Genomic DNA, 57,671 nt, shown 5'->3' on the forward strand with positions numbered 1-57,671 from the left:
CGGACGGGCGTGGGGCGTCACGCTCCACGGCCGTCCGCCCTGCTGTCCCGGCCCGGTCAGGGGGCCGGTGGCGCGGGGGGAGTGGGCGGCGGGCCGCCGTCGTCCCGGTGCGCGATCCGGTCCAGGGCGCGCTTCGCCCTCCCCGTGCCCGATTCGATCCTGTCGCTGTACTTTCCCCCGGTCTTCCGGTCGACCACCCGCGCGGCCTTGTCCAGCCCGTGGTCGATCCTGTCCCCGTGCTGCCGCGCGAGGCCGGAGACCTTCTCCCTGGCAGGGCCCAGCCTGGCCTTCAGCTGATCCAGAAAGCCCATGGGTCACCATCCCCAGTGGTTGTCCGCGGCGGTGGACCTACTTGCGGGCGCCTTCCCCGGCCTCGTTGTCCGCCGCCTCCTCGGCCGACTGCTGCTTCGGGATCTCCACGCCCTCGGCCGCCTCCGGCTGCTGGGCCGGCTCGGGGGCCTGTGCGGCCTCCGCGGCCTCCGCGGCGGCGGACGCCCCGGACGGCGCCGTGGAGCCCTCCACCGCCGGCTCAGGGGCGTCCGCGGGGGCGTCCGTCAGCGTGGCGCCCGCCGCTTCCCTGGCCGGGGCGTCGCCCGACTCCTTGTCCTTCCGGCGAAACCATGCAAAAACGCCCATATCTACTCCATAGCGTACTCGTGTGGGCGAAATCCCGCCCCATCCGGAGCGTCCCATTGCGTCGCCCGGGGGAGCCGGTCCGAAAACCGGCGGTCGGAACCTCGCAACAGGCAACGACCCGAGCCGTGTCGCGTCACGCCACTCGTTCGGGGACGGGCCCGGGGGTTTGCGAGACTGGGGCGGTGAGAAGCGCACCTCCCGCCCCGCGGGTCATCGCCGTCGTCGGGCCCACCGCGGCCGGAAAGTCCGATCTGGGCGTCTTCCTCGCCCAGCGGCTGGGCGGCGAAGTCGTCAACGCCGACTCCATGCAGCTGTACCGTGGGATGGACATCGGTACCGCCAAGCTGACGCCCGAGGAACGCGGCGGCGTCCCGCACCACCTGCTGGACGTCTGGGACGTCACCGAGACGGCCAGCGTGGCCGAGTACCAGCGGCTGGCCCGCGCGGAGATCGACCGGCTGCTCGCCGCCGGCCGCACCCCCGTCCTCGTCGGCGGATCCGGCCTGTACGTACGCGGGGCCGTCGACGCGCTGCAGTTCCCCGGCACCGACCCCGCCGTCCGCTCCCGGCTGGAGGGCGAGCTCGCCGAGCACGGCCCCGGAGCCCTGCACGCCCGCCTCGCCGAGGCCGACCCGGCCGCCGCGCGGGCCATCCTGCCCGGCAACGGCCGCCGGATCGTCCGGGCGCTGGAAGTCATCGAGATCACCGGCCGGCCCTTCACCGCCAACCTCCCCGGCCCCGACCCGGTGTACGACACGGTCCAGATCGGCGTCGACGTGGAGCGCCCCGAGCTGGACGAGCGGATCGCCGCACGCGTGGACCGGATGTGGGAGGCCGGACTGGTCGACGAGGTGCGCGCGCTGGAGGCGCGGGGGCTGCGGGAAGGCCGCACCGCCGCCCGGGCGCTGGGCTACCAGCAGGTCCTCGCCGCGCTGGCCGGGGAGTGCACCGAGCGGGAGGCGCGCGCCGAGACGGTACGGGCCACCAAGCGTTTCGCCCGCCGCCAGGACTCCTGGTTCCGGCGCGACCCGCGCGTGCACTGGCTCAGCGGCGCCGCCGCGCACCGGGCGGAACTACCCGGCCAGGCGCTGACGTTGGTCGAACGAGCGATTACAGCCTGATCACGTGATGGCATCGGGAAGCCCCGCCCGTCATTCCGGAGGCCGGGGCCGTGCCATCATCGAGCATCGATCGACCAGGATTGCCGAGTTGGGAGGGCGCGTGGCGATGGAGGCCGGCCCTCGCGACAGAGAACAGCACGGAGCACCGGACGCGGCACACGGCGAGGCCCGGGTGCCGGACGCCCCCGGGCTGAGCCCGGACGGCCCGGAGCTGGCCGAGGACGGGACCCAGGAGGTCATCCCGGACGAGGTGGAGGTCGAGCTGCGCCCGCCGCGCCGGCTGCGGATCTGGCAGCTCGCGCCCATCGTGGGCCTGGCCGCCCTCGGCTCGCTGATGTTCGCCTTTCCCCTCGCGTTCGGGTCGGGGGACGGCGGCGCGGTCCTCGCCATGCTCGGCCTGCTGCTCAGCGGGTGCGCCGCCGGCTGGGGCATGATGGCCGCCCGCCGGGTCGGCCACACCTGGCCGGGGCTGCCCTCCCGGGGCTCCGGCGAGCGCCCGGACTGGCGGGTGATCGCCCTGTACGTCGTCGGAGCCGCCCTGCTCGTGGCACTCGCGGTGTGGCGGGTGGCCCGCCTGCGCTGACGGCCCGCCGGGCCGGCCGCAGCCCCGTCCCCGTACGATTGATCGCGTGACCACCGCACCCCTCGCCTTCCTCAAGGGACACGGCACGGAGAACGACTTCGTGATCGTGCCCGACCCGGACAACGCCGTCGCCCTGCCCGCCTCCGTCGTGGCCAGGATCTGCGACCGGCGGGCCGGCATCGGCGGCGACGGGCTGCTGCACGTCGTCCGGTCCGCCGCGCACCCCGAGGCACGGGGGATGGCCGGCGAGGCCGAGTGGTTCATGGACTACCGCAACGCCGACGGCTCGGTCGCCGAGATGTGCGGCAACGGCGTGCGGGTCTTCGCGCGCTACCTGGAGCGGGCCGGTCATGCCACCGCCGGTGATGTCGCCGTGGCCACCCGGGGCGGCGTCAAGCGCGTCCACCTGGCCAAGAACGGGGACGTGACCGTCTCGATGGGCCGCGCCCGGCTCCCCGAGGACGGTGTCACCGTCGGCGTCGGCGACCGCCGCTGGCCCGCCCGCAACGTGAACATGGGCAACCCGCACGCCGTGGCCTTCGTCGAGGACCTGGCCCACGCCGGTGACCTGTTCACCGAGCCCGCGTACACCCCGGCCGGGGTCTACCCGGACGGGGTCAACATCGAGTTCGCCGCCGACCGGGGCCCCCGCCACCTGGCCATGCGCGTCCACGAGCGAGGCGCGGCCGAGACCCGTTCCTGCGGCACCGGCGCGTGCGCGGTGGCCGTCGCGGCGGCCCGGCGGGACGGCGCCGACCCCACGCTGACCGGCGCCCCCGTCACGTACACCGTGGACGTCCTCGGCGGCACACTGGTGATCACCGAGCACCCGGACGGCGAGATCGAGATGACCGGCCCCGCGGTCGTCGTGGCCGAGGGGCACCTCGACCCGGCCTGGCTCACGGACATCGAAACCACGTCGGTCTGAGCCATCGCTCGAACGGGTGGTCCGGTTCACGCTGAGCGAGAGCCGGTCAGCTCTCCGTGGTGGGCTCGGTAGCATCAAGCACCGGCCCGGCGGGCACGCCTTGCCCGTCCACCGCCGGTCGACGCCGCCGGAGGTGCCCATGAGTAGCGCAGAGGCCACCAACCCCGCCCCACCCGGCCGCAGACGCGGCCGCCCCAGGATCGACCTCCGCAGGATCGGGCGCGCAGCGCTGCTCGGTCCCACCGCCCGGGACCGGCTGCCCGACGCGATCGGCCATGTCGCCGAGGCCCACCGCGCCCACCACCCGGACGCCGACCTGGCCGTCCTGCGCCGGGCCTACGTGCTCGCCGAGTCCTCGCACCGGGGCCAGTTCCGCAAGAGCGGCGAGCCGTACATCACCCACCCCCTCGCCGTCACCCTGATCCTGGCCGAACTGGGCGCCGAGACCACCACCCTGACCGCCTCGCTCCTGCACGACACCGTGGAGGACACCGAGGTGACGCTCGACCAGGTGCGGGAGGAGTTCGGCGAGGAGGTCTGCTACCTGGTCGACGGCGTGACCAAGCTGGAGAAGGTCGACTACGGCGCCGCCGCCGAGCCCGAGACCTTCCGCAAGATGCTCGTCGCCACCGGCAACGACGTACGCGTCATGTCCATCAAGCTCGCCGACCGGCTGCACAACATGCGCACCCTCGGCGTCATGCGCCCCGAGAAACAGGCGCGGATCGCCCGGGTCACCCGGGACGTACTGATCCCGCTCGCCGAACGGCTGGGCGTCCAGGCGCTCAAGACCGAGCTGGAGGACCTGGTCTTCGCCATCCTCCACCCCGCCGAGTACGAGAACACCCGCGCCCTGATCGCCGCCAACCCCACCGCCCAGGACGCGCTCGCCGCCATCGCCGACGGCGTCAGGTCCGTCCTGCGGGACGCCGGGATCACCGCGGAAGTCCTCATCCGCCCCCGGCACTTCGTCTCCGTCCACCGCATCAGGCTCAAGCGCGGCGAACTGCGGGGCACCGACTTCGGACGGCTCCTGGTCCTGGTCGGCGAGGACGCCGACTGCTACGGGGTGCTCGGAGAGCTGCACACCTGCTTCACCCCGGTGATCTCCGAGTTCAAGGACTTCATCGCGGCACCCAAGTTCAACCTGTACCAGTCGCTGCACACGGCCGTCGCCGCACCCGACGGGGCGGTCGCCGAAGTCCTCATCCGCACGCACCAGATGCACAAGGTCGCCGAGGCGGGCGTCGTCGCCCTCGGCAACCCCTACGCCGCCCCGCCCGAGGGCGCCGAGCCCGCCGAGGACGGCGAGCGCGCCGACCCCACCCGGCCCGGCTGGCTCTCCCGGCTGCTGGACTGGCAGCAGTCCGCCCCCGACCCGGACACCTTCTGGACCTCCCTCCGCGCGGACCTGGCCCAGGACGGCGAGATCACCGTGTTCCGCTGCGACGGCGGGACCCTGGCACTGCCGGCCGGCGCGACCTGCGTGGACGCCGCCTACGAGCAGTACGGCGAGGAGGCGCACGGCTGCATCGGCGCCCGGGTCAACGGACGTCTGGTGCCCCTGGGGACGGTGCTCGACGACGGCGACACCGTGCAACTGCTGCTCGCGGAGGACTCCGGCTCGGGGCCGTCCCCCGACTGGCTGGAGCACGCCCGCACCCCGGCCGCCCGGATCGCCATCAGCCGGTGGCTCAGCGCGCACCCGGAGGGCGTGAAGGTCCCGGCGAGCGTCCCCCGCCCGCCGTCCGCGGCGGTGAGCACCGGCCGCCGCCGGGCGGCCGACGCCGTGGTGGCCGCCCTGCCGGAGGCGGAAGTACGGCTGGCCGGCTGCTGCACACCGGTGCCGCCGGACTCCGTCACCGGGTTCGAGGTGCGCGGCGGGAACGTCACCGTCCACCGGGCGCAGTGCCCGGCCGTGCGCCGGATGGAGGCCCTGGGACGGGCCCCGGTCGCGGTGCGCTGGGGCGAGACGTCCGCCTGCCGGGTGACCCTGGTCGCCGAGTCGTTCGGCCGCCCCCGGCTGCTCGCCGACCTCACCGAGGCGATCGCCACGGCCGGTGCCGCCGTCGTCTCGGCGACTGTGGAGCCCCCCAGCGAGCAGCGGGTCCGGCACACCTACACGCTCCGGCTCGGCGATGCGGCCGAGCTGCCCGCGCTGATGCGCGCCATGCGCGACGTGCCGGGCGTGTACGACGTGACGCGCGCCCAGCGGCCGGCCCAGCGCCCGGCGGCTCCCTGACCGGGCGCGCGGGCCCGGCGCCCGCGGAGGCGGACGCCTTGCGGCGGCCCGCCACGCCCGGCGCCGGACGGGCCGCCTCCGTGCGGCCGCGTGCCGGGTGTTCCGGCGACCCTTTCGGGTGCGCGGGGCGCGCGCCGTCGCGGTGCGCGCCGGGCGCGCTGGTAGCGGTGGGGCCATGCCCCTCACTTCTCGCCGCCTGCGCGCCGCCCTGGTGGTCACCGCCTCGGCCGGACTGATCGCCGCCGCCCTGCCCTCACCCGAACCGCTCGGCATCGGGGACCGGCTCTTCCCCCACCTCGGCAACCCCGGGTACGACGTCCTCGCGTACGACATCGCCCTCACCTACAAGGGCGACAACAGCAAGCCGATGGACGCCCTGACCAAGATCGACGCGCGGGTCACCGGCCCGCTCGACCGCGTCAACCTCGACTTCACCCACGGCACCGTCCGCGCGGTCGAGGTCAACGGCCTCCCCGCCGAGTTCGCGATGAGCGGCGAGGACCTGGTCATCGAGCCGGTCCGCGCCCTCGACGCGGGCGAGCGGCTCAGCATCTCCGTCACCCACACCAGTGACCCGTCCGGCCCCAAGGGCTCCGGCGGCTGGGTGCGCACCGCCGACGGGCTGGTCATGGCCAACCAGGCGGACGCCGGCCGCCGGGTCTTCCCCTGCAACGACCATCCCTCGGACAAGGCGTACTTCACCTTCCGTGTCACCGCCCCCGAGGACCTCACCGCCGTCGCCAACGGCAGCCGGGTGGCCACGGCGCTCGCCGGCGCGACCCGCACCTGGCTGTACCGGGGCAGCGAACCCATGGCCACCGAGCTGGCGCAGGTCTCCATCGGCCGTTCCGCGGTGGTCCACCGCACCGGCCCGCACGGACTGCCCGTCCGCGACGTGGTGCCCGTCGCCGACCGCGACCTGCTGGAGCCCTGGCTGAGGAAGACCCCGGGCCACCTGGAGTGGATGGAGCGGCAGGTCGGCCGCTACCCCTTCGAGACGTACGGCGTGCTGGTCGCCGACGCCGACACCGGTTTCGAGCTGGAGACCCAGACGCTCTCCCTGTTCGAGCGTTCGGTCTTCACCCGCAGCGCACTGCCGAAGTGGTACGTCGACTCGGTGATGGTGCACGAACTGGCCCACCACTGGTTCGGCAACAGCGTCTCGCCGCGCACCTGGTCCGACCTGTGGCTCAACGAGGGCCACGCCACCTGGTACGAGGCGATGTACGCCGAGGAGACCGCCGAGCAGCCGCTGGAGCGCCGTATGCGCGCCGCGTACACCGCGTCGGACGGGTGGCGCGCGGCCGGCGGCCCGCCGGCCACGCCCAAGGCGCCCGCCCCCGGCCAGCAGATCAGCCTGTTCCGCCCGATCGTCTACGACGGCAGCGCCCTGGTCCTGTACGCGCTGCGGCAGGAGATCGGCAAGGACGCCTTCCAGCGGCTGGAGCGGCGCTGGGTGACCGACCACGCGCACGGCACGGCCGGCACCGAGGACTTCGTACGGCTCGCCTCCGAGGTCGCGGGCCGCGATCTGACCGCGTTCCTCAAGGGCTGGCTGTACGGGGAGCGCACCCCGGCGATGCCCGGCCACCCGGACTGGCGCAGCAAGGCCCCGGCGGAGGCACAGGCCCCGGCGGCCGAGCACTGAAACCCGCGTGACGGGCCCGGTGGTGCCGTGCGACCATCGACGGGTCGGCGGCGCTGCCGGGCCCGCATCACAGGGGGCCGCCCCGGGAATGATCCGGGGGAGTCACGCGTTGTGACAGACGTATCGGACATTCCCATCGGCGTAAGGATCCAATGACCTCCTCTTCATCTTCTTCCCAGGACGCACAGAGCTTCGCGGACCAGAACCGCAACCAGAGCCTTCGGGCCGATGCCCTGATGGAAGAGGACGTCGCCTGGAGCCACGACATCGACGGAGACCGGGACGGCGACCAGTTCGACCGCTCCGAGCGGGCCGCGCTGCGGCGTGTGGCCGGCCTCTCCACCGAGCTCGAAGACGTCACCGAGGTCGAGTACCGGCAGCTGCGCCTGGAGCGCGTGGTGCTGGTGGGCGTATGGACCTCGGGGACCGTTCAGGACGCGGAGAACTCCCTCGCGGAGCTGGCGGCGCTGGCCGAGACGGCGGGCGCGCTGGTGCTCGACGGCGTGATCCAGCGACGTGACAAGCCCGACCCGGCCACCTACATCGGCTCGGGCAAGGCGAACGAACTGCGGGACATCGTGCTGGAGACCGGCGCCGACACCGTCGTCTGCGACGGTGAACTCAGCCCCGGCCAGCTCATCCACCTCGAGGACGTCGTCAAGGTCAAGGTGGTCGACCGTACCGCCCTGATCCTCGACATCTTCGCCCAGCACGCCAAGTCCCGGGAGGGCAAGGCGCAGGTCGCGCTCGCGCAGATGCAGTACATGCTGCCGAGGCTGCGGGGCTGGGGCCAGTCGCTGTCCCGGCAGATGGGTGGCGGCGGCGGTGGCGGTATGGCCACCCGAGGCCCCGGTGAGACCAAGATCGAGACGGACCGGCGGCGGATCCGCGAGAAGATGGCGAAGATGCGCCGTGAGATCGCGGAGATGAAGACCGGCCGGGACATCAAGCGGCAGGAGCGGCGGCGCAACAAGGTGCCGTCGGTCGCCATCGCCGGTTACACCAACGCCGGCAAGTCCTCCCTCCTCAACCGGCTGACCGGCGCGGGCGTGCTGGTGGAGAACGCGCTGTTCGCCACCCTCGACCCGACCGTGCGCCGGGCCGAGACACCCGGCGGCCGGCTGTACACCCTGGCCGACACCGTGGGCTTCGTCCGGCACCTGCCGCACCACCTGGTCGAGGCGTTCCGCTCCACCATGGAGGAGGTCGGCGACTCCGACCTGATCCTGCACGTGGTGGACGGCTCGCACCCGGCCCCGGAGGAGCAGCTCGCGGCCGTCCGCGAGGTGATCCGCGACGTGGGTGCCACCGATGTGCGCGAGATCGTCGTGATCAACAAGGCGGACGCGGCCGACCCGCTGGTACTGCAGCGGCTGCTGCGCGTCGAACGGCACTCCATCGCCGTGTCGGCGCGTACCGGCGAGGGCATCGCGGAACTGCTCGAGCTGATCGACGCCGAGCTGCCCCGTCCGGAGGTCGAGATCGAGGCACTCGTGCCGTACACCAAGGGCGGGCTGGCCTCCCGCGTGCACGCCGAGGGCGAGGTCATCTCCGAGGAGCACACCCCGGAGGGCACGCTGCTCAAGGCACGGGTGCACGAGGAGCTGGCCGCGTTCCTCGCACCGTACGTGCCCGCGGCGCACTGACGGCCGCGCCGGACACGGCGGAAGGCCCGCCCCCCTCTGTGTGAGGGGGGCGGGCCTTCCGCGTGTCCGGCCGGTCCGCGGAGTGACCCGCGGACCGGGGCCTACCGGCCCGCGAACTTCCCGCTGACGGCCTCGTACACGCCCTTGGCCTCGGCGCCCAGGCGCGGGCCCGCCAGCCAGCCGGCCTTGACCGGGCCGATGGAGGTGTTGGAGACCAGCGCCGGCTTGCCGTCCTTGCCCCGCGCGACCCAGCCACCGCCGGAGGACCCGCCGGTCATGGTGCAGCCGATGCGGTACATCGTCGGCTGCTCAGCCTTGACGGACAGGCGGCCAGGCCTGTCGGCGCACTGGAACATCTTCTCGCCGTCGAACGGCGGCGCCGCCGGGTAGCCGGTCGCCTCCACGCGCTCGATCCTCTGCGTCGCCGGGGCGTTGAAGTCCACCGCGAGCGCCGAACCGACCGTCTCCTCCAGCGACTTGCCCTTGCCGCCCTTCTCCGGGGTCACGTGGATGACCGCGAAGTCGTACGGAGCGCCCTGGCCACCGGTCGTGGCGCCCTCGGCGATCCACTGCTCGGAGGTCTGCGCCCAGTCGCCCCACCACACGCCGTACGGCGCGATCTCCTCGCGCGAGGAACCGCGCAGCTCGGCGGTGGGCCTGGCGCTGTCGTTGTAGGAGGGGACGAAGGCGATGTTGCGGTACCAGCCGCCGTTCTTGCCGGCGTGCACACAGTGGCCCGCGGTCCACACCAGGTTGGACCTGCCCGGGTTCGCCGGGTCCTTGACGACCGTGGCGGAGCAGACCATCGAGCCCTTGGGGCCGTCGAAGAGCACCTTGCCGGCCTCCGGGGCGCCGGAGTGGTACGGCGGCGCGACCGCCGTGGCCCGGACCGGCTCGGGCGTCGGGTCCGTGACGGCCTCGTCACCGGAGATGTCCCGGTCCTCGACCGGCCGCTCCGGCTCCTCCGCCTCCCGCATCCGGTCGGGGTCCCACAGGCCCTCGATGATCGGGTTGACGTAGTCCTTGGCCTCACGCAGCCATGTGTCCTTGTCCCAGTTCTTCCACTCGCCGTTCCTCCACTTGTCCAGGTCGATCCCGTGCTCCTTGAGCCGGTCCTTCAGATCGTCCGGTATGTGGATCTTTCCGTCGGACCCCTGGCTCGGGGAGGCCGCGGGCGTTCCGCCCGCGTTGTCCTCGCCCGGTCCGCAGGCGGTGGCCGTCAGCGCGAGCGCCGCGGCGACGGAGGCTGCGGCGAGCAGCGGGCGAATGGGTCGCATGTCGTGATCCCCCAGGGACTTCGTAACCGAGCGTTTCTCAGCTCCGCCGCCACCACCGCGGCACCGGAACCGGCCCCCACTATGCCGGTGCCGATGGGGACGGCGTTCGGCAGGGGCTCGGTTCCACCGCGCAAGCTTCTTCTTGCATGCCCGTGATCCGTCGCGGACGTCGTCGTTGGTACGTACGGGGGACACCGGCCCGGCGTCCGCTCGCCCCTCGCCCGGGGAGCGGACCGCCCAACCGGTGCGCGCCCCGACCGTCGCAGCGACCGTGACGCACGTCCGTCACAGATACCCGCGGGAGGACCCCGAGCCGTGGCCCTGACCGAACCAGCTCCGGCGGCGCCGCCCCCTGCCGCGCCCACCGCGCACGAGGGCATCCTGCGGCGCCAGTCGCTGCGCGAGTCGGCGGCCCGCACCTACGCCCGCTCCCTGCCGATCGTCCCGGTACGGGCACGGGGGCTGACGATCGAGGGAGCGGACGGCCGGCGGTACCTGGACTGCCTGTCCGGGGCGGGCACCCTGGCCCTCGGGCACAACCACCCGGTGGTGCTGGAAGCCATCAAGAAGGTCATCGACTCCGGCGCCCCGCTGCACGTCCTGGACCTGGCCACCCCGGTCAAGGACGCCTTCACCACCGAACTGTTCGCCACCCTGCCGCGCCCGCTCGCCGACGACGCGCGCATCCAGTTCTGCGGCCCGGCGGGTACGGACGCGGTCGAGGCCGCGCTCAAACTGGTCCGCACGGCGACCGGCCGCAGCGGGATGCTCGCCTTCACCGGGGCGTACCACGGGATGACCGCCGGCGCGCTGGAGGCATCGGGCGGCGCCACGGACGTACGGGTCACCCGGCTGCCCTACCCGTACGACTACCGCTGCCCCTTCGGCGTCGGCGGTGAGCGCGGCGCCGAACTGGGCGCGCGCTGGACCGAGCAGCTGCTGGACGACCCCAAGAGCGGGGTGCCCTCCCCGGCCGGGATGATCCTCGAACCGGTGCAGGGAGAGGGGGGTGTCATCCCCGCCCCCGACGGCTGGCTGCGCCGGATGCGCGAGATCACCGCCGCCCGTTCCATCCCGCTGATCGCCGACGAGGTGCAGACCGGTGTCGGCCGCACCGGAACGTTCTGGGCGGTCGAGCACAGCGGTGTGGTGCCCGACGTGATGGTGCTGTCCAAGGCCATCGGCGGCTCCCTCCCCCTGGCCGTGATCGTCTACCGCTCCGGGCTGGACGTCTGGCAGCCGGGCGCCCACGCGGGCACGTTCCGCGGCAACCAGCTCGCCATGGCGGCCGGTGCGGCGACCCTCGCGTTCGTACGGGAGAACCGGCTCCCCGAGCGGGCGGCCGTCCTGGGCGCCCGGATGCTGGGGCAACTGCAGGGGCTGGCCGCCGCCCACCGGTGCGTCGGTGACGTACGCGGCCGGGGCCTGATGATCGGCGTCGAGCTCGTCGACCCGGACGGCACCGCCGCCACCTCCACCGGCACCGCCGTCCGCGACGCCCCGCCGGCCGCCCCCGCCCTCGCGGCGGCCGTGCAGCGCGAGTGCCTGGACCGCGGGCTCATCGTCGAACTCGGCGGGCGCCATTCCGCGGTGGTACGCCTCCTGCCGCCCCTCACCCTCACCGACGAACAGGCCGTGGCCGTCCTCGACCGCTTCGCCGACGCCCTGGCCGCCGCCGAGCGTCACGCCCCGCACCACCGGCACGACCCAGGGCCGTCCTCCTGACCCCGCACCCCTCACCAGAAAGCCCCGCCGTGAACCCCACTCCCGCACCCGAAGCAGCCGACGCCGACGGCCGCTCCGCCGCCCACCACCGAGGACCGGACCGGACCCGCGGCCCCCTCACGGCCGAGCCGACGACGGTGCCACGCCAGCAGTCGGGGGGGTACGACGAGGGCCGCGCCCCCGGCACCGTCGCACCGGGCACACCGGCCGCCGCCGACGACCTCGACCACCCCGACCCGTACCACGCCGCGGACGCCGCGACCATCGAGAACCTGCTGCGCTGCTGGGTACGGGAGAACAACCTCGCCCGCCCCGCCGGGCACACGCTGCGCATCCCCCTCGACGCCAGCGGAACGGCCCTGCTCGTGCCCGTCCACCACTGGTCCCCGGCCGGGTGGCACCGCTTCGGCCCGCCCGCCCTCGAAGGGGCCCCGCACAGCGCCCCGCCCGCCGACGCCGTGACGGTCGCCGCCCTCCTCAGCCGCGAGTCCGGCCGGCGCGAAGGCACGGACCTGGTGGGCCGCGTCGCCGACTCCGCCCGCCGCACCGCCGAGTTCATCGCCCACCGGCGAGGGCGGCCCGCGCACGCCCCCGACGCCGACCTCTTCCTCACCGCCGAGCAGTCGCTCCTGCTCGGCCACCCGCTCCACCCCACCGCCAAGAGCCGCGAGGGTCTCTCCGACGCCGAGAGCCGGCTCTACTCGCCCGAGCTGCACGGCTCCTTCCCGCTCCACTGGATGGCCGTCGACCGCTCCGTACTGGCCACCGACTCCGCGTGGACCGAGCAGGGCCGCCTGCTGCCCGCCGAGCAGCTGCTCGCCCGGCTCGCCCCCGGCCTCCGGCTGCCCAAGGACACCGCGGCCCTGCCCATGCACCCCTGGCAGGCCCGCGAGGTCCTGCACCGCCCGGCCGTCGCCGCGCTGCTTGCCGCCGGCCTCCTGCTCGACCTCGGACCGCACGGCGACCCCTGGCACCCCACCTCCTCGGTCCGCACCGTCCACCGGCCCGGCGCACCGGTGATGCTCAAGCTCTCCCTCGGCGTCCGCATCACCAACTCCCGCCGCGAGAACCTCCGCAAGGAGCTCCACCGGGGCGTCGAGGTGCACCGCCTGCTGCGCACCGGGCTGGCCGAGCAGTGGCAGTCCGCCCACCCCGGCTTCGACATCGTCCGCGATCCGGCGTGGCTCGCCGTCGACACCCCGGCGGGCGAGCCCGTCACCGGACTGGACGTCATCCTCCGGCACAACCCCTTCCGCCTCGGTGACGACGCCGTCTGCCCGGCCGGCCTGACCACCCCCCGGCCGTGGCCGGGCGGCACCCGGATGCGCTCCCGCCTGGCGGTCATCGTCTCCCGGCTCGCCGCCCGCACCGGCCGGCCCACCGGAGCCGTCGCCGCCGAGTGGTTCCTGCGCTACCTCGACCACGTCGTGCGCCCGGTGCTCTGGCTGGACGGCACGGCCGGGGTCGCCCTGGAGGCCCACCAGCAGAACACCCTGGTCCTCCTCGACCCCGAGGGCTGGCCCGTGGGCGGGCGCTACCGCGACAACCAGGGCTACTACTTCCGGGAGTCCCACCGCGCCGCACTGGAACGCCGGCTGCCGGGCATCGGCACGAGCAGCGACACCTTCGTCTCCGACGAGGTCACCGACGAACGCTTCGCCTACTACCTCGGCATCAACAACGTCCTCGGTTTGATCGGCGCCTTCGGATCACAGCGCCTCGCCGACGAACGCCTCCTGCTCGCCGCCTTCCGCGAATTCCTCACCGCCGCCACCCGCCTCGGCTCGCCGCTGCCCGCGCACCTGCTGGAGAGCCGCACCCTGCGCTGCAAGGCCAACCTGCTCACCAGGCTGCACGGCCTGGACGAACTCGTCGGCCCGGTCGACACCCAGTCCGTGTACGTCACCATCACCAACCCCCTGCACCCCTGACCCGCCCGTTCCATCCGCCCCGCTGAGAGGAGAGCGACCCGTGCCTCCCACCGAGGCCGGCACCGACACCGGCGCCGGTACGGACGACACCGTGGAGCTACGGCTGCCCGACGAGCTCGTCGCACCGTTCGGGACGGACCAGCCGCTCGGCGGGGAACAGGACGGCGACCCCGGCGGCGACCTGCTGGACGGCGTCGCCGAGTGGGGCCCGGCCACCACCCCGCTCGGCGTCTTCCAGCTCGTACCGGTCCGCGTCCGGCGCGACCTGGCGCTGATCAGCCGCTGGATGAACGACCCGGCGGTCGCCGCCTTCTGGGAACTGGCCGGGCCCGAAACCGTCACCGCCGCCCACCTGCGCGCCCAGACCGGGGGAGACGGGCGCAGCGTGCCCTGCCTGGGCGTCCTGGGCGGCGTACCCATGAGCTACTTCGAGATCTACCGGGCCGACCTCGACCCGCTGGCCCGCCACTACCCGGCCCGCCCGCACGACACCGGCGTCCACCTCCTCATCGGCGGGGTCGCCGACCGGGGCCGGGGCGTCGGCGGTGCCCTGCTGCGCGCCGTCGCCGACCTCGTACTCGACAACCGGCCCCGCTGCGCACGTGTCGTCGCCGAACCCGACCTGCGCAACACCCCGTCGGTCTCGGCCTTCCTGACGGCCGGCTTCCGCTTCTGCGCCGAAGTGGACCTGCCGGACAAACGCGCTGCCCTCATGATCCGCGACCGTGTACTGCGACACCTGCTGTGAAGGGGCCGTCGCTGCTCATACGTCGCTCCGTCCGCATCGGTCCCACCGCGAGGAGTCCCCGTGCCGAAGCCCCCTGCCAGCCACGACTCCGCGGAGCCGTCCGCCCGGACGACCCCGCCGCTGGCGGTTCCCCCCGAACTCAACCCGCGGAGCTGGGCGCGGGCCTCCAGCCGCCTCCTGGCGAAGATGATCGGCGAGTTCGCGTACGAGGAGATCATCGACCCGGTCCGCCGGATCGCCCCGCCCGCCGAGCGGCCCCTCGCCGCCGGCCCCGGCCCGGCCGCCGGCCGGGCTCCCACCGGTGAGCAGTACGGGATGCGCCTGGACGACGGGGCACTGCTCACCTTCACCGCGCGCCGCACCGCGTACGGCAGCTGGCGCGTCGCCCCGGACTCCATCGCCTGCGACGGCAGGCCCTTCACGGACCCCCTGCGCTTCCTGGTGCGCACCCGCCGCCTCCTCGCACTCGACGGGGCGACGCTCGGCCACCTGATCCGCGAGCTGACCACCACGCTCACCGCCGACACCCGGCTCGACCACACCGCGCTCAGCGCCGAGCGGCTGGCCGAGCTGGACTACGCCGACCTCGAAGGCCACCAGACGGGCCACCCGTGGATCGTCCTCAACAAGGGGCGCCTCGGCTTCTCCGCCGGTGACGCGGCCCAGTGGACCCCCGAGGCCCGCAGGCCGGCCCGGCTGCCCTGGATCGCGGTCAGTACCGACCTCGCCGCCTACCGGGGCGTCCCCGACCTCGCCACCCCCCGGCACCTCTACGACCGCGAGCTCGACCCGGCCGTGCGGGAGTCCTTCCGCACCACGCTGCTGGCCCGCGGCCTCGACCCGGCCGGGTACCTGCTGCTGCCGGTCCACCCCTGGCAGTGGGACGAGGTGCTGCTGCCGCTGTACGCCCCGGCCATCGCCCAGGGCACCGTCGTCCCGCTCACCACCGACGGCGACCTCCGGCTGCCGCAGCAGTCCATCCGCACCTTCCTCAACGTCACCCGGCCCGACCGGCACACCGTGAAGCTGCCGCTGTCCGTGCTGAACACCCTCGTCTGGCGCGGACTGCCCACCGAGCGGACCATCGCCGCCCCCGCCGTGACCGCCTGGATCCACTCCCTGCGCGACGCCGACCCGTTCCTGCGTGACGAGTGCGGCGTGTTACTGCTGGGCGAAGTCGCCTCCGTGACCGTCCGGCACCCGCTCTACGACCACCTGCCCGAGGCCCCGTACCAGTACAAGGAGCTCCTCGGCGCGATCTGGCGCGAGCCCCTGCGACTGCCGCCCGGCGAACGCGCCCGCACCCTGGCGGCCCTCCTGCACACCGACCCGCGGGGCCGTTCCTTCACCGCCGAGCTGGTGGCCCGCTCGGGCCTCACCCCGACCGCCTGGCTCCGGCGCCTCTTCGCCACGATGCTGCCGCCCCTGCTGCACTTCCTCTACCGCTACGGCACCGTCTTCTCCCCGCACGGCGAGAACGTCATCGTCGTCTTCGACGAGCGGGACGTGCCGGTACGGCTGGCGATCAAGGACTTCGTGGACGACGTCAACGTCAGCGCGCGCCCGCTGCCCGAGCACGACACGATGTCCGACGACGTACGGGCCGTCCTGCTCACCGAGGAGCCGGGATTCCTCACCCAGTTCATCCACGCCGGCCTGTTCGTCGGCGTCTTCCGCTTTCTGGCGCCCCTGTGCGAGGAACAACTCGGCGTGCGGGAGCGGGACTTCTGGTCACTCGTGCGGGGTGAGATCCTGCGCCACCAGAGCCGCTTCCCGGAGCTCAAGGACCGGTTCGAGACCTTCGACCTGCTCACCGCGCGCATCGAGCGGCTGTGCCTCAACCGCAACCGGTTGCACCTGGACGGTTACCGTGACCGCCCGCAGCGCCCGCACGCCGCCGTCCACGGCACCGTCCCCAATCCGCTGGCGTGAACGGAACGGGATTGTCGGTGCCGCCCCGTAGGCTGGTCGGGCTATGACGAAGCCATCCCTCCCCGATCTCCTCCACGCCGCCGTCGCCGCCGTCGGCGGTGTGGAAAGGCCAGGCCAGGTCACCATGGCCGAGGCCGTCGCCCAGGCCGTCGACGACGGTTCCCACCTGCTCGTCCAGGCCGGCACCGGCACCGGCAAGTCCCTCGGGTACCTGGTGCCCGCCCTGGCGCACGGGGACCGGGTCGTGGTGGCCACGGCCACCCTGGCACTCCAGCGGCAGCTGGTGGAGCGCGACCTGCCGCGGACGGTGGAGGCACTGCACCCGCAGCTCCGCCGCCGCCCGGAGTTCGCCATGCTCAAGGGCCGCTCGAACTACCTCTGCCTGCACCGGCTCCACGAGGGCGTCCCGCAGGACGACGAGGACGGCCTTTTCGACCAGTTCGAGGCGGCCGCGCCCACCAGCAAACTGGGCCAGGACCTGCTGCGGATGCGCGACTGGGCCGACGAGACCGAGACCGGCGACCGGGACGACCTGACCCCCGGCGTCTCCGACCGGGCCTGGGCCCAGGTGTCCGTCTCGTCCCGGGAGTGCCTCGGTGCGACGAAGTGCGCGTACGGGGCGGAGTGCTTCGCCGAGGCCGCGCGGGAGCGCGCCAAGCTCGCCGATGTCGTCGTCACCAATCACGCCCTGCTCGCCATCGACGCGATCGAGGGCGCCCCCGTCCTGCCGCAGCACGATGTACTGATCATCGACGAGGCCCATGAGCTGGTCTCCCGGGTGACCGGCGTCGCCACCGGCGAGCTCACGCCGGGGCAGGTCAACCGCGCGGTGCGGCGGGCCGCCAAGCTGGTCGACGAGAAGGCCGCCGACCAGCTCCAGACCGCCGCGGAGGGCTTCGAGCGGCTGATGGAGCTGGCGCTGCCGGGCCGCCTGGAGGAGATCCCCGAGGACCTGCGGTACGCCCTGATGGCGCTGCGGGACGCGGCCCGTGCGGTCGTCTCGGCCCTGGGGGCGACGCGCGACCGGTCGGTCCAGGACGAGGACGCGGTCCGCCGCCAGGCCCTGGCCTCCGTGGAGAACGTCCACGACGTCGCCGAGCGGATCACCCAGGGCTCCGAGTACGACGTCGTCTGGTACGAGCGCCACGACCGGTTCGGGGCCTCCTTGCGGGTCGCCCCGCTCTCCGTCTCCGGCCTCCTGCGCGAGAAGCTCTTCGCCGACCGGTCGGTCGTCCTCACCTCCGCGACCCTGAAGCTGGGCGGTGACTTCAACGGGGTGGGCGCCTCGCTCGGCCTCGCCCCGGAGGGCACCGAGGGGGAGGACCTGCCCGTCTGGAAGGGCATCGACGTCGGCTCGCCGTTCGACTACCCCAAGCAGGGCATCCTGTACGTGGCGCGGCACCTGGCGACCCCGGGCCGGGAGGGCAGCCGGGGCGACATGATGGACGAGCTCGCCGAGCTGGTCGAAGCGGCCGGCGGCCGTACGCTCGGTCTGTTCTCCTCCATGCGGGGAGCCCAGGCCGCCGCCGAGGAACTGCGCGGCAGGCTGGACAAGCCGATCCTGCTCCAGGGCGAGGACACCCTCGGTGAGCTGATCAAGAAGTTCGCGGGTGACCCGGAGACCTGCCTCTTCGGCACGCTGTCCCTCTGGCAGGGCGTCGATGTCCCCGGACCCAACTGCCAGCTCGTGGTGATGGACCGCATTCCCTTCCCGCGCCCGGACGACCCGCTGATGAGTGCCCGGCAGAAGGCGGTGGAGGAGGCCGGCGGCAATGGCTTCATGGCCGTCGCCGCCACACATGCCGCGCTGCTCATGGCGCAGGGCGCCGGCCGGCTGGTGCGGGCCACCGGCGACCGGGGAGTGGTCGCGGTGCTGGACCCGCGGCTGGCGAACGCCCGGTACGGCAGCTATCTGCGGGCGTCCATGCCCGATTTCTGGTACACCACCGATCCCAACCAGGTGCGCCGCTCGCTCGCCGCGATCGACGCGGCGGCCAGGGCCGCAGGCGCCTGACTTCATGGCGGGCGGCCCCACCGGGGAAGCCCGCCCCGCTGGGGGAGGGGCCTTGGGTCACGGGGCGCCGCCGGACACGCTCGGTCACGGATCACGGATCACGGATCACGGATCACGGGCCCCGGGGCCCGGGACCCGGGCCGCCAGCCACGGGCGCCCCGGGGCCCCGGGCACAACAGGGCCCCGGGACCGGCGCAGTGGGTCCCGGGGCCGGTCCAGACCGGCGGGGCGTTCACACCCGCCGCAGCACCGCCACGACCTTGCCGAGGATGGTCGCCTCGTCGCCGGGAATCGGCTGGTAGGCCGCATTGTGCGGGAGCAGCCAGACATGGCCGTCCTCGCGCTTGAAGCGCTTGACGGTGGCCTCGCCGTCCAGCATGGCCGCCACGATGTCGCCGTTCTCCGCGACCGGCTGGCGGCGGACGGTGACCCAGTCGCCGTCGCAGATGGCCGCCTCGATCATGGAGTCGCCGACGACCTTGAGGACGAACAGCTCTCCGTCGCCGACCAGCTGGCGCGGCAGCGGGAAGACGTCCTCGACGGACTCCTCCGCGAGGATCGGGCCGCCGGCCGCGATCCGGCCGACCAGCGGCACGTAGGAGGCGGCGGGCTTGCCCGTGGTGTCCGTGGGCTGGGTGCTGGGCTGGTCGGAGCCCCGGACCTCGTACGCCCTGGGCCGGTGCGGGTCCCGGCGCAGGAATCCCTTGCGCTCCAGGGCCATCAGCTGGTGCGCCACCGAGGAAGTGCTGGAGAGGCCGACCGCCTGGCCGATCTCGCGCATCGACGGCGGGTACCCACGGCGCTGCACGGAGTCGCGGATGACCTCGATCACGCGGCGCTGCCGGTCGGTGAGGCCCGAGCTGTCCGCTCGGATGCCGGGAGGTCGGCCGGGGAGGGAGCGGGCGGGCTTGGCCCCCTCCGCGGTCGTGGTCGCTTCATTCATGGCGTGTACCGGCTCGAGTCGGCTCTGGGAGCGGTCATGGGCGGTGATGGTGGCACTGTCTGCGGTGGTGGTCACGTCGGCGGCCCCTCTCGGATGGTCTCCCTAGCTGGTCAACGGTAGTTGCTTTCGAAAGGTTGCGCCAAACACACGTTCGAGTGAAAAATCGCGGAATGGCTTACGTGTGCGTGTGACTAGGTGTATGTGCGACCCCTGGGGCGGCCCGCCGCGGCCGTGTCGCGGTGGCGGTCCAGGCAGTCACGGTAACCGCCGCCGCCGTGGCCCGGTGGAGCGGGGCGGGGGTTTCCAGTCTGTCATCCCGGGCATCCGCGGCCGTGGCCGCGCGCCGTGAGCCCGGGTGGCGGCCTCGTCGCACCCGGACTCCGCGACGGACGGTTCGTCACTCTCCGTGGTATCGCCGCTTCGCGGTGGCTGACCGGTGGTTGACCTGCTGAAACGTTTTCCCGTCGCCGGCCCACCCCCTCCCCGCCCCCGCGCCGCCCCGGGTGGCCCCGGGTGGCGCCGGTCGCCGGACCCCCGCCTCGCGGTGGCCCCGGGGCCGTCCCGTAGGCTCGTCCCGGGTCTCCGGCCCACCGGCCGACGCGACACGCGCGATCTGCGGGATGAGCGGCCAGACCCCAGATCTAGTGGTTGGATTGCCCCGGCCGCCCAGAAGTTGTGGTCCCCGGTCGGCCGGGGGTGCATCGATCGCCTATGCTTGGGGCTGCGCCGAAGGGCCCGGTCCGGGCCTGCCGAGGCTGTTCAGTCGTGCTGTGAAGGAGGGTTGGGAACCATGCACTGCCCCTTCTGCAGGCACCCCGACAGCCGGGTCGTCGACAGTCGCACCACCGATGACGGCACGTCCATCCGGCGCCGCCGCCAGTGCCCCGACTGCTCCCGCCGTTTCACCACGGTGGAGACCGCCTCACTGATGGTGATCAAGCGCTCCGGTGTGACCGAGCCGTTCAGCCGCACCAAGGTCATCTCCGGAGTGCGCAAGGCGTGCCAGGGGCGGCCGGTCACCGAGGACGCCCTCGCCCAGCTCGGCCAGCGGGTCGAGGAGGCGGTGCGCGCCACCGGCAGCGCGGAACTGACCACTCACGATGTCGGGCTCGCCATACTCGGCCCGCTGCAGGAGCTCGACCTCGTCGCGTACCTGCGCTTCGCGTCCGTGTACCGGGCGTTCGACTCGCTCGAAGACTTCGAGGCCGCCATCGCGGAGCTGCGCGAGCAGCGGCCTCCGGCGGAGGGGGGCGGGACCGGAGTGACCTCCGGGGTCCCGGTTCCCGCCGTCGCCGCCGACCGATCGACCTGATCGGGCTGATCGGCGGTCCGCCGGCCGGCGGCCACCGGCCGGCGCGCCAGCCGGCCGGCGGGTCCGGCGGCCGGCCGGCGCATTGAGACCTGTCCGGGGCGCTGTGCGCGGCGCCCAGGACAACAGACAGAGACTGTGCCCTGGGAAGATCTGGGCACTCAAGGGTGTTTTTGCCCGTATATGGGAGGCGGCATGACAGAGACGACGAGCGGCCCGGCACGAGGATCCCGCACCAAGGGATCCAAGGCCGCTGCGGCCCGACAGGGTTTGCGCATCGAGCGCATCCACACCACGCCCGGCGTGCATCCGTACGACGAGGTCGTGTGGGAGCGTCGTGACGTCGTCATGACGAACTGGCGCGACGGCTCGGTCAACTTCGAGCAGCGCGGCGTCGAGTTCCCCGACTTCTGGTCGGTGAACGCGGTCAACATCGTCACCAGCAAGTACTTCCGCGGGGCCGTCGGTACCCCGCAGCGCGAGACCAGCCTCAAGCAGCTGATCGACCGCATCGTGAAGACCTACCGCAAGGCCGGCGAGGACCACCAGTACTTCGCCTCGGACGCCGACGCGGAGATCTTCGAGCACGAGCTGGCCCACGCCCTCCTGCACCAGATCTTCAGCTTCAACTCCCCGGTGTGGTTCAACGTCGGCACGCCGCAGCCCCAGCAGGTCTCCGCCTGCTTCATCCTGTCCGTCGACGACTCCATGGAGTCGATCCTCGACTGGTACAAGGAAGAGGGCATGATCTTCAAGGGCGGCTCCGGCGCCGGCCTGAACCTCTCCCGCATCCGCTCCTCCAAGGAGCTGCTCTCCTCCGGCGGCAACGCCTCGGGCCCCGTCTCCTTCATGCGCGGCGCCGACGCCTCCGCCGGGACGATCAAGTCCGGTGGCGCCACCCGTCGTGCCGCCAAGATGGTCATCCTCGACGTCGACCACCCCGACATCGAGGACTTCATCGAGACCAAGGTCAAGGAGGAGGAGAAGATCCGCGCCCTGCGCGACGCGGGCTTCGACATGGACCTGGGCGGCGACGACATCACGTCCGTCCAGTACCAGAACGCCAACAACTCGGTGCGGGTCAACGACGAGTTCATGAAGGCCGTCGAGGCCGGCGACACGTTCGGCCTGCGCGCCCGGATGACCGGCGAGGTCATCGAGGAGGTCGACGCCAAGTCGCTCTTCCGCAAGATGGCCGAGGCCGCCTGGGCCTGCGCCGATCCCGGCATCCAGTACGACGACACCATCAACCGCTGGCACACCTGCCCCGAGTCCGGCCGGATCAACGGCTCGAACCCGTGCAGCGAGTACATGCACCTGGACAACACCTCGTGCAACCTGGCCTCGCTGAACCTGATGAAGTTCCTCAAGGACGACGGCAAGGGCAACCAGTCCTTCGAGATCGAGCGCTTCGCCAAGGTCGTCGAGCTGGTCATCACCGCGATGGACATCTCCATCTGCTTCGCGGACTTCCCGACCCAGAAGATCGGCGAGAACACCCGCGCGTTCCGCCAGCTCGGCATCGGCTACGCCAACCTCGGCGCGCTGCTGATGGCCACGGGGCACGCCTACGACTCCGACGGCGGCCGCGCGCTCGCCGGTGCCATCACCTCCCTGATGACCGGCACCTCCTACCGCCGCTCCGCCGAGCTGGCCGCCGTCGTCGGCCCGTACGACGGCTACGCCCGCAACGCCGAGCCGCACAAGCGCGTCATGAAGCAGCACGCCGACGCCAACGCCACGGCCGTCCGCGTGGACGACCTGGACACCCCGATCTGGGCCGCCGCCACCGAGGCCTGGCAGGACGTGATCCGGCTCGGCGAGAAGAACGGCTTCCGCAACTCCCAGGCCTCCGTCATCGCCCCGACCGGCACCATCGGCCTGGCGATGTCCTGCGACACCACCGGCCTGGAGCCCGACCTGGCGCTGGTGAAGTTCAAGAAGCTGGTCGGCGGCGGGTCGATGCAGATCGTCAACGGCACCGTGCCGCAGGCGCTGCGCCGCCTGGGCTACCAGGAGGAGCAGATCGAGGCGATCGTCGCCCACATCGCCGAGCACGGCAATGTGATCGACGCCCCCGGCCTCAAGCAGGAGCACTACGAGGTCTTCGACTGCGCCATGGGCGAGCGCTCCATCTCCGCGATGGGTCACGTCCGCATGATGGCCGCCATCCAGCCGTGGATCTCCGGCGCGCTCTCCAAGACGGTCAACCTCCCCGAGACGGCCACCGTCGAGGACGTCGAGGAGGTCTACTTCGAGGCGTGGAAGATGGGCGTCAAGGCGCTCGCGATCTACCGCGACAACTGCAAGGTCGGCCAGCCCCTCTCCGCCAAGAAGAAGGAGCAGGAGAAGGTCGAGGTCACCGAGAAGGCCGAGGAGACGATCCGCGCCGCGGTCGAGAAGGTCGTCGAGTACCGCCCGGTCCGCAAGCGCCTCCCCAAGGGCCGCCCGGGGATCACCACCTCCTTCACCGTGGGTGGCGCCGAGGGCTACATGACCGCCAACTCCTACCCGGACGACGGTCTCGGCGAGGTCTTCCTGAAGATGTCCAAGCAGGGCTCGACCCTCGCGGGCATGATGGACGCCTTCTCCATCGCCGTCTCGGTGGGCCTGCAGTACGGCGTCCCGCTGGAGACCTACGTCTCGAAGTTCACCAACATGCGCTTCGAGCCGGCCGGTATGACCGACGACCCGGACGTGCGGATGGCCCAGTCGATCGTCGACTACATCTTCCGCCGCCTGGCGCTGGACTTCCTGCCCTTCGAGACGCGTTCGGCGCTCGGCATCCACTCGGCCGAGGAGCGTCAGCGTCACCTGGAGACCGGCTCGTACGAGCAGGTCATCGAGGACGACGAGATGGACGTCGAGGGCCTGGCCCAGTCGGCGCCGGTCCAGCAGGACCCGAAGCCGGCCGTCGCGGCCCCGGCGGCGCAGGCCCCGGTCCCCCAGCAGGCGCACACCTCGGCGGAGCTGGTCGAGATGCAGCTGGGCATCAGCGCCGACGCCCCGCTGTGCTTCTCCTGCGGTACGAAGATGCAGCGCGCCGGCTCCTGCTACATCTGCGAGGGCTGCGGCTCGACCAGCGGTTGCAGCTGACGTCATCGCCGGTGAGCGGCGCTGACCGGTGACAGCCGACGAGGGGTGACGGGCGAATCCGCCCGTCACCCCTCGTCGGCGTTCGTCGACCGTTGTCGTCGTCCGTGGTGGGTCGTCGTGATCACGGGGCCGCCGAGCCGGTGAGTGCACCGGTGGGGATGAGGCGCCTCGCCTGGGCGGCCGCCGGTCAGGTCTGCCGGGTGCCCATCAGACCGGTGAAGGTCTGCGGGTCGGCGTCGAAGCCCCGGATCGCCCGGCGGTACCCCCACCCGCCCGTACCGTCGCGGGTGAACTCCACGACGGTCGCCGCGGTCGCCTCCGGCAGATCGGTGAAGTCGTGGCTCTCCAGGTCCTGGTAGCCCTCGCGCAACTGGACCCGGATGCCGCCGATGTCGCCGAACGTCCTGCGCCCGCCGCCCTGCTGTATGGCCACGCCCACCACCACGCGCGCGTACGCCGGGGAGAGCCGGTCCAGCTCCAGGGTCATCGCCTCGTCCGCGCCGAAGCCCTGGCCGGTCCTGCTGTCCCGGTGGAGGGTGATGGTGCCGTCCGGCGAACGGCTGCCGAAGTGCACCAGGTACACCGGCGCCCCATAGGGGTCGTCCGTGGCGTACACCGCCGCGATGAGGTCGAGATCGTGGTCCGGGGCACCTGCCGGGCTGGGGCTCCACTGGAGCGTCACCTCGACCTTGCCGACTCCCTTGTTGAGACCGCTCACCGGAATCCCCTCTCTCTGCGCGCCGGGCCAACTCCCCGTGACCCCGGGCTTCTTGCCCATGGTGTCACGCGGCCACCCCGTCGCAGGGCGGTACTGCCCCGGGAGCGTGACCCTCGCCACGCCCGGCGCCGTACGATGGCGCGGTGCTGGTCAAGTGGATTCGCTGCAGCGTGGTGGACCGTCGCGGGTTCGAACGGGGGCAGCGGAAGTGGGCGGGGCTGCTGGGTGAGCCGGGCTTCCGGGGGCAGGGCGGCGGGTGGAGCCGCAGCCGGCCGGGGATCGCCCATGTCTTCACCTTCTGGGACAGCCGGGCCTTCTACGACTCCTTCATGGCCCGCTCGTACAGCAGACTGGCCACCGCGCAGTCGGGCACGTACAAGGACATGCAGGCCAAGCTGTTCGACCACCGCTTCGACGTGAAGACCGGTTTCGAACCGAGGTTCACCGACGCCGACGTGGTGCGGGTCGCGCACAGCAGGATCCACGAGGACCGGGTCGAACACTTCGCCCTGATGCAGGAGAAGGTCTGGAACCCGGCGATGGCCGGATCCCCCGGCATGCTGCGCGGGCTGTTCGGTGAGGCGCCCGGCAACGAGTTCCTGGTGCTGTCGATGTGGCGGTCGGCGGCCGAGCACGGCAAGTACCGCACGGAGCGGGTGGAGCGGCTCGCGCTGCGGGCCCAGACCGAGGCGGACGTGGCGGCGCTGACCGGGGACGTGGTGGACCTGGAGCCCACCTGGACGGTGTGAATCGGGGCCGTGCCCCCCCCGGCCGCGCCCGGCGACCCGCCGCGGGCCGCCGCCCGCCGGTACGCCGGACGGAGGCCCGGGGCCGGGCCGGCCGAGCCCGGCCGGGGCAGCCGCTCTAGGGTCGTGGGCATGGCACGACCCCATCGCATCGTCCTCGTCCGGCACGGAGAGTCGGAGGGCAATGCCGACGACACGGTGTACGAGCGTGAGCCCGACCACGCGCTGAGACTCACCGGAACGGGCCTGCGCCAGGCCCGCGCGGCGGGCGAGCGGCTGCGCGCCCTCTTCGGCGACGAGCGCGTCAGTGTCTACGTCTCCCCCTACCGCCGCACCCATGAAACCTTCCAGGCCCTGGGGCTCGACCCCGCGCGGGTACGGGTCAGGGAGGAGCCGCGGCTGCGCGAGCAGGACTGGGGCAACTGGCAGGACCGGGACGACGTCCGGCTCCAGAAGGCCTACCGGGACGCCTACGGGCACTTCTTCTACCGCTTCGCCCAGGGCGAGTCGGGAGCCGACGTCCACGACCGGGTGGGGGCCTTCCTGGAGAGCCTGTTCCGCAGCTTCGACGCGCCCGACCACCCGCCGAACGTCCTGCTGGTCACGCACGGCCTGACCATGCGGCTGTTCTGCATGCGCTGGTTCCACTGGACCGTCGCGGAATTCGAGTCCCTGTGCAATCCGGGCAACGGCGAGACCCGCACACTGCTGCTCGGCGAGGACGGGCGGTACACCCTGGACCAGCCGTTCGAGCGCTGGCGTACCCCCGAACCCTACGGTGCCACCGGATAGAGTGGCAGGGCGATGACCGCTGACTCCTCTCTCGACCGGCGCTTCGAACGCGCGCTGGCCAGCCTGCGCGGGCTGGCCGTGGGGGACGCCCTGGGCTCCCAGTACTTCGTACCCGCCAACTATCCGCTGCTGAAGCGGCGCGAGCTGCCGCCCGGTCCCTGGCGGTGGACCGACGACACCGAGATGGCCTGCTCCGTGCTGACCGTACTCGCCGGTCACGGCCGTATCGACCAGGACGCCCTCGCCCACTCCTTCGCCGGGCACCAGGACCCCGACCGCGGCTACGGCCGCGCCGTCAACCGGATGCTCGGGCGGATCCGGGAGGGCGCCGACTGGCGCGAGCTGGCCGCCGCGCTCTTCAAGGGGCAGGGCTCGTGGGGCAACGGCGCGGCCATGCGGATCGCCCCGCTCGGCGCCTGGTACGCCGACGACCCGGAACAGGCCACCCATCAGGCCGAGATCTCCTCGTACACCACCCACCAGCACCGGGAGGCCGTGGTGGGCTGCATGGCGGTGGCGGCCGCCGCCGCGCTCGCCGCCGACCCGGCCGGACCGCCCCGGCCGGAGGAGCTCCTGGACGGAGTCGTCGCGCTGGTGCCGCGCAGCGCGGTGGGCGCGGGACTGCGCCGGGCCCGGGACATGCTCGACTACGGCGACACCGGGACGGTCGCCGCGGTGCTCGGCTGCGGACGGCGCACGAGCGCGCACGACACGGTGCCCTTCGCGCTCTGGTCGGCCGCGCGCGCCCTGGGTGACTTCGAGCGGGCCTTCTGGACGACCGCGCAGGTGGGCGGTGACGTCGATACGACGTGTGCCATCGCCGGTGGAGTGGTCGCCGCCGCGCGGGGCGGGACCCCGCCGACCGGGTGGCTGGAGCGGACCGAGGCCCTGCCGGACTGGCTGCCCACCGGACCGGCCCGCTGAGCCGGATCGCGCGGGACGTACGGGGCGAGCGGGGCGAGCGGTGTGGCGCGGCGCGCGGTGTCCGGCGTACCGCGCCGGCTGCCTGCCTGCCTGCCACGCCGCCGCGCGGATCGCCGATCATGACAGGCGCCCTCGGCGAGACGCCGGGACCGCACGCCGCGGCCTGCGCGCGGGTCCGGCCCACCGCACTGACGGACCGGGGCGGGGGGTTCGCGGGCGGGTAATCCGGGACGGCACCCAGGGACGCCGTGGCCCGGGGCTTCCCGGCGCACACCGGCGCGGCGGTACGGGCAGCCGGTCGGGAACGCCGGCCGCGCCCGCCCGGCCGGGAAAGCCGTGGCCGGTGACCAGTTGGGCGCGGGCGGGCGTCGGCCGCCTCCCGGAGAGACCGGCAGGACCGTTCAGGCCGCGGGCGCGACCCGGGCGACGGCTCCTGACCGCTCGGCGTCCCGGAGCGTCCGTACGGCCGCTCCCGCAGGGGCTTCCCACCGGCGTTCCCGGTGGCTTTCCCGGGCCTCTCGGGAGGTCTTTCCGCGGCTTCTCGGGAGGTACGGAGCGGAGGATGGCAATCCGGGTGTCGCGGGCGGGGTCGGGCGGCGTAATCTGTCAACGCCATGCCGTACGAACCACCCACACACACCGTCGAGCGCTCGATCAGAGCGACAACCGGTGCCAAGATCGTCGCCGGGGTCGATGAAGTCGGACGCGGGGCGTGGGCCGGTCCGGTCACGGTCTGTGCCGCTGTCACCGGTCTGCGCCGGCCGCCCGACGGGCTCACCGATTCCAAGCTCCTCACCCCCAAGCGCCGCACCGCGCTGGCCGGGGAACTGGAGAAGTGGGTCACCTCGCACGCCCTGGGACACGCCTCCCCCGAGGAGATCGACGAGCTGGGGATGACCGCGGCGCTGCGGCTGGCCGCCGTACGCGCCCTGGACGCCCTTCCGGTGCGCCCCGACGCGGTCATCCTCGACGGCAAGCACGACTACCTGGGCCAGCCCTGGCGCGTCCGTACGGTGATCAAGGGTGACCAGTCGTGTGTGGCGGTGGCCGCGGCCTCGGTGATCGCCAAGGTGCGCCGGGACGCGATGATGGCCGAACTGGAGGCCGAGTCCGCGTCGTATGTGCCCTTCGGGTTCGCGGCCAACGCCGGCTATCCGTCGCCGGTGCACAAGGCGGCCCTGCGGGAGTGGGGGCCGACCCCGTACCACCGGCTGAGCTGGTCCTTCCTGGACGCGCTCCCGCAATGGCGGCACCTCAGGAAGTTCCGCGTCCCAGCGGAGGCGGCCGCACTCGAAAGCGGGGGCCAGCTCGGCTTCGATTTCTGAACGGTGCCCCACCGTCCCGCCGCCGTCCCCCGCCCCCGACTCCCCGGCCGCGCCCGGCCGAACAGCCCGGTCGCGCCCACGCACCACCCGCCGGTGCCCTTGGCGCCGACGTTTGATAGACATCCGTCCATGCCTCTCATCCCCGAGGAGCCTCAGATTCACGAGAGTGCCCAGGGTCCCCGCGCCACTCCGGCCGCCGGCCGCCCCGCGCCGACCCCCCGTCCCGTACCCGGTCCGCGTTCCGCGGCCTCACCGCGCCCCGGTCGCCCGGGCCCCGGCCCGGCCAGACCCGCGTCCCCGGTACCGCGCCCGCACACCAGTGCCGGGCAGTCCCCGTCGTCCCGGCCGGAGAATCGTTCCGCACGCGGTACGCAGCCCCAGCTCCAGGTGATCCCCGCTTCGGCGGAGGGCGCCCTGGACGCCGCCGAGGAGGCGGTGGACCTGCTGCTCGAAACCGGCCGCGCGCCGGGCGACATCCTGGTGCTCACCACCGGCGAACAGCACCCGTGGGCCGCCCACGAGCTGTCCTTCGGCGACGCCGCGTACTGGGCCCAGCACGACGCCCGCGACGACGTGTTCTTCGCGGACGCCACGGCCGTGGACCGCGCGGCGGCCCGACCCGTGGTGGTCGTGGCGGTCAACGGCGGTGACGCCGGGGCAGCCGCCCGTGCCCTCCCCGCGGCCATGGCCAGGGCGAGCACGTTGCTGATCGTGTGCGGCGACCCGCAGCGCATCAACTCCGTGCTCGGCGCGGGCGTCTGAGCCGTACGGCACCGACCGGCGCACGCCCGCTCCATGGGGCGTGAGCCGGGTGCGGTGCCCGCGTGCGCCGCACCCGGGTGTTCCGTCCCTGGTGCGGCGCTTTCGGGGCGCCGCCGTGCGGAGTGCTTGCCGAGCCGCCCGTCTCCGGCAAGGCCCGGCGGCGGCGCCGGCGTGCGCTGTGCCGGAGGGGCTCGGCTCAAGCCGCGTGGGGGCGCCGGGTGTTGCCCGCGCGCCGTGCCCCCGGAAGGGCCCGGCGCCGTCGCACTCCTGCGGTGTGCCTCCGGGCCGGCCCGGCTCGGGGCACGTCAGGGCGCCGGTCATCGACCGCGTGCCGCCTCCCCCGGAGAGCCCCGCTCCGGCCGCCGTGGGCCCGGCGCGCCGCCCGCGTGCGCCACGATCGGGGGTGCCGTCCGCGTGGCACGGCTGGACGGCGCCGCCCGGCGGCGTGCCGCGTGTGCGGCACGGCTCGGTGGCACCGCCCGGGCGCTGTCGCCGCTCTCGGCGCGGCCGGTCGCTGAGGGGCTGGCACCGCCGGGAGCGGGGCGCCGGGCGCGCCGGTCAGCGCGCCGCGGTGCGGCGCAGCGGCTCGGTCGCGCCGCTGGCCGTGCGCGGCGCGGGAGGTGTCCCGTCGGCGGCGGCGTCTTCGAGGTCGCCGGGTAGGGAACCGGAGTGCGGGCGACGCCCGCCGCGCCCCTCGCCGACCACCTGCCATCCGCCGCGGGTCAGTGTGATGTACGCGCCGCAGCGCAGGCCGTGCAGGGTGCAGGCGTCCCGCAGGCCCCACATCCATGCCCCGTCCTCCTCCGTCCACCGCTCGTCGCCCTCACGGCAGTAGAGCAGGACGGCGGTACGCACCGGAGTGCGCAGCCGCAGATCGTGCGGGATGACCCGGCGCAGGTGCGCGAGCAGGGCGTTGCGGAACTCCCAGCCGTCGGCGGGTACGGCACGGCGGGTGAACGACGCGCTGGCGGCGAGCCGTTCCTCGTGGTCCAGGACGGCCACGACAGCGGTCCCGGGGGTCGGCCGGTGCCGGACGTGCAGGCCGCCGACGACCTCGCGCGGGTTGCGCAGCAGCGGGATCCCGGCCGCGGCCCACTCGGCGGGTTCGAGCATTCGAGCGAGGCGGCTGGCGGGGTCTGCGGCCCGCGTGGTGAGCGAATCGGCTGCGGACGGAGCGAATCCGGAGGTCACGGTCCTCCCTTCGCATACGCGCCCACGAGAGCGGGCAGGGTCGGGTGGGAACGCACCGCGGCACGGCCCTGCGGACCGGGAACGGGCCGTGCGGGGGGCGATGTCCAATTCTGGCTGGCCCGACGGCCAAGCGGCAACGAGCAATTGGGGCAGCTGCCTGGTATCTGCTGGTATGGCAGTCATATCCTGCCCAGCGGGGGTCCCTCCGATGCCTCCGGTCAGCCCTGGACGGCGAGGACCAGCGGAAACACCCCCTTCGCGCCGGCCCGGCGCAGCAGCCGCGTCGCCACCGCCAGCGTCCAGCCGCTGTCCGAGAGGTCGTCCACCAGCAGCACCGGCCCACCCGCGGAGGCCAACTCCCCGGCGAGGCCGGACGGAATTGTCAGCGCCTGGTGCAGCCCGCGCACCCGCTGCGCGCTGTTGGTGCGCGAGAGCCGGGTGTCCTCCGCCTCCGGCGCGTACTCGACGGTGCCGAGCAGCGGCATGCGGCCCACCTCGGCGATCCGCCGGCCCAGTGAGCCGACGAGCTCCGGACGGCTCCGTGAGGCCACCGTCACCACGCCCACCGGCCGGGGCGGCGCGTCCGGCTCACCGGAGGCCCAGCCGCCCGGCCCCCGGGCCCAGTCGGCCAGGACGCTCACCACCGCGCCCACCACGTCGTCGGGGACCGGGCCGTCCGCCGCCCGCTCGGACAGCATCGGCCGCAGCCGGTTGCCCCAGCCGATGTCGGACAGCCGCCCCAGGGCCCGGCCGGGGAAGGACTGCTCATCGGCGGGGATACGGCCCTTCAGGTCGACGCCCACCGCGGCGAGTCCCGTCGGCCACATCTTGCGCGGCTCCACCTCCACGCCCGGCCGGCCCAGCTCACCGCGCGCGGTGTCCAGCGCGGCGGCCGACACCTTGGTGTCGAACCGGGGCCCCGCGCAGTTGTCGCACCGGCCGCAGGGGGCGGCCTCCTCGTCGTCCAGCTGCCGGCGCAGGAACTCCATCCGGCAGTCGGCGGTCGACACGTAGTCGCGCATCGCCTGCTGTTCCGCCGCCCGCTGTCGCGCCACCCACGCGTACCGCTCGGAGTCGTAAGACCAGGGGCGGCCCGTAGTGCTCCAGCCGCCCTTCACCCGCCGCACCGCGCCGTCCACGTCCAGGACCTTCAGCATGGTCTCCAGGCGGGTGCGGCGCAGCTCCACCAGCGGCTCCAGGGCGGGCAGTGACAGCGGTTTCCCCGCGTGCGCCAGCACGTCCAGGGTCCGGCGCACCTGCTCCTCGGGAGGGAAGGCCACCGAGGCGAAGTACTGCCAGATCGCCTCGTCCTCCTTGCCCGGCAGCAGCAGGACCTCCGCGTGCTCCACCCCACGCCCGGCCCGGCCCACCTGCTGGTAGTAGGCGATGGGGGAGGAGGGCGAGCCGAGGTGCACGACGAAGCCCAGGTCCGGCTTGTCGAAACCCATGCCCAGCGCGGACGTGGCGACCAGCGCCTTCACCCGGTTGGCCAGCAGGTCCTCCTCGGCCTGCTGACGGTCCGCGTTCTCCGTCCGGCCGGTGTACGAGGCCACGGTGTGGCCGCACTGCCGGAGATGGGCGGTGACCTCCTCGGCCGCCGCCACGGTGAGGGTGTAGATGATCCCGGAGCCGGGCAGCTCCCCGAGGTGGTCGGCCAGCCAGGCCAGGCGATGAGCCGCGTCCGGCAGCCGGAGCACCCCCAGGCTGAGGCTCTCCCGGTCCAGCGCGCCGCGCAGGACGAGCGCGTCGGTGCCCGCGCCGGTGCCCAGCTGCTCGGCGACGTCCGCCGTCACCCGGGCGTTGGCCGTGGCGGTCGTGGCCAGCACCGGCACGCCCGGTGGCAGTTCCGCGAGCATGGTGCGCAGCCGCCGGTAGTCGGGACGGAAGTCGTGGCCCCAGTCGGAGATGCAGTGGGCCTCGTCCACCACCAGCAGCCCGGTGGCGGCCGCGAGCCGGGGCAGGACGTTGTCGCGGAAGTCGGGGTTGTTCAGCCGTTCGGGACTGACCAGGAGCACGTCCACCCCGCCCGCGGCGACCTCCTCCTGGACGGTGTCCCACTCCTCCGTGTTCGAGGAGTTGATCGTCCGGGCGCGGATGCCCGCCCGGGCCGCGGCCTCCACCTGGTTGCGCATGAGCGCCAGCAGCGGAGAGACGATCACGGTGGGTCCGCTGCCGCGCTGCCGCAGCAGCGAGGTGGCGACGAAGTACACCGCGGACTTGCCCCATCCGGTGCGCTGCACGACGAGGGCGCGCCGCTTGTCCGCGACCAGCGCCTCGATCGCCCGCCACTGGTCCTCGCGCAGCCGGGCCCCACCCGTGGCGTCCCCGACGAGGCGGGCGAGTACGGCGTCGGCCGACGCGCGCAGCGTGCTGGGTTCCGTGTCGCTCGTGTGCTCCATGCCCCCATGCAACAGCACGGGTCCGACAACCGGCGAACCGACGGCCGGCCGGCGCCGGCCGAGAGCGCCCGGCCCCCGGCCGACCAGTCGCCCGGGCCGCCCGCCCGGGCCGCGCGCCGGACCGTCACGACAAGCACGGCGCGCACCCGCCGCGCCGCGCGTGTACCAGCCCGGCGCCGGGCGCGCGAGCAGCCGCCGAGACCTGTGGACAACGTTATCCACAGGGGTCGACGGCCGACGGCGTTCGCGGGACCGTCCTGTCATGAGCGATCACCGCGACACGACCGGACCCACCGGCGAGCAGCAGATCACCCTGCGCAGCCCCGCCGAACTCGCCGACGCGCTGCCCTACATGCTGGGCTTCCACCCGACCGACTCCATCGTCCTGCTGGCGCTGCACGGCAGCCGCGGCCGCTTCGGCGGCCGGCTCAGGCTCGGTATCCCGCGCGCGGCCAGGGAGTGGTCACCCGTGGCCGAACAGCTCGCCGAATGCCTGGTCGAAGGCTGCGAGCGGCGCGGCTCCCGCCCCGACGGCATTGTCGTCTTCCTCTGCCAGGACCCGGCGGACGGCGAGTCGGGCCGGCAGGTCATGGAACGGCTCCGCCCGCTCGCGCAACGCCTGCGGACCGCCTGCGGCGCCCTGGACGTGCCGGTGTACGAGGCCCTGTGCATCTCCGGCGGCCGCTTCTGGTCCTACTGCTGCCCCGACACCCGCTGCTGCCCGCTGGAGGGGAACCCGCTGGCCCTGCCCGGCACGTCGGTGATGGCGGCCGCCGCCGCGTACGCGGGCATCCACGTACGCGGCTCGCTGCGCGAGCTGCAGCAGCGGCTGCGCCCCTGGGAGCCGAGCGGCCGGTCCGGGGAACAGGAGCGGGCGCTGGACACGGCGAGCGAGGCGCTCGTGCCCCGGATCCTGCAGGAGGCCGGCCGCGAACAGGTGCGCGCGGAGACGATCCGGCTGGCCCATGAGCTCATGCACCGGCTCGCCGGCAGCGGCGCCGCCGGCTCGGGGCCAGGGTCGGCCGACGCCGTCGACGACACACTGATCACACCCGACGAGGCGGCCGCCGTCGTCCTGGGCCTCCAGGACCGCGAGACCCGGGACCGGGCCGCCGAGTGGATGGAGGGCCCCGAAGCGCCCCTCGCCCTGCGGCTCTGGCGCGCCCTGGCCCGCCGCTGTGTCGGCTCCTACCAGGAACACGCCGCCGCCCCGCTGACCCTCGCCGGCTGGGTGGCCTGGTCGACCGGCGACGAGCCCGGAGCCCGCGTCGCACTGGGGCTCGCCCTGGAGGCCGATCCGGAGTACGTCTTCGCCAGACTGCTGCACCAGGCGTGCAACGAGGGACTCGACCCCGAAGGACTGCGCCAGTGCCTGCGCGAGGAGCGTGACACGCGCGCCGCGGCGGAGCGGCGGGGAGCCGGCCGGCGCACCCCGCCGGGGCCGGCGCGGCCACCCGTCACCGGCCGCAACGCCGGCTCCGCGCATCCCGCCGCACTCGCCGCGCGGCCCCCCGCCCCCGCCCGGCCGGGGCCGGGCGGGGGCGGGGGCCCCGCCCGGCCGGGGCCGCGGACGCACACCCGGACCAGTGCGCGGTCCAGGACGCGGACCCGGGCGCCCCGGAAGGACGGGCAGCGCGGGGGCGGGAGCGGGAAATGACGACCGTGACCGTGACCCCTGTGCCGCCGTTCCCCTGTGTGGCGGAGTCGCACGACCCGTGCCGCCGTACCTCCAGCGGCTGTCCGGAGCGCACAGAAGGCTCAGCAGACCATTCATGGACCGCACCGTCCCCTCCCGGCCCCCTGCCCCGCCCGCCCGCCCGCCGTCCGCCGCCGGGCTGGCGCCCCCGGGCGGCGGGCGACCGGCCGCCCCGCCGCCCGTGCACCACACCCTCATCTGCGTCGCGCTGCCGTTCCTCGCGATCTCCACGGAGCACGGCCAGCTCGACGGGCACGGCCTGGAGGGCGTCTACCAGTCGGGCCGCCGCCTCCTCGCCCGCTGCCGGCTGCGCGTGGCCGGCAGCGAACCCGTCGCCGTGCAGGGCGCGCTCGTCACCGCCGACCGCGCGCGGTTCCTGGCCGTCGTCCGTACGCCCAACGACCCCGGACCCGACCCGGGCGTCGGCGTGGAGCGCTCCAGGGCCGCCGACGGCACCGAGCGGATCACCCTGCGGAGCTTCACCGGACGTACCGTCCGGCTGCCCGTCGAGATCGAGCTGGGCACCGACCTCGCCGGCCTCGGGGCGGTGGCCGCCGGCCGGCCCGGCCCGGAACTGCGGGCCACCGTCCACGACTCCGGAATGCGCTGGTCGGCGGCCGACGGCGCCCACACGGTCGTCACCGCCGACCCGCCACCCAAGGACACCCTGGCCTCGGCGGGGCTGCTCCGGTGGGAGCTGGAGCTCCGGCCGGGCAGCGTCCGCACCATCGAGCTGCGGGTCCGCTCCGGGGGCCCTGTCCGCCCGGCCGGCCGCAACGGCGGCCACCATGTGCCCGACGCCCAGGCCGAGGGGGACGACCCACGGGTGGCCAGGCTGCTGCGGACCGCCGTCGAGGACCTCCGGGCGCTCCTGCTGCGCGACCCGGACCACCCAGCCGACCTCCACCTGGCCGCCGGAGTGCCCTGGCGCTGCGGGCCGGCGTCCGCCGAGTCGCTGTGGGCGGCCAGAATGGCGCTCCCGCTCGGCACCCGGCTCGCCGCCGACACGCTGCGCGCCCTTTCCCGGGTCCAGCTCAGCGGACCGGGGCCCGCGGCGGGCCGTGTCCCGGGCCCGTTGCGGGACGCGGGCCCCCACCTGCCGCCGGCCTGCACCGGCGTGGAGGCGACTCTGGCCTTCCCCGCCGTGCTCGCCGAGGCGCGCCGCTGGGGTCTGCCCGACCAGGACCTGGAGGAGCTCCTGCCGGCCGCCGAGCGCTGCCTGGGCTGGCTTCGCAACGCGGCGGGCGAGAGCGGTCTGCTGCGCGACCCGGGCCCCACCGGACTCCGGCGCGCCGACACCCAGGCCCACGCGCACCGGGCCGCCCTGCTGGGGGCCGACCTCCTGGAGGCGTGCGGCCGGCCGGGCGCGGACTGGTGGCGTGACTGGGCGAGCGCCCTGCGCCATCGGTTCCGGAAGGAGTTCTGGCTCGACGACCGCGCCGGTGGCCGTCCCGTCGCGGGCCGCGCCCTCGACGGTTCCGCGCTGCCGCACCTGGGGGCCAGTGCCGCGCATCTCCTCGACACCGGCCTGCTCGGCGGTGGCCGGCCGGCCCAGGGCCTGCTGGACAAGGTGCAGACCGAACAGCTGGCCAGGCTGCTCGGCGGTCCGGCCCTGGACTCCGGCTGGGGGCTGCGCGGCCTGGGGGCCAAGGAACCGGGCCACAACCCCTTCGGCCACCGTTCGGGTGCCGTGCGGGTCCACGAGACGGCCGTCGCCGTGTCCGGGCTGGCCGCCGCGGGGTACGAGAAGGAGGCGGCCTCCCTGCTGCGCGGGCTGCTCGACGCCGCCGAGGCGTTCGCCTACCGGCTGCCCGAGATGTACGCGGGGCAGCAGCGCACGACGGACGGCGCTCCGGCGGCGCACCCCGCCGCCTGCCGCCCGGCCGCCGTGGCGTCGGCCGCCGTCGTCCAGCTCCTGACCACCCTCGCCGGAATCCGTCCGGACGTCCCCGCCCGCTCGGTCGCCCTGCACCCCATGCGGAGTGCCCCGCTGGGCGCGATCCGGCTCTCCGGGCTCCGCGTCGCGGGCGGGCCCTTCGCGGTACGGGTCAGCAGGACGGGTCTCGGCATGGTCGAGGAGGCCCCGCCCGGCCTCCAGTTGGGAGTGTGAACCGGTGCGTTCCACGGCGCCCGGCGGTGGCGGGGAAGTGCGTACGGACCTGGGCGAGGGACGTGTTTATCGTCAGGGAGACGACTATGATCGCGGCATGTCGCCCTACGACCCATCGGCCTTTCCCCCCTTCGCCGTGACCGTCGACCTGGTCGTGCTCACGGTCCGCCGGCATGCCCTGTGCGCACTGGTCGTACGGCGCGGAGAGCCCCCCTTCCAGGGTCGCTGGGCACTGCCCGGTGGGTTCGTCCGGGCCGACGAGGACCTCGGGGCGGCAGCGGCACGGGAGCTGGCCGAGGAGACCGGCCTCTGCGCGCACGACCCGGCCGCCCCGTCACCCGTGCCGGACAACGGCGCCCACCTCGAACAGCTCGCCACCTACGGCGACCCCGACCGCGACCCCCGGATGCGCGTCGTCAGCGTCGCCCACCTCGCTCTGGCGCCCGACCTGCCCGCGCCCCGGGCCGGCGGTGACGCCGACAGCGTGCGCTGGGCCCCCGTCGAGGACCTGCTCGACCAGGCGGGCTTCGGCCGCGAGGACGAGCAGCCCGCCCCGCTCGCCTTCGACCACGCGCGGATCCTGGCCGATGGCGTCGAGCGCGCCCGCTCGAAGATCGAGTACTCGTCGCTCGCCACCGCCTTCTGCCCGCCCGAGTTCACGGTCGGCGAGCTGAGACGGGTCTACGAGGCGGTGTGGGGCGTCGCGCTCGACCCGCGCAACTTCCACCGCAAGGTGACCGGTACGCCCGGCTTCCTGGTCCCGTCCGGCGGCACCACGACCCGGCAGGGCGGGCGCCCCGCCCAGCTCTTCCGGGCCGGGGGAGCGACCCTCCTCAACCCGCCGATGCTGCGCCCCGAGGTCTGAGCGCACCCAACACCCGGTGCCCAACGCGGCAACCCTGCGCCAAAAGTCCGAAATGCCGAGTTATCTTGCTGCGGTACCCGCCCTGCCGCCGAGCGGTCTCATCTACCGCGAGAGAAGCGATGCTCCAGGCAATCGGACTCACCAGCGCGCCCCGCCGGGGCCTCCCCGCCGCCGTGGACGATCTCACCTTCGAGGCGCGGCCCGGAGACGTCACCGCGCTCCTCGGCGCCCCGGGGTCGGGCAGGACCACCGCCCTGCGACTGATGCTCGAGCTCGAACCGGGGCGCGGCGTCACCTACTTCCGCGGCCGTCCCCTGCACCGCATCGCCCACCCGCCGCGTGAGGTGGGCGTCCTGCTCGGTGACGTGCCGGGCCATCCGGCGCGTACCGTACGCGGCCAGCTGAGAATGCTGTGCGCGGCGGCCGGTGTGCCCGCCTCCCGCGCCGACGACATGCTCGAAGCCGTCGGACTCGACGACCTCCAGGACCAGCGCCTCGGCACCCTCTCCACCGGCATGGAACGCCGACTCGGGCTGGCCTCCGCCCTGTTGGGGGACCCGCACACCCTCCTGCTCGACGAGCCGGCCGCGGGCCTGTCGCCGCGCGAGCGGAGCTGGCTGTTCGGACTGGTGCGGGCCCACGCCGCCGAGGGCGGCACCGTCCTGTACACCACCGGCGACCCGAAGGAGGCCGCCCGCACCGCGGACCACGTCGTCACCGTCCACCAGGGGCGGCTGGTCGCCGACCAGGACGTGGCCGACTTCGCCCGTACACGGCTCCGCCCCCGCGTCGTGGTCCGCACGCCGCACGCCGCCCGCCTGGCCGCCGTGGTCAACCGGGAGGCCCGGGCCGCCCACCGTCCGGTCGAAGTGGTCGGCGAGGGCGGCAACCGCCTGTACGTCTACGGCGGCGACTGTGCCGAGATCGGGGAGACGGCCTTCCGGCACGGCATCCTCATCCACCAACTCGCCCACGAGACCGGCGACGCGGGCCCCGTTCCGGCCACCGGCCCTCGCCCGCCCGGCGCCCCGGACGCCGCGCCCGCCCCGGACGCCGCGCCCGCCGCCCCCGTACCGGCCGCCGCCGACGGGCCGGCCCCGGGCCGCCGTCCCCCGGTCCCCGCGGCCATCGCCGAGTCGCCGGCGCTCCCGGCGGCTCCCAGGCCGCTGCGCAGCCCCCTGCGCCCGCTGCGCTACGAGCTCCGCCGTCTCCTGGGGGTGCCGGCCACCCCCCTGGTCGCCGCGGCCGCCCTCGCCGCCTCCGCCGTGCTGGCCGTGCTGCTCGCCCGCACCGGCCGCACCCCGCTGCCCGCCACCCTGGCCGGCTGGCCCGGCCTGCTGCCACTGCCGCCGGCCGCGCTGGGGGCCGGTCTGCTGGGCGCGTTCTCGTTCGGCGACGAGTACCGCTACCCGGTCCTCTCGGCCGGCCGGGGCACCGTCCCGCGCCGGCTCGGCCTGCTCCTCGCCAAGCTCGTCGTGACCGCCGGCACCGCGCTGCTGCTCGCCCTGGTCGTGGTGGTCGTCGACCTGGAGGCGCTCCGGCTGGTCTACGGCGGCGACTTGATCCCGGTACCGGAAAACTGGCCGTCGCTCTGTGCGAATTGGGCGGGCCTCTCGGTCGGCTGCGCCTGGGCCGGCCTGCTGGCGGCCGGGGTCTTCCGGGCGGCGGCGGCCGGAGTGGCCGCGGTGCTCGCCGTACCGGTCCTGGTCACCCCGCTGGTGCAGAAGGCGCTTGCCGGCCCGTCCGCGCGTTCGATCGCCGGCCTGCCCGGCCGGTTGCGCGAACTGGCCTGGACGCAGTGGCCGTACGAGGTCGATCGCTGGCTCATGGGGGTACTGAGGGTGGTCGTACAACCCGTGGGCGCCGCGCTGGCGTTGTCGCTGACCGCCCTCATCTGCGCTTATCTGCTTACGGCACTGCGACGCAGCGCCCGTTGGTGACCGGGCGGCGACCAAAGCGCTTCAAACGGTCACAACTTCCTTGGAAATTGCCCGCTTCCTTCGCATAAGGCGTCAATTGCGGAGCGAGCGCCGATCACCCTTTCGTGTGCTTTTCACCAAAGACCTCAAGGGCCGTGGAGGCCGCGCCGACAAAGGATGCGTGAGTACCCTTGCGCACACCATGATGACCGCCGCCCGCCCCGTCGACTCCGGCCTCGCGGCCCCGGGCGGACTGGACCGCTACTCCTACGCGGAGACGCCCGCCGCCGACAGGATGGGCCCTCCCGCCTGGGAGGGCACCGACACGGACCTGGGCCGGGTGGGCCGGCGTACCGCCGGCAGCCGTGGCCGCGGCCTGCACGGCCAACTCGTCCAGCAGCTCGGCCAGATGATCGTCTCCGGCGATCTCGGCGCCGACCGGCCGCTGGTTCCGGAGGAGATCGGCCAGCGTTTCGAGGTCTCCCGCACCGTCGTGCGCGAGTCCTTGCGCGTTCTCGAAGCCAAGGGCCTGGTCAGCGCGCGGCCCAATGTCGGTACCCGGGTCCGCCCGGTCAGCGACTGGAACCTGCTGGATCCCGACATCATCGAGTGGCGGGCCTTCGGTCCGCAGCGCGAGGACCAGCGGCGCGAGCTGTTCGAGTTGCGGTGGACGATCGAGCCGCTGGCGGCGCGCCTGGCCGCCGGTCACGGCCGGGAGGACGTGCAGCAGCGGCTGGGCGACATGGTGGAGATCATGGGCCATGCCCTCGCCCAGGGTGACGCGCTCACCTTCTCCCGGGCCGACGCGGAGTTCCACTCCCTGCTGATCCAGGTCTCCGGCAACCGAATGCTCGAGCACCTCTCCGGGATCGTCTCCGCTGCCCTCCAGGTCTCCGGCTCGCCGGCGATCAGCTGCGACCGTCCCAGCGAGTCGTGCCTCGGCCACCACGCGCGCATCGTCGACGCCCTGGCCGCCGGCGACGCCCACGCGGCCGAGACGGCCATGCGCCAGCTGCTGACCGTCCACCCGGAGGTGGAGCGCGTCGTTCCGGCTCCGCGCGAGCACTGAGGACCCGGCGGCGACCGCTCGGCCGTTCCCGGTAGCGGGCCGTACCCGGTCGCGTGCGGACGCGCGCGGGCCGGAGGGGCGCGCGGCGCGGAGCCGCGGGTGCGGGCGCCGGACGTCCGGCGGGCGAGCCGGTGGCGGACGCGGCGGGCGGGCGCTGAACCGGTACGGGGGATGGTGTTTCGCCGGGCCCGGCAGGGTACGTGAAGGTGTACCCAAGGGGTCCGGCAACACAAATTGTGAGGCGAATCGACCCATATGGCTGATTCGCCCCATATGGCGTGTGACTCGGGCCACGTGGATTGGGCGTAACACTCCTCGAAACACCGCGATGACCTAAGAGGTGACAGCCGAGGAGGGAATACAGCCGCCGTTGACGGCGCTGTGCAGCTCCGAGGTTCAGCCCGCGTCGTCGGCACATCCCCAGCCGACGGTCGTCGGCTCCGGCCCGATCATGGGCGGGGCCGGAAGCCGTTTCCATCGTTCCGAGAGGTTGTTCGTGTCGGCCAGCACATCCCGTACGCTCCCGCCGGAGATCGCCGAGTCCGAGTCTGTGATGGCGCTCATCGAGCGGGGAAAGGCTGATGGGCAGATCGCCGGCGATGACGTGCGTCGGGCCTTCGAGGCTGACCAGATTCCGCCAACCCAGTGGAAGAATGTTCTGCGCAGCCTCAATCAGATCCTCGAGGAAGAGGGTGTGACGCTGATGGTCAGTGCAGCGGAGTCGCCGAAGCGCGCCCGCAAGAGCGTCGCAGCGAAGAGCCCGGCGAAGCGCACCGCCACCAAGACCGTCACCGCCAAGACGACCGTGACGAAGCCCGTCACGACCGCCTCGGCCCCGGCGGCATCGAGTGCGGAATCCCCGGCCGACGAGGCCGGAGCCCCTGCCAAGAAGGCGGCCGCCAAGAAGACCGCGGCCAAGAAGACGGCGGTGAAGAAGACCACCACCGCCAAGAAGGCGACGGCCAAGAAGACCGCCGCCAAGAAGGACGCCGACGAGGTCCTCGAGGGTGAGGAACTGCTCGACGACGTCCAGCCCGGCAAGGGCGAGGAAGAAGAGGCCGAGGGCGAGACCAAGGGCTTCGTCCTGTCCGACGAGGACGAGGACGACGCGCCCGCGCAGCAGGTGGCCGTCGCCGGTGCCACCGCCGACCCGGTCAAGGACTACCTGAAGCAGATCGGCAAGGTCCCGCTGCTCAACGCCGAGCAGGAGGTCGAGCTCGCCAAGCGCATCGAGGCCGGCCTGTTCGCCGAGGACAAGCTGGCGAACAGCGACAAGCTGGCGCCGAAGCTGAAGCGCGAGCTGGAGATCATCGCCGAGGACGGCCGCCGCGCCAAGAACCACCTGCTGGAGGCCAACCTCCGCCTCGTGGTCTCGCTGGCCAAGCGCTACACCGGTCGCGGCATGCTCTTCCTGGACCTGATCCAGGAGGGCAACCTGGGTCTGATCCGCGCGGTCGAGAAGTTCGACTACACCAAGGGCTACAAGTTCTCCACGTACGCCACCTGGTGGATCCGTCAGGCGATCACCCGCGCCATGGCCGACCAGGCCCGCACCATCCGTATCCCGGTGCACATGGTCGAGGTCATCAACAAGCTCGCGCGCGTCCAGCGCCAGATGCTCCAGGACCTGGGCCGCGAGCCCACCCCGGAGGAGCTGGCCAAGGAACTCGACATGACCCCCGAGAAGGTCATCGAGGTCCAGAAGTACGGCCGTGAGCCGATCTCGCTGCACACCCCGCTGGGCGAGGACGGCGACAGCGAGTTCGGTGACCTGATCGAGGACTCCGAGGCGGTCGTCCCGGCCGACGCGGTCAGCTTCACGCTGCTCCAGGAACAGCTGCACTCGGTGCTCGACACGCTCTCCGAGCGTGAGGCGGGCGTGGTCTCCATGCGGTTCGGCCTGACCGACGGGCAGCCGAAGACGCTGGACGAGATCGGCAAGGTCTACGGCGTGACGCGGGAGCGGATCCGTCAGATCGAGTCCAAGACGATGTCCAAGCTGCGCCACCCGTCGCGCTCGCAGGTGCTGCGGGACTACCTGGACTAGGAGCGCCCGCGAGGCGTCGCCGCCGGGCAGGCGGCACCTCGTGGACACGACCCGGGTCCGGCCGGCCAGGGTGTCGGTACGGAGCGGAGGGCCCGGTTTCCCCAGGGAAACCGGGCCCTCCGGCGTGTGCGCGGGTGCGGGCCCGGGCAGGCTGGCCGACCCTGGGTGAACGGGGACCACCGGAGAGTCAGGAGGCCGTATGCGTCGTCCCATCAGCCGGAAGTTCACGGGGGCCGTCACCCTCATGGCGGCGGCGGCCGCTCTGCCGCTCGCCGCACCGCCGCGGGCGAACGCCGACAGCGTGGTGGTCGGAGGCCAGCCGGTGCACGCCGACGACAGTCCCTGGACCGTGGCCCTGTCCAGCCGTGACCGGTTCGGCGGAATGCGGGCGGGCCAGTTCTGCGGAGGAGTGGTGGTGGCACCGGCCAAGGTGGTGACGGCGGCGCACTGCCTGGGGCCCTCCGTGCTCGGTACGGAAGTGAGCCGGCTGACCGACCTCAAGGTCATCGCCGGCCGGACGGCGCTGCGCGGATCGGGCGGGCAGGAGATCCCGGTGACCGCGGCGTGGATCAGCCCGGCGTACGACCCGGTGACGAACGCCGGGGACCTGGCCGTCCTCACACTCGCCAGGTCACTGCCGCGCGCGTACGTGATCAGGACGGCGGGCCCGGGGGACGCGGCCTACCGGCCGGGAACCGAGGCCATGGTGTACGGCTGGGGTGACACGACCGGCGGCGGAGCCTATACGGACGCGCTGCGGGCGGCCCGGGTGCGGGTGCTGCCGGACGAGGTCTGCGAGCAGGCCTACCCGGCGGCGGAGGGCGGGGCTTACTCGGCCGCCACGATGCTCTGCGCGGGGGATCCGGAGGGCGGCGGGCGGGACGCCTGCCAGGGGGACAGCGGAGGGCCGCTGGTGGCCCGGGGGAGGCTCATCGGACTGGTGTCCTGGGGGAGCGGCTGCGGCCATGCCGACCGCCCCGGTGTGTACACCCGGGTCTCCGCCGTGATGCCCGTCGTGTGAACGTGCCCGCCGGCGGCCGGTGGCGGGCGGGCTGCCCGGTGCCGGTGCCCGTGCCGTCCCGGAGACGCCGGCTGGGCCGGGCGCCTCAGGGCACGGGAGAGGCGCCGGTGGGCCCCCGGGCGGGGCTCGGGAGGCCGTCGCCCGCCGGGACACCGGTGGGAACACCGGGACGCCGGTCCGGGAGCTCCCGGGGTGCCGGCGGCGGGAGGAACGCATGAGAACGGGCGACCGCCCCCCTGGGTCGGGGGCGGTCGCCCGTCGGCCGGTCCTGGACCGGCCCCTGGCTCGTCGGGATGGAGAGTCAGCGATCCTCTTCGACGCTGGCCGGCACGGGGGTGAGCCGGTCCGTCTCATCCTGTATTTCCACGGCGATCTTCTTGAGTTCCGGCTCGAACTTACGCCCGTGGTGGGCGCAGAAGAGCAGTTCACCACCGCTGGTCAGCACGACGCGCAGATATGCCTGGGCGCCGCAGCGGTCGCAGCGGTCGGCGGCCGTCAGCGGGCTCGCGGGGGTCAGAACAGTAGTCACGTCGCCTCTTCTCTAGCTCGACGAGCTGTCGTACCAGGGTCAACATCCAACCAGGCCGGAAACGTTCCCGCTCGTGGCTTTTCCTGGAAACTTTTTCCCAGGTGGCTGTCTGCTGCCGGTTGGCGGCGAATGAGCCGTATTGCTGTGCATGCTCTACGGGTTTCGCGTCGTCTTGTCTCGGTCGGCCCTCCCGGCTGGCTGCCGGTTGTTCATGAGGACGTGCCCGGAGCCTAAATGGTTCATGCCTGGAAGGGAACGTGATGTGCACGTCACCCCTTCGAGGGATCGAACAGGTATACGACTGTGGACTAGCATGAGAATCCACGAGGGTGGCGTGACAGCCGCTCTACCAGGGCTCGGTACCCTCTGACCGGCGACAGACGCCGGGCCTTACCCCCACTGGCCAGATCTCAAATTCAGCGAGGAGCGAACCGCGTGACCGCCGAGACGTCCGTGCCGTCCAGTGCGCTGCTGACAGCAGACCGTGACGGTTCCAACTACACCGCTCGGCACCTGCTCGTACTCGAGGGGCTGGAGGCGGTCCGCAAGCGCCCCGGCATGTACATCGGGTCCACCGACAGCCGCGGCCTGATGCACTGCCTCTGGGAGATCATCGACAACTCCGTCGACGAGGCCCTCGGTGGCTACTGCGACCACATCGAGGTCATCCTCCACGACGACGCCTCCGTGGAGGTGCGTGACAACGGCCGGGGCATCCCCGTCGACGTCGAGCCCAAGACCGGGCTGTCCGGTGTCGAGGTCGTCATGACCAAGCTGCACGCCGGCGGCAAGTTCGGCGGTGGCTCCTACGCCGCCTCCGGCGGTCTGCACGGCGTGGGCGCCTCGGTGGTGAACGCGCTGTCGGCCCGGCTGGACGTGGAGGTCGACCGCAACGGCGCCACCCACGCGATCAGCTTCCGGCGCGGCGTGCCCGGCATCTTCACCGAGCCCGGACCCGACGCGCCCTTCGACCCGGCGAACGGGCTGCTCAAGGCCAAGCGCGTGCCCAAGAACCGCACCGGTACCCGTGTGCGGTACTGGGCGGACCGGCAGATCTTCCTGAAGGACGCCAAGCTCTCCCTGGAGAACCTCCACCAGCGCGCCCGCCAGACCGCCTTCCTGGTGCCCGGACTGACCATCGTCGTTCGGGACGAGCGCGGTCTGGACGGCGAGGGCAAGAGCGAGGAGACGTTCCGCTTCGACGGCGGCATCAGTGAGTTCTGCGAGTACCTGGCGCAGGACAAGGCCGTCTGCGACGTGCTGCGGCTGACCGGTCAGGGGACCTTCAAGGAGACCGTCCCGGTCCTGGACGACCGCGGCCACATGACCCCCACCGAGGTCACCCGGGAACTGGGCGTCGATGTCGCCCTGCGCTGGGGCACCGGCTACGACAGCTCGGTCAGGTCCTTCGTGAACATCATCGCGACCCCCAAGGGCGGCACCCACGTCACCGGCTTCGAGCGCGCCGTCACCAAGACGATGAACGAGGTGCTGCGCTCCAGCAAGATGCTGCGCGTCGCCGAGGACGACATCGTCAAGGACGACGCCCTGGAGGGCCTGACCGCGGTCGTCACCGTCCGGCTGGCCGAGCCGCAGTTCGAGGGCCAGACCAAGGAGGTGCTGGGCACGTCGGCGGCCAACCGTATCGTCGCCAATGTGGTCGCCAAGGAGCTGAAGGCGTTCCTGACCTCCACCAAGCGCGATGCCAAGGCCCAGGCCCGCGCGGTGCTGGAGAAGGCCGTGGCGGCGGCCCGTACCCGGATCGCCGCCCGCCAGCACAAGGAGGCCCAGCGCCGCAAGACCGCGCTGGAGTCCTCCTCGCTGCCCGCCAAGCTCGCCGACTGCCGCAGTGACGACGTGGAGCGCAGCGAGCTCTTCATCGTCGAGGGGGACTCGGCCCTCGGTACGGCCAAGCTCGCCCGGAACAGCGAGTTCCAGGCGCTGCTGCCCATCCGCGGCAAGATCCTCAACGTTCAGAAGTCGTCCGTCTCGGACATGCTGAAGAACGCCGAGTGCGGCGCGATCATCCAGGTCATAGGGGCCGGGTCCGGCCGGACCTTCGACATCGACGCGGCGCGGTACGGCAAGATCGTCCTCCTCGTGGACGCCGATGTCGACGGCGCGCACATCCGCTGCCTGCTGCTGACCCTCTTCCAGCGCTACATGCGCCCGATGGTCGAGGCGGGCCGGGTGTTCGCCGCGGTGCCGCCGCTGCACCGGATCGAGCTGGTCCAGCCCAAGAAGGGGCAGGACAAGTACGTGTACACGTACTCGGACAACGAGCTGCGGCAGACGCTGCTGGAGTTCCAGCGCAAGGGTGTCCGGTACAAGGACTCCATCCAGCGCTACAAGGGCCTCGGTGAGATGGACGCCGACCAGCTCGCGGAGACCACCATGGATCCCCGGCACCGGACACTGCGGCGGATCAACATCGGTGACCTGGAGTCGGCGGAGCAGGTGTTCGACCTGCTCATGGGCAATGACGTCGCACCGCGCAAGGAGTTCATCACCAGCTCCGCGGCGACCTTGGACCGCTCGCGCATCGACGCCTGAGCCGGCTCGCCCGGCGCCGGGGCGGGACCCGGCGCCGGGGCGGGACCTTCCGCCCCACCCGATCGGGTGGAACGTGCGGTCGGGGCCGGCCGGTGCCCGGGCCCGGGCAGGCACCGGGCTCGTGGCTCAGCCCGTGGCCGCCCATGTGTAGCGGTGTTCCGGACGGCCGGTCTCGCCGTACCTCAGGGAGAGCCGCACCCGCCCCGTCCGGTCCAGGAGCTTCAGGTAGCGCTGGGCGGTCTGCCGGCTCACCCCCGCTCGTTCCGCGATCTCCTGGGCGGAGAGCGGGCCGTCGGCGCCGAGCAGCACCTGCCGTACCAGTTCGGCGGTCGTGGGGGAGTGGCCCTTGGGGAGGTCGGGGGTGCCGGAGTTCACCGACAGGGCGCCGAAGAACCGGTCCACCTCCGCCTGCTCCGCCTCGCCGCCGCTGTCGAGGGTGCGGCGCAGTGCGGCGTAGGCCTCCAGTTTGGGGCGCAGGCCCGCGAAGTTGAACGGCTTCACCAGGTACTGGAGCGCACCGTGGCGCATGGCCGCCTGCACGGTGGCGACGTCGCGGGCCGCCGTCACCATGATCACATCGGTCTGGTGGCCGCGACGGCGCAGCTCCCGCACCACGGCCAGCCCGTTCCGGTCGGGCAGGTAGTGGTCGAGCAGGACGAGGTCGACGGGCAGCTCCTCGGCCCGGGCCAGTGCCTCGGCGGCCGTGTGGGCGCGGGCGACGACCTCGAAGCCGGGCACCTTGCGCACATACGCGGCGTTGATCTGCGCGACCCGGACGTCGTCGTCCACGACGAGTACGCCGATCATGTCGCACCACCCACCGGGCGCCGCTCCGGAGCGGCGCCCGGAGCGGCACCGGGGGCCGCGACCGGCTCCGGGCCCCGTTCCCGGCCGGGCACCGCGCACCGGTCCGGATCCGCCTCGGGGTCCGTCCCGGGGTCGGTCTCCGGCCCGGGCCCCGGGCGCGGCACCGGTTCCGGTTCCGGTTCCGGGTCCGTCGGGACGTCCGGTTCCGGCGCCGGGCCCGGTTCCGTCAGGGCGTCCGGCAGGACGACGGTGAACTCCGCCCCGCCCAGGCCGGCGTCCTCACCCACCCGGGCGCTGCCGCCCTGCCGTTCCGCCAGCCTGCGCACCATGGCCAGCCCCAGGCCCCGGCGCCCGCCGTGCGCCGGGAGGTCCTTGGTGGACCAGCCCTCCGTGAAGACCAGCTCCCGGTGCTCGGCGGGCACCCCGGGACCGCTGTCCGCGACCCGGAGGACCACCGTGCGCCCCTGCGCGCGCGCCTCGACCTCGACGCGCGGCCGCGGCGAACCGGCCGCGGCGTCCACCGCGTTGTCGACCAGGTTGCCGACGACGGTCACCAGCTCGCGTGGCTCCACCAGCCGGTCGGGCAACAGGGTGCCGGGCGCCAGGCGCAGCGACACCCCGCGCTCCACCGCCACCGTGGCCTTGCCCACCAGCAGCGCCGCGACCAGCGGATCGCGCACCTTCTCGGTGACCTGCTCGGCGGTGGCCCGGTGCACGCCCACCACCTCGGTGACGTACTCCACCGCCTCCTCGTGCATCCCCAGCTCCAGCAGCCCCAGGAGGGTGTGCATCCGGTTGGCGTGCTCGTGGTCCTGGGCGCGCAGCGCGTCGATCAGCCCCCGGGTGGCGTCCAGCTCGCGTCCCAGCCGCTCCAGTTCGGTGCGGTCGCGCAGGGTGGCCACAGCGCCCCCGTCGTCCGTGGGCATCCGGTTGGCGATCAGGACCCGGTGCCCGCGCACGGCCACCAGGTCCTCGCCGGTGACCCGGCCGGCCAGCACGTCCGCCGTACGGCCGGAGCCGAGCACCTCCTCCAGCGCCCTTCCGGCCGCCTCCGGGCCGAGTCCCAGCAGCCGCTGCGCCTCGTCGTTCAGCAGCCGCACGCGGCCGGCCCCGTCGAGCGCCACCACGCCCTCACGGATACCGTGCAGCATCGCCTCGCGCTCCGCCAGCAGCGCCGAGATGTCGGAGAACGCCAGGTCGTGGGTACGGCGCTGGAGGCGGCGCGAGATCAGGTAGGCGGCCAGCGCCCCGGCGGCCAGGGCGCCGCCGGCGTGGGCGAGCAGCTCCGGGATCGCCGCCAGCAGCCGGGCGCGCACGCTGTCGTACTCGATACCCACCGAGACCGCCCCCACGATCCGCCCGCCGGTGGCGCGCAGCGGCACCTTGCCCCGGGCGGAGCGCCCGAGGGTGCCGCTGTCGATCTCCATGACGTCCTGGCCCGCGAGGGCGTCGGCGGGGTCGGTGGACACGACCCGGCCGATCTTGCGGGCGTCGGTGTGCGACCAGCGCACCCCGCGCGTGTCCATGACGACCACGTACTCCGCGCCGGTGGCGTTCCTGATCCGCTCGGCCTCCGCCTGCACGGGACCCGTGGCGGTCGGCGGGGAACCGAGCAGTTCCGCGGCGACCTCGGGCGAAGCGGTCGTCTCGGCGATGGCGAGTGCCCGCCGCATCGCCTGGTCGTCCAGCTGGGCGCTGAGCGGTGCGAGGAAGAGGCCGGTGGCCAGCACGGTGACACCGGTGGCGATGGCCAGTTGCATCAGGAGCACCTGCGAGAACACCCGCCGCGGCCACCCCAACCGCCACCGGCGCCGTGCGGGCGTGCGCGCCGAGGAGGGGGAGGGCGTGGGGTTCATGCACGGAACCGTAAGGGGCGACGCACCCGATGCGAAATGTCCGGCGTCACGTCCACCCGCGTTCCCGCCCGGAGCCCGCCGCACCCGCGTCCCAGCCCGGAGCCAGGTGGACCCGCGTCCCCGTCCGGCCTCAGCTCCAGCTCCGTGCGCACAGGGGCGACCGTGCCCACACCGTCCCACCGGGCCCGTCCCACCGGGCCGCAGTGCCGCCGCGCACGTCGGGTTGCCGTGCACGATCGTGTCTGCCCGGTCTGCCCGGTCTGCCCGTCCGCCCGTCCGCCCGCCGGCCCGGCGCGAGGGCGCGGTGCCCCCGGCAGTCCGCCCCCGGCCGCTTGCCTATCCTTGGGGGCGCAAGCCGCCGACCTGGAAGGGCGTCCCTTTGAGCGTGCAGCAGATTCCCGTCGTCGTCCTCGCGGGTTTTCTCGGGTCGGGCAAGACCACCTTGCTGAACCATCTGCTCCGCAGCGCCAGAGGAACCCGTATCGGCGTCATGGTCAACGACTTCGGGTCCATCGAGATCGACGCCATGACCGTCGCGGGCCAGGTCGGCTCCACCGTCTCGCTCGGCAACGGCTGTCTGTGCTGCGCGGTCGACGCGAGCGAGCTGGACACCTACCTGGAGACGCTGACCCGGCCCTCCGCCCGTCTCGACGTCATCGTGATCGAGGCGAGCGGGCTCGCCGAGCCGCAGGAGCTGGTGCGGATGATCCTCGCCAGCGACAACCGGCGGATCATGTACGGCGGGCTGGTCGAGGTGGTGGACGCCGCCGAGTTCGACACCACCCGGGCCCGTCATCCCGAGACCGACCGTCACCTGGCCATCGCCGACCTGGTCGTCGTCAACAAGGCCGACCGGGTGCCCGGCGCCGAGCTGCGGCGCGTCCACTCGGCGGTCACCGAACTGGCCGGCCGGGCCGCGGTGATCGACGCGGCGCACGGACGGGTCGACCCGGACCTGCTCTTCGACCGGGCCGCACCCCCGGACGACGACAGCGGTGCCCGTCAGCTCTCCTTCGAGGACCTGGACGAGCTGTACGTGGCCGAGGACGCCCACCCGCACGCGGCGTACGAGACGGTTTCCTTCACCTCGGACCTGCCCCTGCATCCGCGCCGGCTGCTGGACTTCCTCGACGCCCGCCCCGAGGGCCTCTACCGGATCAAGGGGTTCGTCGACTTCGGCGACGCGGACCCCGCCAACCGCTACAGCCTCCACGCGGTCGGCCGCTTCCTGCGCTTCCAGCCCGAGCCCTGGCCGCGCGGCGAGCGGCGGCTGACCCAGCTCGTCCTCATCGGCTCCAGTACCGACGGCGAGGCGTTGCGCAAGGCGTTGGACGACTGCCGGGTGACCGGCGGGCAGGACGCCCCGGAGGAGCACAGCATGTGGGGCGTGCTGCGGTACGTACCGCGGCCACCGGAAGAGGACGGCGAACCCGACCCCCTCGCGTGACGGGGTGACGGAGCGGCCGGGGGCGGCCGGGCCCCCGGGCCGCACCGCCGGCGCGGCTGATCAGCCCGTCAGGCTCCTGCGTCGCCCCGGGACCGTCCCGCCCGCTGCCCAACGGCCGCTGACGGCGGACGAGGGCGGGCCCCCGGCGGAACATCCCGCCGACCGGCGCCCCGCCCCCGGCAGGCGGGCGCGACCGGTCCCTCATGGGCGCCCATCGGCAGGCGGCACGCCCGCACCCGGCAGGACGCCGGCACTTCGTTCAGGACGCCCCGTACCCGGCAGGACGCCGGGGCCCGGTCAGGACGCCGGACCCGCCAGTACCGCGACCGGCTTGGCCAGCGGCGTGCCCGAGCCGTCCCGGCGGGGGTCGATGTCCGGCAGCTCCACCGGCGTGCCGTTCTGCTGCGCGGCCCGCGCCGGGGCCGCGCCCGCCCAGGCGAGGATCAGCACGTCCTCGCCCTTCAGGAAGCGGTGGCAGCGCACCCCGCCCGTCGCCCGGCCCTTGCGCGGGTACTGGTCGAACGGCGTCAGCTTCGCCGACGTGCCCGCCGGCCCCTCCAGCGTGCCGGTCGAACCGGCCACCGTGAACACCACGGCGTCCGCCGCCGGGTCCACGGCCGTGAACGAGACGACCTCGGCGCCGGCCGCCAGCTTGATACCGGTCATTCCGCCCGCCGGGCGTCCCTGCGGCCGCACCTGGGAGGCCGGGTAGCGCAGCAGCTGGGCGTCGGAGGTGATGAAGACCAGGTCCTCCTCACCGGTGCGCAGCTCGGCCGCCCCGACGATCCGGTCACCCTCCTTCAGGGAGATGACCTCCAGCTCCTCCTTGTTCGCCGGGTAGTCCGGGACCACCCGCTTGACCACACCCTGCAGCGTGCCGATCGCCAGCCCCGGGGAGGACTCGTCCAGGGTGGTCAGGCAGACGACCCGCTCGTCCTTCTCCAGCGACAGGAACTCCGACAGCTGCGCCCCGCCCGACAGGTTGGGCGCGGCGGCGGTGTCCGGGAGCTGCGGCAGATCGATCACCGACAGCCGCAGCAGCCGCCCGGTGGACGTCACCGCGCCCACCTCGCCCCGCTGGGTGGCGGGCACCGCCGAGACGATCACATCGTGCTTGGTGCGCCTGCCGCCGCTGTCCGCGAGCGGCTCGCCGCTCGCCGTACGGGCCAGCAGGCCGGTCGAGGACAGCAGCACCCGGCACGGGTCGTCCGCGACCTCCAGCGCCAGCGCCCCGGCCGCCACCTGGGAGCCGGCCGACTCCAGCAGCACGGTGCGCCGCTCGGTGCCGAACTTCTTGGCCACCGCGGCCAGTTCCGAGGAGACCAGCTTGCGCAGCTCCGCGTCCGACTCCAGGATCCGGGTGAGCTCGGCGATCTCACCATTGAGCCGGTCGCGCTCGCTCTCCAGCTCGATCCGGTCGAACTTGGTCAGCCGGCGCAGCGGGGTGTCCAGGATGTACTGCGTCTGGATCTCGGTCAGTGAGAAGTGCGCGATCAGCCGTTCCTTGGCCTGCGCCGAGTTCTCGCTGGACCGGATCAGACGGATGACCTCGTCGATGTCCAGCAGCGCGACGAGCAGCCCCTCGACCAGGTGCAGCCGGGCGCGCTTCTTGCCGCGGCGGAACTCGCTGCGGCGCCGTACCACCTCGAAGCGGTGGTCGAGGTAGACCTCCAGCAGCTCCTTGAGGCCCAGGGTCAGCGGCTGCCCGTCGACCAGCGCCACGTTGTTGATGCCGAAGGACTCCTCCATCGGCGTCAGCTTGTACAGCTGCTCCAGGACGGCCTCCGGGATGAAGCCGTTCTTGACCTCGATGACCAGCCGCAGCCCGTGCTCGCGGTCGGTGAGGTCCTTGACGTCCGCGATGCCCTGGAGCTTCTTGGCGCCGACCAGGTCCTTGATCTTGGCGATCACCTTCTCGGGGCCGACCGCGAAGGGCAGTTCGGTCACGACCAGGCCCTTGCGGCGCGGAGTGACGTTCTCCACCGCCACGGTGGCGCGGATCTTGAAGGAGCCGCGGCCCGTCTCGTACGCGTCCTTGACGCCGGACAGGCCCACGATCCGGCCGCCGGTGGGCAGGTCGGGACCCGGCACGTACCGCATCAGGGTCTCCAGGTCCGCGCCCGGGTGCCTGATCAGGTGGCGGGCGGCGGCGATCACCTCGCCGAGGTTGTGCGGGGGCATGTTGGTCGCCATGCCGACCGCGATCCCGGAGGCGCCGTTGACCAGCAGGTTCGGGAAGGCGGCGGGCAGTGCCACCGGCTCGCGCTCCTGCCCGTCGTAGTTCGGCGCGAAGTCGACGGTGTCCTCGTCGATCGACTCGGTCATCAGCGAGGTCGCGTCGGCCATCCGGCACTCGGTGTACCGCATGGCGGCCGGCGGGTCGTCGTTGCCGAGGGAGCCGAAATTGCCGTGGCCGTCGACCAGCGGCAGGCGCATGGAGAACGGCTGCGCCATACGCACCAGCGCGTCGTAGATCGACGCGTCGCCGTGCGGGTGCAGCTTGCCCATCACCTCGCCGACGACCCGGGCGCACTTCACATAGCCGCGCTCGGGGCGCAGCCCCATCTCGTTCATCTGGTAGACGATGCGCCGGTGCACCGGCTTCATACCGTCCCGGGCGTCCGGCAGGGCCCGGGAGTAGATCACCGAGTACGCGTACTCGAGGAAGGAGCCCTGCATTTCGTCGACGACGTCGATGTCGAGGATCCTCTCCTCGAAGTCGTCGGGCTGCGCGGTCTTCGTGCTGCGGCGGGCCATCGCGGCTGCGGCTCCTTCACCAACAAGTCTGTACTGACGCGGACCATTGTGGACCGTCCCACTGACAACGCCGACCGCGACCCGGAAGAGGGAAGGAACGAGGATCCGGGAACTTCGCCAGGTGCGACTCCGCTTGCATACAGTGGCAGGACTTTCCACGACTGGACTTTTCCACATGCGATCGAAGGGACGTACATGCCCATGGGTCACACGGCCACAGCCCAGGCCGGCTCCGGCGGCCTGACAGCGACCGAGCACCGCCTGGCCAACGGCCTGCGCGTGGTGCTCTCGGAGGACCACCTGACCCCGGTCGCCGCGGTCTGCCTCTGGTACGACGTCGGCTCGCGCCACGAGATCAAGGGCCGCACCGGCCTCGCCCACCTCTTCGAGCACCTGATGTTCCAGGGCTCGAAGCAGGTCCACGGCAACGGCCACTTCGAGCTGGTGCAGGGCGCGGGCGGCTCGCTCAACGGCACCACCAGTTTCGAGCGCACCAACTACTTCGAGACCATGCCCGCCCACCAGCTGGAACTGGCCCTGTGGCTGGAAGCCGACCGGATGGGCTCGCTCCTCGCCGCGCTCGACGAGGAGTCCATGGAGAACCAGCGGGACGTCGTCAAGAACGAGCGCCGCCAGCGGTACGACAACGTTCCCTACGGCACGGCCTTCGAGCGGCTGACCGCCCTGGCCTACCCGGAGGGCCACCCCTACCACCACACCCCGATCGGCTCCATGGCCGACCTGGACGCCGCCACCCTCGAGGACGCGCGGAACTTCTTCCGCACGTACTACGCGCCGAACAACGCCGTCCTGTCGGTCGTCGGGGACATCGACCCCGAGCAGACGCTCGCCTGGATCGAGAAGTACTTCGGCTCCATCCCTTCCCACGAGGGCAAGCAACCGCCGCGGGACGGCTCGCTCCCCGACGTCATCGGCGAGGAGCTGCGCCACGTCGTCGAGGAGGAGGTCCCCGCCCGCGCCCTGATGGCGGCCTACCGGCTGCCGCACGACGGCACGCGCGAGTGCGACGCCGCCGACCTGGCCCTGACCGTACTCGGCGGCGGTGAGTCCTCCCGGCTGCACAACCGCCTGGTGCGCCGCGACCGCACGGCCGTCGCCGCCGGCTTCGGCCTGCTGCGGCTGGCCGGGGCACCCTCCATGGGCTGGCTGGACGTGAAGACCTCCGGCGGGGTGGAGGTGCCGGACATCGAGGCCGCCGTGGACGAGGAGCTCGCCCGGTTCGCCGCCGAGGGCCCCACGCCCGAGGAGATGGAGCGCGCCCAGGCCCAGCTCGAACGCGAGTGGCTGGACCGGCTCGGCACGGTCGCCGGCCGCGCCGACGAACTGTGCCGGTACGCCGTGCTGTTCGGCGACCCGCAGCTCGCGCTGACCGCCGTCGAGCGGGTGCTGGACGTCACCGCCGAGGAGGTGCGGGCGGTCGCCGAGGCCCGGCTGCGCCCCGACAACAGGGCGGTGCTGGTCTACGAACCCGTCAACGCCGACCGGAACGAGCAGGAAGAGGGGGCGGACCAGTGACCGACGCCGCTGTGTCCCTGACGAGCATGGAATTCCACCCGCAGCCCCGGCCCGGCACCGCCACGCCGTGGGCGTTCCCCGCGCCCGACCGCGGCACCCTGGACAACGGCCTGACGGTGCTGCGCTGCCACCGCCCCGGCCAGCAGGTGGTGGCCGTCGAGCTCTTCCTCGCCGCCCCGCTGGACGCCGAGCCCGAGGGCCTCGACGGCATCGCCACGATCATGGCGCGCGCGCTGTTCGAGGGCACCGACAAGCGCTCGGCGGAGGACTTCGCCGCCGAGCTGGAGCGCTGCGGGGCCACGCTCGACGCGCACGCCGACCACCCCGGTGTCCGGGTCTCGCTGGAGGTGCCGGCCTCCCGGCTGGCGAAGGCCCTCGGCCTGCTCGCCGAGGCCCTGCGCGCGCCGGCCTTCGCCGACAGCGAGGTGGAGCGCCTGGTGCACAACCGGCTGGACGAGATCCCGCACGAGACGGCCAATCCGTCCCGGCGCGCCGCCATGCAGCTCTCCAAGGAGCTGTTCCCGGCCACCGCGCGCATGTCGCGTCCCCGCCAGGGCACCGAGGAGACCGTCGCCCGGATCGACGCCGCGGCCGTACGCGCCTTCTACGACGCGCACGTCCGGCCGGCCACCGCCACCGCCGTGGTCGTGGGCGACCTGACCGGCATCGACCTGGACGCGGTGCTGGCCGACACCCTGGGAGCCTGGACCGGCGACACCGCACAGCCCCGCCCGGTACCGGCGATCACCGCCGACGACACCGGCCGGATCGTCATCGTGGACCGCCCGGGCGCCGTGCAGACACAGCTGCTCATCGGCCGTATCGGCGCCGACCGGCACGACCGGGTCTGGCCGGCCCAGGTCCTCGGCACGTACTGCCTGGGCGGCACGCTCACCTCCCGGCTGGACAAGGTGCTGCGCGAGGAGAAGGGCTACACCTACGGCGTCCGGGCCTTCGGCCAGGTGCTGCGGTCAGGACCCGAGGGCAACGGCGCCGCGATGCTCGCCATCAGCGGCTCGGTGGACACCCCCAACACCGCCCCGGCGCTGGCGGACCTCTGGCAGGTGCTGCGCACCCTGGCGGCCGACGGCCTGACCGACGCGGAGCGCGAGACGGCCGTCCAGAACCTGGTGGGCGTCGCCCCGCTCAAGTACGAGACGGCGGCTTCCGTCGCGGCGACCCTCGCCGACCAGGTGGAGCAGCACCTCCCGGACGACTTCCAGTCGCGGTTGTACGCGCGCCTGGCCGAGACGGGGACCGTGGAGGCGACCGCCGCGGTGGTGAACGCCTTCCCGGTGGACCGGCTCGTCACCGTGCTGGTGGGCGACGCCGCCCAGATCAAGGAGCCGGTCGAGGCCCTCGGCATCGGCGAAGTCACGGTGGTCACCGGCTGATTGAGTGCCGCTCACGGAACCCCGGCGTCCACTTGGACGCCGGGGTTCTGCGGTATGTCCGTTTTCATACGGAGGTTCGGGGTCTGCCGTGTGGCGTGCGCTACAAAAACACGCGTTTGTTTGGCGATTGAAAGATCGGACGCTTAGCGTCTGATGCGCTGTCCGAACGGTACCCGCCGCACCCGCGGCACCGGGCAGCCATCGCCGAGTCCCCGAGGCGCGAGCCTGGGGAGCCGGGGACCCACTCAGTCCCTGGGGTGAATCGGACGCCTTCGCACCCGTGCGGAGGGGCCCGTAGGAGACCTTCCTGCTCCGAACCCGTCAGCTAACCCGGTAGGCGAGAAGGAAGGAAAGGACCAGCCCCTTCATGGCGTTCACCCGTGCCACCGGGAAGCACCGTGCCCCCAGCCGCATGACCCGTACGCGCGCCGGCGCCGCCGGTGTCGCGGCACTGGCCACCACCGGGGTCATCACCACCCTCGCTTCCCCGGCGCTCGCCGCCGACGCGGACGTCCGCTCCCTCGAGGACACCGGCCTCAACCAGGCCGTCATCACCGACACGCTGGCCGACCAGGTCGACGAGCAGGCCGAGGCCCAGCAGCGCGAGGCCGAGGAGGCCGAGGCGAAGGCGAGGGCCGAGGCGGAGGCCAAGCGCATGGCCGAGGCCCGCGCCGAGGCTGCCCGCGAGGCCCGGGAGCGCGCCGCCCGGGACGCCGAGCGCAAGCGGCTCAACTCCTTCCAGTCCCCGATCAGCGGCTCGTACGTCACCACCGGCTACCGGTCCGGCGGCTCGCTGTGGTCCTCCGGCAGCCACTCCGGCGTCGACTTCCGGGCCGCCTCGGGCACCCCGGTCGTCTCCGTGGGCTCCGGCACCGTCGTCGAGGCCGGCTGGGGCGGCGCGTACGGCAACAACGTCGTGATCCGGATGCAGGACGGCACCTACACCCAGTACGGCCACCTGTCCGCCGTCCAGGTCTCGGCCGGCCAGACGGTGACCCCGGGCCAGCAGATCGGCCTGTCCGGCTCGACCGGCAACTCCACCGGCCCGCACCTGCACTTCGAGGCCCGCACCAGCGCCGAGTACGGTTCCGACATGGACCCCGTGGCGTACCTGCGCTCGCACGGCGTCAACGTCTGACCCCGCGCACACCGCTTCGCGAAGGCCCCGGCCCGCCAGGAACCGTCCTGGTGGCCGGGGCCTTCGCCGTACCCGCTCCCGTGCCCCGCCGCTCGCCGCGGCCCCGCACCCGCAGCCAAAGCCCCGCACCCGCACCCGCACCCGCAGCCAAAGCCCCGCATCCGGAACCGCCGGGCTCGCGCCGGACCGGGCCCCCGCGCCGCAGCCGGGAACAGCCGCCTTCCGGCCGGGAGATTTCCCCGAATCCAACATTCCGGGATCGGAAATTCCGGCCCGCTGCAATAGAGTTGC

The 57,671-nt window shown here is 73.3% G+C and carries 42 protein-coding genes and 1 riboswitch; of the genes, 30 read left to right on the plus strand and 12 right to left on the minus strand.

Going from position 1 to position 57,671, the window contains the following annotated elements; translation table 11 throughout:
* Positions 1-56: 56 nt before the first annotated feature.
* Together AB0H53_RS19855 and AB0H53_RS19860 are read right to left on the minus strand one after the other, a co-directional pair.
* The gene (locus AB0H53_RS19855; RefSeq protein WP_362114678.1) at positions 57-311 is read right to left on the minus strand and encodes an antitoxin; all 255 of its coding nucleotides are present in this window, start codon (positions 309-311) and stop codon (positions 57-59) included.
* A gap of 37 nt (positions 312-348) precedes the next feature.
* The gene (locus AB0H53_RS19860; RefSeq protein WP_362114681.1) at positions 349-636 is read right to left on the minus strand and encodes a hypothetical protein; all 288 of its coding nucleotides are present in this window, start codon (positions 634-636) and stop codon (positions 349-351) included.
* A gap of 182 nt (positions 637-818) precedes the next feature.
* Here AB0H53_RS19860 and miaA point away from each other — a divergent pair, with 182 nt between their 5' ends.
* From miaA to hflX, 6 genes are all read left to right on the plus strand, one after another.
* Positions 819-1,757 (plus strand): tRNA (adenosine(37)-N6)-dimethylallyltransferase MiaA, encoded by a 939-nt coding sequence (gene miaA, locus AB0H53_RS19865; RefSeq protein ID WP_362114684.1) that lies wholly within the window; start codon positions 819-821, stop codon positions 1,755-1,757.
* 106 nt (positions 1,758-1,863) lie between these two features.
* Positions 1,864-2,340 carry a hypothetical protein gene (locus AB0H53_RS19870; protein WP_362114898.1) on the plus strand — a complete coding sequence of 159 codons (477 nt, stop codon included), beginning with the start codon at positions 1,864-1,866 and terminating at the stop codon, positions 2,338-2,340.
* Between the two features lie 46 nt (positions 2,341-2,386).
* Positions 2,387-3,268, plus strand: a complete 882-nt coding sequence (gene dapF, locus AB0H53_RS19875) for a diaminopimelate epimerase (RefSeq protein WP_362114687.1) — start codon at positions 2,387-2,389, stop codon at positions 3,266-3,268.
* 139 nt (positions 3,269-3,407) lie between these two features.
* Positions 3,408-5,510, plus strand: coding sequence for an HD domain-containing protein (locus tag AB0H53_RS19880; protein WP_362114690.1), 2,103 nt, complete (start codon positions 3,408-3,410; stop codon positions 5,508-5,510).
* A 175-nt stretch (positions 5,511-5,685) separates the two neighbouring features.
* Entirely contained in the window at positions 5,686-7,158 is a 1,473-nt protein-coding gene (locus AB0H53_RS19885) for a M1 family metallopeptidase (protein ID WP_362114693.1), read from the plus strand.
* A 152-nt stretch (positions 7,159-7,310) separates the two neighbouring features.
* Entirely contained in the window at positions 7,311-8,804 is a 1,494-nt protein-coding gene (hflX, locus tag AB0H53_RS19890; protein ID WP_362114696.1) for a GTPase HflX, read from the plus strand.
* Between the two features lie 101 nt (positions 8,805-8,905).
* Here hflX and AB0H53_RS19895 read toward each other — a convergent pair whose 3' ends face one another.
* A complete protein-coding gene (locus tag AB0H53_RS19895) occupies positions 8,906-10,081 on the minus strand; it encodes a hypothetical protein (RefSeq protein ID WP_362114699.1) in 1,176 nt (391 codons plus the stop codon).
* 315 nt (positions 10,082-10,396) lie between these two features.
* Here AB0H53_RS19895 and AB0H53_RS19900 point away from each other — a divergent pair, with 315 nt between their 5' ends.
* From AB0H53_RS19900 to AB0H53_RS19920, 5 genes are read left to right on the plus strand one after another with little or no spacing between them, the layout of a single operon-like run.
* A complete protein-coding gene (locus AB0H53_RS19900) occupies positions 10,397-11,806 on the plus strand; it encodes a diaminobutyrate--2-oxoglutarate transaminase family protein (protein WP_362114702.1) in 1,410 nt (469 codons plus the stop codon).
* A gap of 29 nt (positions 11,807-11,835) precedes the next feature.
* Positions 11,836-13,737 carry an IucA/IucC family protein gene (locus AB0H53_RS19905; protein ID WP_362114705.1) on the plus strand — a complete coding sequence of 634 codons (1,902 nt, stop codon included), beginning with the start codon at positions 11,836-11,838 and terminating at the stop codon, positions 13,735-13,737.
* 40 nt (positions 13,738-13,777) lie between these two features.
* Positions 13,778-14,485 carry a GNAT family N-acetyltransferase gene (locus AB0H53_RS19910; protein WP_362114708.1) on the plus strand — a complete coding sequence of 236 codons (708 nt, stop codon included), beginning with the start codon at positions 13,778-13,780 and terminating at the stop codon, positions 14,483-14,485.
* Positions 14,486-14,545: 60 nt separating this feature from the next.
* Complete coding sequence (locus AB0H53_RS19915; RefSeq protein WP_362114711.1) at positions 14,546-16,417, plus strand: IucA/IucC family siderophore biosynthesis protein; 1,872 nt, start codon at positions 14,546-14,548, stop codon at positions 16,415-16,417.
* A 43-nt stretch (positions 16,418-16,460) separates the two neighbouring features.
* Positions 16,461-18,431, plus strand: a complete 1,971-nt coding sequence (locus AB0H53_RS19920; protein WP_362114714.1) for an ATP-dependent DNA helicase — start codon at positions 16,461-16,463, stop codon at positions 18,429-18,431.
* Between the two features lie 232 nt (positions 18,432-18,663).
* Here the strand turns inward: AB0H53_RS19920 and lexA are convergent, their stop codons facing one another.
* The gene (lexA, locus tag AB0H53_RS19925) at positions 18,664-19,449 is read right to left on the minus strand and encodes a transcriptional repressor LexA (protein ID WP_362114717.1); all 786 of its coding nucleotides are present in this window, start codon (positions 19,447-19,449) and stop codon (positions 18,664-18,666) included.
* 715 nt (positions 19,450-20,164) lie between these two features.
* Here lexA and nrdR point away from each other — a divergent pair.
* Positions 20,165-20,686: a transcriptional regulator NrdR gene (gene nrdR / locus AB0H53_RS19930; RefSeq protein ID WP_362114720.1), complete on the plus strand. Its 522-nt coding sequence runs from the start codon at positions 20,165-20,167 to the stop codon at positions 20,684-20,686.
* Positions 20,687-20,878: 192 nt separating this feature from the next.
* Positions 20,879-23,779: a vitamin B12-dependent ribonucleotide reductase gene (locus tag AB0H53_RS19935; RefSeq protein WP_362114723.1), complete on the plus strand. Its 2,901-nt coding sequence runs from the start codon at positions 20,879-20,881 to the stop codon at positions 23,777-23,779.
* A 187-nt stretch (positions 23,780-23,966) separates the two neighbouring features.
* Here AB0H53_RS19935 and AB0H53_RS19940 read toward each other — a convergent pair whose 3' ends face one another.
* Positions 23,967-24,497 carry a TerD family protein gene (locus AB0H53_RS19940; protein WP_362114726.1) on the minus strand — a complete coding sequence of 177 codons (531 nt, stop codon included), beginning with the start codon at positions 24,495-24,497 and terminating at the stop codon, positions 23,967-23,969.
* Between the two features lie 143 nt (positions 24,498-24,640).
* Between AB0H53_RS19940 and AB0H53_RS19945 the strand changes: the two genes are divergently transcribed.
* From AB0H53_RS19945 to AB0H53_RS19965, 5 genes are all read left to right on the plus strand, one after another.
* Entirely contained in the window at positions 24,641-25,246 is a 606-nt protein-coding gene (locus AB0H53_RS19945; RefSeq protein ID WP_362114729.1) for a YdbC family protein, read from the plus strand.
* Positions 25,247-25,375: 129 nt separating this feature from the next.
* The gene (locus tag AB0H53_RS19950) at positions 25,376-26,035 is read left to right on the plus strand and encodes a histidine phosphatase family protein (RefSeq protein ID WP_362114732.1); all 660 of its coding nucleotides are present in this window, start codon (positions 25,376-25,378) and stop codon (positions 26,033-26,035) included.
* Between the two features lie 12 nt (positions 26,036-26,047).
* A complete protein-coding gene (locus AB0H53_RS19955; protein WP_362114735.1) occupies positions 26,048-26,959 on the plus strand; it encodes an ADP-ribosylglycohydrolase family protein in 912 nt (303 codons plus the stop codon).
* Between the two features lie 614 nt (positions 26,960-27,573).
* A complete protein-coding gene (locus tag AB0H53_RS19960) occupies positions 27,574-28,284 on the plus strand; it encodes a ribonuclease HII (protein WP_362114738.1) in 711 nt (236 codons plus the stop codon).
* 129 nt (positions 28,285-28,413) lie between these two features.
* Complete coding sequence (locus AB0H53_RS19965; RefSeq protein WP_362114741.1) at positions 28,414-29,046, plus strand: hypothetical protein; 633 nt, start codon at positions 28,414-28,416, stop codon at positions 29,044-29,046.
* Positions 29,047-29,604: 558 nt separating this feature from the next.
* On the opposite strand, the gene AB0H53_RS19970 is transcribed toward AB0H53_RS19965, so the two are convergent.
* Both AB0H53_RS19970 and AB0H53_RS19975 read right to left on the minus strand, forming a co-directional pair.
* Positions 29,605-30,237 carry a hypothetical protein gene (locus AB0H53_RS19970; protein ID WP_362114744.1) on the minus strand — a complete coding sequence of 211 codons (633 nt, stop codon included), beginning with the start codon at positions 30,235-30,237 and terminating at the stop codon, positions 29,605-29,607.
* A gap of 218 nt (positions 30,238-30,455) precedes the next feature.
* Positions 30,456-32,636 (minus strand): RecQ family ATP-dependent DNA helicase, encoded by a 2,181-nt coding sequence (locus tag AB0H53_RS19975; RefSeq protein ID WP_362114747.1) that lies wholly within the window; start codon positions 32,634-32,636, stop codon positions 30,456-30,458.
* 262 nt (positions 32,637-32,898) lie between these two features.
* Here AB0H53_RS19975 and AB0H53_RS19980 point away from each other — a divergent pair, with 262 nt between their 5' ends.
* The 5 genes from AB0H53_RS19980 (at position 32,899) to AB0H53_RS20000 (ending at position 40,295) form a co-directional block, all read left to right on the plus strand.
* Positions 32,899-34,293: a DUF4192 domain-containing protein gene (locus tag AB0H53_RS19980; RefSeq protein WP_362114750.1), complete on the plus strand. Its 1,395-nt coding sequence runs from the start codon at positions 32,899-32,901 to the stop codon at positions 34,291-34,293.
* Between the two features lie 115 nt (positions 34,294-34,408).
* Positions 34,409-36,442: a glycogen debranching N-terminal domain-containing protein gene (locus AB0H53_RS19985; RefSeq protein WP_362114753.1), complete on the plus strand. Its 2,034-nt coding sequence runs from the start codon at positions 34,409-34,411 to the stop codon at positions 36,440-36,442.
* Positions 36,443-36,539: 97 nt separating this feature from the next.
* Positions 36,540-37,307: an NUDIX domain-containing protein gene (locus tag AB0H53_RS19990; RefSeq protein ID WP_362114756.1), complete on the plus strand. Its 768-nt coding sequence runs from the start codon at positions 36,540-36,542 to the stop codon at positions 37,305-37,307.
* Positions 37,308-37,426: 119 nt separating this feature from the next.
* Complete coding sequence (locus tag AB0H53_RS19995) at positions 37,427-39,247, plus strand: ABC transporter ATP-binding protein (RefSeq protein ID WP_362114759.1); 1,821 nt, start codon at positions 37,427-37,429, stop codon at positions 39,245-39,247.
* Between the two features lie 160 nt (positions 39,248-39,407).
* On the plus strand, positions 39,408-40,295 hold the full coding sequence (locus AB0H53_RS20000; RefSeq protein WP_362114762.1) for an FCD domain-containing protein: 888 nt from the start codon (positions 39,408-39,410) through the stop codon (positions 40,293-40,295).
* Between the two features lie 396 nt (positions 40,296-40,691).
* On the opposite strand, the gene AB0H53_RS20005 is transcribed toward AB0H53_RS20000, so the two are convergent.
* On the minus strand, positions 40,692-40,859 hold the full coding sequence (locus AB0H53_RS20005) for a hypothetical protein (protein ID WP_179166852.1): 168 nt from the start codon (positions 40,857-40,859) through the stop codon (positions 40,692-40,694).
* Here AB0H53_RS20005 and AB0H53_RS20010 point away from each other — a divergent pair.
* Both AB0H53_RS20010 and AB0H53_RS20015 read left to right on the plus strand, forming a co-directional pair.
* The gene (locus AB0H53_RS20010) at positions 40,792-42,342 is read left to right on the plus strand and encodes an RNA polymerase sigma factor (protein WP_362114765.1); all 1,551 of its coding nucleotides are present in this window, start codon (positions 40,792-40,794) and stop codon (positions 42,340-42,342) included. The two genes, AB0H53_RS20005 and AB0H53_RS20010, sit on opposite strands and share 68 nt — an antisense overlap.
* A 199-nt stretch (positions 42,343-42,541) precedes the next feature.
* Complete coding sequence (locus AB0H53_RS20015; protein ID WP_362114768.1) at positions 42,542-43,363, plus strand: serine protease; 822 nt, start codon at positions 42,542-42,544, stop codon at positions 43,361-43,363.
* A gap of 301 nt (positions 43,364-43,664) precedes the next feature.
* Here AB0H53_RS20015 and AB0H53_RS20020 read toward each other — a convergent pair whose 3' ends face one another.
* Positions 43,665-43,892, minus strand: a complete 228-nt coding sequence (locus AB0H53_RS20020) for a hypothetical protein (RefSeq protein ID WP_362114771.1) — start codon at positions 43,890-43,892, stop codon at positions 43,665-43,667.
* A gap of 435 nt (positions 43,893-44,327) precedes the next feature.
* Here AB0H53_RS20020 and AB0H53_RS20025 point away from each other — a divergent pair, with 435 nt between their 5' ends.
* On the plus strand, positions 44,328-46,445 hold the full coding sequence (locus AB0H53_RS20025; RefSeq protein ID WP_362114774.1) for a DNA topoisomerase IV subunit B: 2,118 nt from the start codon (positions 44,328-44,330) through the stop codon (positions 46,443-46,445).
* 126 nt (positions 46,446-46,571) lie between these two features.
* On the opposite strand, the gene AB0H53_RS20030 is transcribed toward AB0H53_RS20025, so the two are convergent.
* Together AB0H53_RS20030 and AB0H53_RS20035 are read right to left on the minus strand one after the other, a co-directional pair.
* Complete coding sequence (locus tag AB0H53_RS20030) at positions 46,572-47,252, minus strand: response regulator (protein WP_362114777.1); 681 nt, start codon at positions 47,250-47,252, stop codon at positions 46,572-46,574.
* Complete coding sequence (locus AB0H53_RS20035) at positions 47,249-49,108, minus strand: sensor histidine kinase (protein ID WP_362114780.1); 1,860 nt, start codon at positions 49,106-49,108, stop codon at positions 47,249-47,251. Before AB0H53_RS20035 ends, AB0H53_RS20030 begins: the two co-directional genes overlap by 4 nt.
* A gap of 379 nt (positions 49,109-49,487) precedes the next feature.
* Between AB0H53_RS20035 and AB0H53_RS20040 the strand changes: the two genes are divergently transcribed.
* Entirely contained in the window at positions 49,488-50,555 is a 1,068-nt protein-coding gene (locus AB0H53_RS20040) for a GTP-binding protein (protein ID WP_362114783.1), read from the plus strand.
* A 297-nt stretch (positions 50,556-50,852) separates the two neighbouring features.
* Here AB0H53_RS20040 and AB0H53_RS20045 read toward each other — a convergent pair whose 3' ends face one another.
* Positions 50,853-53,312, minus strand: a complete 2,460-nt coding sequence (locus AB0H53_RS20045; protein ID WP_362114786.1) for a DNA topoisomerase IV subunit A — start codon at positions 53,310-53,312, stop codon at positions 50,853-50,855.
* 195 nt (positions 53,313-53,507) lie between these two features.
* Between AB0H53_RS20045 and AB0H53_RS20050 the strand changes: the two genes are divergently transcribed.
* The 3 genes from AB0H53_RS20050 (at position 53,508) to AB0H53_RS20060 (ending at position 57,380) form a co-directional block, all read left to right on the plus strand.
* The gene (locus AB0H53_RS20050) at positions 53,508-54,848 is read left to right on the plus strand and encodes a pitrilysin family protein (protein ID WP_362114789.1); all 1,341 of its coding nucleotides are present in this window, start codon (positions 53,508-53,510) and stop codon (positions 54,846-54,848) included.
* Between the two features lie 26 nt (positions 54,849-54,874).
* Positions 54,875-56,242, plus strand: a complete 1,368-nt coding sequence (locus AB0H53_RS20055) for a pitrilysin family protein (RefSeq protein ID WP_362114901.1) — start codon at positions 54,875-54,877, stop codon at positions 56,240-56,242.
* A 192-nt stretch (positions 56,243-56,434) separates the two neighbouring features.
* Positions 56,435-56,596: riboswitch (cyclic di-AMP (ydaO/yuaA leader) on the plus strand.
* A 13-nt stretch (positions 56,597-56,609) separates the two neighbouring features.
* Complete coding sequence (locus tag AB0H53_RS20060; protein WP_362114792.1) at positions 56,610-57,380, plus strand: M23 family metallopeptidase; 771 nt, start codon at positions 56,610-56,612, stop codon at positions 57,378-57,380.
* Positions 57,381-57,671: the final 291 nt, after the last annotated feature.

Origin of the sequence: Streptomyces sp. NPDC050856 (assembly GCF_040653855.1) — a bacterium.
Classification (GTDB): domain Bacteria; phylum Actinomycetota; class Actinomycetes; order Streptomycetales; family Streptomycetaceae; genus Streptomyces.

What these genes read in the sequence shown, in the direction of transcription:
- AB0H53_RS19950 (WP_362114732.1), top strand. Translation starts at nt 25,376, where the DNA reads ATGGCACGACCCCATCGCATCGTCCTCGTCCGGCACGGAGAGTCGGAG.
- AB0H53_RS19975 (WP_362114747.1), bottom strand. Translation starts at nt 32,636, where the DNA reads ATGGAGCACACGAGCGACACGGAACCCAGCACGCTGCGCGCGTCGGCC.
- AB0H53_RS19990 (WP_362114756.1), top strand. Translation starts at nt 36,540, where the DNA reads ATGTCGCCCTACGACCCATCGGCCTTTCCCCCCTTCGCCGTGACCGTC.
- AB0H53_RS19995 (WP_362114759.1), top strand. Translation starts at nt 37,427, where the DNA reads ATGCTCCAGGCAATCGGACTCACCAGCGCGCCCCGCCGGGGCCTCCCC.
- hflX (WP_362114696.1), top strand. Translation starts at nt 7,311, where the DNA reads ATGACCTCCTCTTCATCTTCTTCCCAGGACGCACAGAGCTTCGCGGAC.
- AB0H53_RS19880 (WP_362114690.1), top strand. Translation starts at nt 3,408, where the DNA reads ATGAGTAGCGCAGAGGCCACCAACCCCGCCCCACCCGGCCGCAGACGC.
- AB0H53_RS20015 (WP_362114768.1), top strand. Translation starts at nt 42,542, where the DNA reads ATGCGTCGTCCCATCAGCCGGAAGTTCACGGGGGCCGTCACCCTCATG.
- AB0H53_RS20035 (WP_362114780.1), bottom strand. Translation starts at nt 49,108, where the DNA reads ATGAACCCCACGCCCTCCCCCTCCTCGGCGCGCACGCCCGCACGGCGC.
- AB0H53_RS19870 (WP_362114898.1), top strand. Translation starts at nt 1,864, where the DNA reads ATGGAGGCCGGCCCTCGCGACAGAGAACAGCACGGAGCACCGGACGCG.
- AB0H53_RS20030 (WP_362114777.1), bottom strand. Translation starts at nt 47,252, where the DNA reads ATGATCGGCGTACTCGTCGTGGACGACGACGTCCGGGTCGCGCAGATC.
- AB0H53_RS19955 (WP_362114735.1), top strand. Translation starts at nt 26,048, where the DNA reads ATGACCGCTGACTCCTCTCTCGACCGGCGCTTCGAACGCGCGCTGGCC.
- AB0H53_RS19935 (WP_362114723.1), top strand. Translation starts at nt 20,879, where the DNA reads ATGACAGAGACGACGAGCGGCCCGGCACGAGGATCCCGCACCAAGGGA.
- AB0H53_RS19960 (WP_362114738.1), top strand. Translation starts at nt 27,574, where the DNA reads ATGCCGTACGAACCACCCACACACACCGTCGAGCGCTCGATCAGAGCG.
- nrdR (WP_362114720.1), top strand. Translation starts at nt 20,165, where the DNA reads ATGCACTGCCCCTTCTGCAGGCACCCCGACAGCCGGGTCGTCGACAGT.
- AB0H53_RS19855 (WP_362114678.1), bottom strand. Translation starts at nt 311, where the DNA reads ATGGGCTTTCTGGATCAGCTGAAGGCCAGGCTGGGCCCTGCCAGGGAG.
- AB0H53_RS20055 (WP_362114901.1), top strand. Translation starts at nt 54,875, where the DNA reads ATGGAATTCCACCCGCAGCCCCGGCCCGGCACCGCCACGCCGTGGGCG.
- AB0H53_RS19885 (WP_362114693.1), top strand. Translation starts at nt 5,686, where the DNA reads ATGCCCCTCACTTCTCGCCGCCTGCGCGCCGCCCTGGTGGTCACCGCC.
- AB0H53_RS20005 (WP_179166852.1), bottom strand. Translation starts at nt 40,859, where the DNA reads ATGAGCGCCATCACAGACTCGGACTCGGCGATCTCCGGCGGGAGCGTA.
- AB0H53_RS20045 (WP_362114786.1), bottom strand. Translation starts at nt 53,312, where the DNA reads ATGGCCCGCCGCAGCACGAAGACCGCGCAGCCCGACGACTTCGAGGAG.
- AB0H53_RS19965 (WP_362114741.1), top strand. Translation starts at nt 28,414, where the DNA reads ATGCCTCTCATCCCCGAGGAGCCTCAGATTCACGAGAGTGCCCAGGGT.
- AB0H53_RS20060 (WP_362114792.1), top strand. Translation starts at nt 56,610, where the DNA reads ATGGCGTTCACCCGTGCCACCGGGAAGCACCGTGCCCCCAGCCGCATG.
- AB0H53_RS19980 (WP_362114750.1), top strand. Translation starts at nt 32,899, where the DNA reads ATGAGCGATCACCGCGACACGACCGGACCCACCGGCGAGCAGCAGATC.
- AB0H53_RS19860 (WP_362114681.1), bottom strand. Translation starts at nt 636, where the DNA reads ATGGGCGTTTTTGCATGGTTTCGCCGGAAGGACAAGGAGTCGGGCGAC.
- AB0H53_RS19920 (WP_362114714.1), top strand. Translation starts at nt 16,461, where the DNA reads ATGACGAAGCCATCCCTCCCCGATCTCCTCCACGCCGCCGTCGCCGCC.
- AB0H53_RS19895 (WP_362114699.1), bottom strand. Translation starts at nt 10,081, where the DNA reads ATGCGACCCATTCGCCCGCTGCTCGCCGCAGCCTCCGTCGCCGCGGCG.
- AB0H53_RS20050 (WP_362114789.1), top strand. Translation starts at nt 53,508, where the DNA reads ATGCCCATGGGTCACACGGCCACAGCCCAGGCCGGCTCCGGCGGCCTG.
- AB0H53_RS19985 (WP_362114753.1), top strand. Translation starts at nt 34,409, where the DNA reads ATGGACCGCACCGTCCCCTCCCGGCCCCCTGCCCCGCCCGCCCGCCCG.